Genomic DNA, 57,671 nt, shown 5'->3' with positions numbered 1-57,671 from the left:
CGAGAGATTAGGAGGGTGTAATGCGTTACTGGCCTGCGACTCATCGCGGCAAATACCATCCTGCAAAAAGAGTCAATTTCATAATTCGCCATCGTTGATGTAACTTGCTTAACTACGCTACGCATTGCGCATATAGAAGGAGATACCTCCCTATTTAGAAGGCGATCCGCGCAGACCTGCGCTTCTTAGCTTGGCGCTGACGAAACTGACAATCCTTATTGGGCTCAAAATGAAGGTGTTCCCAATTTAACGAAAGTAGGTATCGTTATTCATTGCAAATTGGCTGTTTCACCGCCTTTTTCCCCGCATTAGCGTGTTTCAGTTTCGTTACAATGAACAACAAGGTGATTTACCGGCGATTAGCGTGTCTGCGTTTCGTCCCGCGGGCCGTCAACCGCCTGCGGTATGATGAAATTGACTACAATTGCAGGTTTTCTGAATGAACGATCATTCATTGCCTGCCTCTTTCCTGCTGGAGCGCTGATTCGTCACCCCAACCCGCTTTAATATTGATGGAACGCCAGTGCACAACAAGGCTTAGTTCAGGCGATCGCGGAATGTTAACGTTCGCAATAGGCTGTCGATGAACTGAACATAACTTTGCAAATCTGCGTGAGGCCACAAAATGTATGCGAAAAATCGTACAAAATATGCGGTGCACGCATCGAATCCGACGATATTGTTCGAAATTTCATACGCAATGAGCGATTTGAGCCCCTGATCCTGCAAAGGTATGCGAAAAATCGTACAAAATGTGCGGTGCACGCATCGAATCGACTATATTGTTCGAAATTTCATACGCAATGAACGATTTGAAGCCCTGATCCTGCAAAGGTATGCGAAATATCGTACAAAATATGCGGTGCACGCATCGAATCCGACGATATTGTTCGAAATTTCATACATAAATCGCGATTTCAGGCCCTGATGCAGTTTTGTATGCGAAAAATCACATTATTTTCTGCTACGTTTTCTACGTCAAAACCGTTCGCAATATCCCAGCATTTATGGAATGGGTGATTGTAGCTCCGAGCCACGACATTTATGGGATGATCGCTTGTACCTCCGAGCCCGGACATTCATTCGCGCAGTTGCTTCTGAGTCAAGGGGATAGCGGAAAGAGGGTTTCAAATCTATAATGGTAAGGTGTTCAGTCCAATTCATTGCGATCGTGCCAAGAGAATTTCCATTACGGGCTTCGACGGAATAGGATGAGCGAGGGCAGCATTTCTGACTCGATGGGATAGTGAACAGAAGAGAAACCGGAGGGGCCGTACGTTACTCCGAACAATGCAATCTATTGTCGGAGACGCGCCCGCTCCGGTTTCCCGGCGGCAAAATAACGCAGCAATGTTTCCAAGTCTCGATGCGCCGGGTAACGACCCAGCTTCCGAATCATCCCCTCCGCCTGCTGCAAATACGATTCGGCGAGTTGAAGCGATCGATCGATCGCTTCGCTCCCGGCGATCAGCCGTACCGCCGCGGCAAATTCCGCCAAGGGCGATGCGGCGTTCAGCGAGCGGATGCGCGGTCCAAGCCGCGGATCTTCCAGCGCATACAGAACGGGCAACGTCACGTTGCCGTTCTGTAAATCGCTACCCGCCGGTTTGCCGAGCGACTCGGGCGATGCGGTAAAATCCAGCACGTCGTCGCGGATTTGAAAGGCCATTCCGACGCATTCTCCGAACCGGTACAGCAGGTCGGCGGTTTGCGCATCGGCCCCGGAAGAACTGGCGCCAACCTGAAGGCAGGTAGCCATTAACAGCGCCGTTTTATTGTTCGTCTTCTCCAGATAACGCTCCAACGGCAAATCGAACTGAAACCGGCTGTTCAATTGCTGATACTCGCCCAAACAGAGCTTCGTCGTAAGAACGCCTGACAGCTTGCGAATATAGGGATTATCCTTGCCTTCGTATTCCGACAATAACTCCACCGAGCGGGCCATCATATAATTGGCGACATGCACCGCCTCGTTCACGCCGATTTTGACATGCAAAGCGGGTTCTCCGCGCCGCATCGCGGAACGGTCGATGATATCGTCGTGAATCAGCGAGGCGGCGTGGATAAATTCCGTAAATGCCGCGAAACGGATCGTCTTCCGTTGCGGACGCCCGGGACCGAACCGGCTGCCCACGACGACCATGACCGGGCGCAGCCGTTTCCCTCCCGCCCGGATGAGCTCCGTGACGCTTCGCACAATGGGCGAATTCCGCGGCACATCCGCATCGTATTTCACGATATTGATCATTTCCTTGTCGATCGGCTCCAGTTGAATACGCAGCGCCTCATGCAGTTTCATACGCAATCACCTTGCCCGCAGCCGAAGCCGAAGCCGGTTTGGGCAGGACGCCGGCCTGCCGCATCAAAAACGTCCGATACGCCTCATCCAGCAAATGCTCCCCCGCCTTGCCCGAGACGGCGCGAATCTGCAGTTTTTTAACGACAGGCGCAAGCCAGGCGAGCAGGTCGAACTCTTCCGCGCGGCATATCCAATCGTAATAACAGCCCAGCAAGTAATCGCCGTCCAATATCCGTTCGGTCAAGTCGGGATCGCTCGCCGTCAATCCGGCATGCCGGCGCATGGCCATACGTACCAGCAGATAACTGCCCAACAAATGGATTTGCCGATGACGGTCCGCTTCGCAGGCGCGAATCAGCGCCGCCATATCCGGCAGCAAGTTTACGGACGTTTCCAATCGAATGGACGTTTCCGGCGAGATATGTCTTTGCACCGTCGCAATCGTGTCTTGAATGAGCCCATGTTCCATGGCAAGCCCTCCTCGCCCGAATTTGCAAACAACATCCGGCAAACCAAACCTTTACTTTGTATACAGATACCAACGCTTGACGACAGGGATTCTCTTCCACCATCTTTGCAAGTGAGGCAAGACATAGTAATCAAGGCCCAATGTGCTGCCCGATCCGCCGATCAACGCGACGCCCCCGGCCAAGTACCAAAGCATTTCGTACGGCGCCATGCCCGAAGTCCATATCATCAGCCCCATCGCAATCGTTCCAATTGACGAAACGGCCGTGAATAACCCTAATATAAGCAGCGCGCCGAAGACGATCTCGCCGAGCACCATACCGGTTTGAAAGATGACGGCAAGCGTCGTGTAGCCCCCGTCGGCCGTATAGAAGAACGTATCCATGCTCCACTTCACCATCTGCTCGATGAACCCGGGCACGGGCAGAGCCTTCACGGCCGTCGCCGCGCTTTCTACCGCCGAAGCCGCGGACGACGCGTCTACGGTTTGCGTTACGGAATCTATCGCCTGCGAAGCCGCCGTCGTTCCGTCCACCGCCTTGGGAGGGATCAGGAAAATGTTCGTCGGATCCTTCCATACTTTGCCCAGCTTGTCGAGACCTTGCGACAGCCACATATAGCCGACGAACAAGCGCAGCGGAAACAGCCAGAAATTCGGCGAACGTTTGGCCAAATGCCCTCCGACGAAACTGCGCCGGTTGTTCACATGGAAAAACTCATGCATCGCATAGTTCCAAACCTTGTGAAAACCGAGCACTTGCAAAAAATAGACGATATTTATGAAATGCTTGCAAAACATAGCGAAAAATCCGCTTAACTTCACCTTCGTCTTCGGCGTTCCGATATAGGCGACGCCGTAGCGCCCGCCGATGCAAACCATCGTGCCGTGAAACGACGGCTTGTAAGATTTATGCCGCCCTTTCCGGATATCCGCCTCAATGTTGTGAGCGATCAATCCTGCCGAATGCTCCGCATTTTCCACCATCTGCGGCACGGGGCGCTCTTCCCCTTCGGGAATGTAGAAAATGTTGTCTCCGACGACATACACGTTCTCATGATCGACGCTTTGCAGTTTATCGTTCGTCACGATTCGCTTGCGGCCTTGCTGCCGGACATCCAATTTGCCCACCAATTCCGAGCCTTCGACGCCGGCCGTCCATACGATCGTGCCCGCCTTCAATTCGCCGCTCTCGCCGAGGCAGACCGCATCCTCCCTGACGCCCGTAATTTGCGTGCCGGTAATGATCTCAACATTCCTTTTGCGCAAATATCGTTCCGATTTGCGAATCAGGCTGTCCGGCAAGATCGGCAAAATTTTCGGCGCCATATCGGCCACGACGAGCCGCACTTCGGATTCGTCGATATGAAATTCCCGGCATAATTCTTCACGGTACTCGGCCAATTCGCCGATCAGCTCGATCCCCGTAAATCCGGCGCCGACTACGACGAATGTCAGCAATGTCCGGCGCTTCTCGGGATCGGTTTCCAAAGCCGCATCCCTAAACATTTGCCGGACCTGAAGTTTGAGCCGGACCGCATCCTCGAACGACCATAACGTAAACGCGTGTTCTTCGGCGCCGGGAATGCCGAAGAAGGTAGGCTTGCAACCCGTTCCGACAACCAGGTAATCGTAAGCGTACGTACTGCGTTTGGATTCCAGCTTGCGGCCCTGAAAATCGATATTCGTAATTTCATCCAGTACGACGTCGACTTTACGTCCTGCGAACACTTGCTTCAAGTCGATTTTCACCGCTTCTTCCGGCACCCGGCACGCCGCCACTTCATGCAGTTCCGTCAGCATCGTATGATAAGGTTTTTTATCGATTAAGGTAATGCTGATATCCGCATCTTTTTTAAATTTTTTCGCCAATTTTTTCGCTGTCAGCACGCCACCGTAACCGCCGCCCAGTACAACGATTCTTTTCATGCAGTTCACCCCGTTATTGGATCAAGGCCCGTTTTCGTTTTGCGTTACTTCGCGTTCGCCAACGCTTCCTCGGCTAATTGCACGAATTCTCCTACATGGATCGATACGCCGGATATCGCGTCGGCCGTCCCGTCTTCCTTCAAGGCGATCGCTTTCGGATCTTGCTTGTCAAGCAAGGCTTGCTCCATGACGGCCGCTTGCTCATGCCATTCGGATTGAGCCCCGCCCGCCTTCATGCCGTATTTGCCTTCCGCCGATTGTTTTTTCTTCGTATCGCCGCCGTCCTTATGCACCGCATCCCAATTCGCCGCGACGATCGTTCCGTTTACGACCGTAAGATCCATCGTCCCTTTCCAGCCGGATTTGGCGTCAAACTCTTTGCCTTCCGCATGATACGCTCCGTCTTTAAACGGACCGGGTTGCGTCGGGCCTGCGGCCAGCGCTTTTTCCGCCAAACTTGTGAATTCTTTCACAGTTATGGACACGCCGGAAACCGCGTCGGTTTTCCCGTCCTCTTTTACCGCAATCGCTTTCGGATCTTGCTTTTCGATGAGAACCTTCTCCATTAATTCCGCCTGTTCATGCCACTCCGATTGCGCGCCGCCCGCTTTCATGCCGTATTGGCCGGATTTGGAAGATTCCTTTTTATCCGGACCGCCGTTTTTGTGGGCACCCGTCCAATTGGCTTCGGAAATTTTCCCGTCTTGCACCGTTAGCAGCACCATGTACTTCCACCCGGATTTTTCGGAAAATTGATCTTCTTGCGCAAAATAGATGCCGTCCGCATAGGCTCCGCTTTCAACCTCCGGCGCCGGTTGCTCATCCGTCGTCGGCGTATCTTTCTCCGGCGGGGCCGTTTCTCCGCCGTTTTGGGCGCCGCAGCCTGCCAGCAATGCAAGCATCATCGCACCGATGAGCAATAAAATAGACCATTTCTTCATTATGACTCCTCCCGTTTGTCGCATATTGATTTGCAGGAATGATTTCGAACAAATCGTATCATAACGGCCCCTTAGAGTATGTAAAAATAATCACAAAGTCCTGGCCTCTCGCATGCACGGCAAAAAAGGCCAAGAATGAGCCTTGGCCTTTTAAGAGAGACTTCTCCCCGTTCTATGGGTTCAAAATTTTCCGCGCCAATATCGCCAAATCTTCGATGTCGACTTTGTTGTCGCCGTTCAAGTCGGCCGCTTTGGCAATCGCCCAATCCGGACTGCTGCTATCCTTGCCGTAATGGCTCGCCATAATCGCCAAGTCGCCGATCGTGAATTTGCCGTCACGGTTAAGGTCGCCGTCCGAACCTTCGCCGCCGCTGCCGCTCTCGATGCGTACGCTCAATTCGGCGGAAGCCGCTTCCTTCTCGACCCCTTCGCCATTAGCCAGTATCGCTCTGATCACCGATATGTTTCCCGACGAGCCGGGCTCGCCCTTCGCTTTAAATACGAGATTCACCAACTGCGCGTCTCCCGTAATCGCGTTGTCTTGCCCGATGCTCGCCAGCACCAGACGAACGGCGCCCGTTCCGTTATCGGCCCGATCGATGATTTGGACGCCTTCGGATATCGGCTTCACTTCCGTCAATTCGAACAGATCGGCGCGATAATTCACCGTAATGTCCGAAGCGTAAATGCTGTCGGCCACGTTGGCGACGCCCAGTCGCACCGTAAACGAATCGTCCTTCTTCACCGTACCGGCGCCTTGCAAAGTCATCGTCAATTCCTTCGTCGCGCTGGGCGATTGAATTGTAAAGTAATCGAAATCCGCATTGATCGACTCCCCGTCGGAGGAGGAAAATGCGTATAATCCGATTTGAATGCCGTTCAGATCGGCCGTCAACGGATCGGCGGCTTGCTGCCATTCCAGCCCGTTCCAGAAGTAGGTGGTATATACGTTTCCGGACTTCTTCACTTTCATGTATACTTCATCCGTCCCCGGATGCTTCGCCATATTCGTCGCTTTCGTATATTTGCGGTTGATTTCCTTGGCCGTTTCCAGGCTATACCCGTTCGCTCCCGTCGTATCCCAGACATGGCCGTATCTTACGTAATTGTCGATATCCTGCCAGACGATCAAACCGGCTTGCTGGTAATTTTTCCGGACGGGCGCCGTCACTTTCATGGTCGCTTCGAAATCCTCCCCGGGCACATCGCGTAAAAATACGTTTTTAATCGTATTTGATCCTTCATGCGTCTCGCCTTTTTGCGTTTTGATGCGCAAATGGCCGGGTTGTTCCGTCAAGGTCCACCCTTCCGCATCCGGATTGTAGACGTTCCATGACTCGTGCAGCGTCGCTTCGTCGAAATGATCCACCCATGCCTGGGCCGGGATCGTCGGCGCCGTTACAATGACGCTTTGTTTAAACTTTTTGACTGCGGCTTGCAATCGTTCGATCGCCTGCCCGATCTCTTCAGGGGTCGCGCCTGCGTTATCGGCTACCGCCTGGGCCGCATCAACGGCGCTTTGCAGTTCGTCCGCGGCCGATTGCGGATATTGTCCCGGCTTATCGCCGATGACCGCCCGATCAAGCTCCGCTTGCGCTTTGGCGATTTCCGCCCTCAAATCGGAAGCGTTATAGTCGCCGATCAATTCCCTGTGCGCTTCGGCAAGCCGCGCGAACTCCGCCTTCTCCACCTTGCGGTCGTACGAGAGCAAGCCGTTGATTTCCATCTCGACATCCGTGGTTTGCGTATAGACGGCGGCGCTTAACCCCGGTCTTTCCTTCAGTTCCTTGAGCCGGTTAATAAAGCTGATATACCGGTCCGTCAATGCTTTCACGCTGCTCTGCTCCTCGTAATTGAACACGTTCGAGTTCCATTCGTGGCCCGGCACTTTCAAGCCCAATCCCCCGTACTCCCCTAACACCGCGGCGCGGGTATCGGTCGGCTGCGGCGAATTCGGGGCAGGGTAATTATGCATATCGATGAGATGGCCGACGTTCTTGTCCGTCCAGCCGCTCGCATTGTTAATGAGGCGAGTCGGATCGTAATTCATGGCCCAATTCGTCAACCGCTCGGTATCGTACTGTCCCCAGCCTTCGTTAAAGACGGTCCAAACAATGATAGAAGGATGATTGCGGAATTGATCGATCATTTCTTTGAACTCTTGCTCCAACTGGGCTCTGTTGTCCGCCGAGTCTCCGAATTTGCTTACCTGGTCTTGCCATACGACGACTCCGAGCTTATCCGTCCAATAAAACCAACGGTCCGGCTCGACCTTCATATGTTTGCGAATCATATTCATGCCCAGGTTTTTGACCGTTTCAATGTCGAACTTCAGCGCCTCGTCGGTCGGCGCCGTATATAATCCGTCCGGCCAATAGCCTTGATCGAGCGGGCCGAGCTGGAATATAAACTTGCCGTTAATGAGCGGACGGGTAATGCCGTCGACTTTGCCGAGCTTCACTTCGCGCATGCCGAAGTAGCTGGCCACTTCGTCGACCTTCTTCGATCCGTGCAGCAGATTGACTTTCAAATCGTACAAGAACGGATCGTCAGGCCACCATAAGCGGGGATTCGGAATCCGGATCGAAAGCTCTTCCCCTAATCGTCCCGTCGCGCGGGCAACCTCTTCCCCTTCCTTCAGAACGATCGCTTCCACCTTCTCGTTCTTCGCGCCTTTGCTTCCCGTCACTTTCAATTTCAACGATTCGTCGGCAAGCACCGGCGTCATATCCAGCTTGGCGATCGACGCTTTCGGTACGGGCTCCAGCCATACGGTCTGCCAAATGCCGGAGACGGGCGTATACCAGATGCCTTCCGGCGCCAGCCGCTGTTTCCCGATCGTGTAGCCGCCTTTGTCCGTCGGATCGTACACTTTGACGATCAGCTCGTTGGCGCCGGATTTCAAGTAATCGGTAATATCGAAGCTGAATCCGGTATATCCGCCCCGGTGGCTGCCGACTTCCCGTCCGTTGACATAGACGGTCGCCTCGAAATCGACGGCGCCGAAGTGAAGGTTGACGCGCTCGCCTCTCCAATCCGCGGGAATGGTAAATTGCCGTTTATACCACATCTTCTCCTCATGCCGTTCCAGGCCGGATAGCTTCGACTCGACCGCGAACGGAACGAGAATGGTCTCGCTTAACGTTTTGCCGGAAGGCAGCTCCGTCTGCTTGCTGCCGCTCTCGAATTCCCATTCGCCGTTCAAGTTCATCCACTTGTCGCGAACAAGCTGCGGCCGCGGATATTCCGGCAGCACATTGTTCTTATCCACTTGTTGCGCCCATGGAGATTCGATCATAAACTCGGATCCGTTCTCCACTTTCGGGGCGATAAACGTGCCTAACCGCTCTCCGTCTTGTCTCGCGATGCCCCCGTTCCCGTCGTAAGTAATCATGACCGCATTGTCTTTCTTATAGACGGGAATATCCCATTGCAGCGTCAACACGGACGGATCGTCCGGTTTAAGCGACACGCTCGTCGGAGTATGGTTGCGCAAGCCGGCCACCACTGTGAAATGCCGCGCCGCGTCAGCCGGAACCGGATTCAATCCGCCGGCGAAACGAAGCTCCGCATGCACCCCGTCCTCTAGAATGCGGCTTGATGCGGGACCGTGATTCACGAACCCGTCCGGCAAAACAAACGCCCCCGGCGGCACGATTTCCTTCGCCAAATTCGCGGCTGACCATTTCAAGGAAAGGTGGGCGCCGCCGAAGTTCTGGAAATATTCCAGCTTGAATTCGTATTTCCTTCCGGCTTCCATACGGATCGGAGCGCTTTTTTGCTCCTTGTCCCAATCGTCGACCCAATGGTCGATCGCCAATTTGCCGTCGATCCAAAGCCGGAATCCGTTGTCGCCGAGCAGGTAAAACGTATAATCGTCCGTCGCGGGCGCCGCGATTTTCCCTGTCCAGCGAACCGTATTGTATTCATCCTGACCGGTAAACGCTTTTAAAATCGGCTTCAAATTCGGATAATCGATATTCAAGTCCACCGTCGTCATCTTGAGCTCTTTAAAATCGAATTTGTCTCTCCCGGACGTAATATAATACTCCGCTTTCAACCCGTTTTTCTCGCCGCCGGATAATTGATCCTCTTCGGCCGCGAATGCCAGCGAAGCGCTGAACGCTTGACAAATCAACATGAGAAAAGCCAACATGATCGACACCGTTTTCTTGTTCAATGCAGTTCTCTCCTTTCAAATGTTATGTTGCGGGCGTTCCAATCGCGCCTTGACGTTACATCTCCATGCACCTCCTTTAACGAATCCCGGTCAGACGCAGCGTTTCATCGATCCGCCTTCCTTTCTATTGCAACCTTTTTCTATGAAAAAAACGATCAACAATCATTCATATAGCATCAATGTATCAATTTCGACAAAAATCCGTCTTTTTAGATACATTTTGTATCATCACAGGTGTAAAAGAAGGCTCTAATTCAATTAGAACCCTCGCTTACTCTGATTTGTGTTTATTATAACTGGAAACCTGCGGAATGTATTTGCAATAATGGGTGAAAAGTTGCGAGATTCCGCATCATTGCGGCAGGATGCCGATCCTATTTAATACTCCCGGTTCGCCAGCTCCCGCTTGGCGGTTTCTTGCGTGAACACGCCTTCCGAAGTAATGATCTTCATCGGCAGTTCCTTGCCGGCCATGTAATCTTTGACGGCCTTCATCAATTGCGGCCCGAGCAGCGGCGTACATTCCACGACAAAATTCATCTTGCCGGCCGCGAGCGCTTTGAGTGCCGCCTTCGTCGCATCGATGGAGATGACGAGTACATCTTTGCCGGGGCGCAGCCCCGCATGCTCGATCGCTTCGATCGCCCCGAGAGCCATATCGTCGTTATGCGCGTAAACGACATTGATATTGCTTCCATGCTTCTTCAACGCTTCATGCATCAATTCTTTCCCGCTGATAAACGTAAAATCGCCCTGCAACGAATCGACGATCCGGTATTTCCCGTCTTGGGCGATAATATCTTCAAAGCCTTGTTTGCGGCCCGCGATCGGTCCGGAATCCTTCGTCCCCTGGAGCTCGACGATATTGACGCTGCCCTCCGCATCGGCAAGCTCCTGCACGAGCCACCGGGCGGCGCGGCGGCCTTCTTCGGTAAAATCGGAGCCGATAAAGGCCGTCCACAACGAGTCGTCGCTTACCTTGACTTCCCTGTCGGAGAGAATGACCGGAATGCCGGCTTCTTTCGCTTCCATCAGCACCTCATCCCACCCCGTCTTGATAACGGGCGGGAAGACGATCATGTCCACCCGTTCGGCGATAAACTTCCGGATGTACTCAATCTGCTTCTCCTGCTGTTGATCCGCATCTTCGAATAATAGTTCAATGCCTTCCTCCTTGGCTGCGGAGATGACCGATTTGGTATGCGCGAGCCGCCACCCGCTCTCCGTTCCCACTTGGGCAAAGCCGATTCGAATCGGACGGTGATCCGTGATCTCGCGTCTCGGCTTCACCTCGGAAACGGCCATTTTACGTTCAAACAACTCCGCGTTGTCGGCTGTAATTTGATGGCTGCGCAAGATGACTTTTTTCGGAATTCCTTTCTCATTGTTCAAAATGTCTACGGCATATTGAATCGCTTCCCCGCCGCCGGTGGGGCTCGTAAACGTGCCGGTCAGCACCCCGTTCTTGACGAGCTGCAATCCGCCGTTATCGCTGTTGACGCCGTCGACGCCGATAATTTTCACGCCGGAAATCCGATGCTGCGCCAGCGCCTTGGAGGCGCCCAAAGCCATGGCGTCGTTATGGGCGAATATTAAATCGACATCGGCATGATCGTCCAGCAATTCGTTCAATTCGTCTTCGGTCTTGTCCCGCTGCCAGTCGGCATAGATCGAGGCGACGATCTTGAGATCGTCTCGATCGGCAAGCGCTTCATAGAATCCGGCGCTTCGTTCCTCAACGGTTGGCGCTCCTTGCAAGCCTTTGATCTCGATAATCCGTTTGCCGCTCCCGTCGAGCAATTGCTTGGCGTATTCGCCGGCCTTGCTGCCGATCAAGCGGTTATCCGTGCCGATATATAACGTATAATCGTACCCGGTTACGCCCCGTCCGAGCACGATGACCGGAATGTTGCGGTACGTATCCGTAACGATGGGCGTCAGCATGACCGGATCGTCCAACGAAATAATAAGCAAATCGATGCCATAGCCCATCAGCTTGCGAACATCGTCCGCCTGTTGGCGGCTGTCGTTCGCGGCGTCGGTGAAGATGACGCGAAGATTGGCATGCTTCTCAACTTCCCGCTTAATCTCCTCGTTCATCATGACCCGCCACGGCTCGACGAGATTCGGCTGGGACACGCCGATCAAATATTTGACTTCCTCTTCCGCAGGCTCGGCCCTTTGGCCGGCGGTACCGTACGAATACAATCCGATCAACAGCGCCAACAGACCGATACCAAGCAGCGCCGCCTTGACCATCGCGCTTCTCATGTCCGGTTCCCTTTGCGGTACGACATCGGAGATATGCCGGTTATTTTTTTGAACGCGTTGCTGAAATAATGCTGGCTGTTATACCCGACTTTCTCCGCAATTTCATACACTTTGTAGCCCGGATCGTTCATGAACAGCATCGCCCGTTGAATCCTCATCTTGGTCAAATAATCGATAAAGGAGAGCCCTACTTCTTTTTTCAGCAATTTGCTTAAATACGCCGGACTGACCCGCACTTGATCGGCCACATCCTGCAGCGTAAGATTCGGCATGGCGTACGCTTGCTCCATCACCTTTTTGGCCAGCATGACGACCGGAGAATAGCTCCCTTTAACTGCGATCTCCTGCATCAGCTCGCGGTAGGTCCGATCGGCGGCCCGTTCGCCGTCACCCATCACTTTGCCCGCGCAGACCGCTATTTTCCCCAATATTCGTTCAATTTGGCTTTGCAACCGCGCATACAGCTCGAACCAGTCGCACTCCGGCATGTCGGGCCCCAATATGACAATTTGCCCCTTCTCGTCATGGAACACAATATTCGTTTCTTTATTGCCGAGCACGTCCTCGATCACATTTTTGGAGGCGAATTCCAGCAGTTCTTTGCTCCATTCCCGCTTGGCCGCGCCGATGTCCGTACTTTGCACGACCTTGACCAACGACATTCGCGTGGCGGGGGTAATCGGCAGTTGCAAAAATTCGATGTTCCGGGCCGCTTCTTCGGGCGTCGTCAAACCGTGCACCCATTTGCGCAGAAAAGTGTCGCGGATAAGAAGGGAATTGCTCTGCAGTTGATTATTCGCCCAAGACCGATGCTCCTCCTTGCATTTATGGTCTTCCAACGTTTGCAGCGCTTTGTCGACCGTCTCCTTCAAATGGCTCTTCGACACCGGCTTCAATATGTAATCGAATACTTGCAGCTTTACGGCCTGCTGGGCATATTTGAACTCATCGTGCCCGGTAATGACGATAATGAGGCATGGATGTTCCGACTGCACGCGCTCGATGAAAGACAATCCGTCCAGAAACGGCATATTGATATCGACAAACATCAGATCGGGCTTGGCGGCCTTGGCAAGCTCCAGCGCCTCTATCCCGTCTTCCGCTTCCCCGACCAGTTCAATGCCCAGTTCTTCCCATGGCAGCACCTGCGTCAAACCGCGGCGAATTCTCGGTTCATCGTCGGCAATGGCCAATTTCCACATGGGTCCTTCCTCCTTTCATTCCATGGATACGCTTGCGTTTCCGTCACGCATCAGCGGCAACGATACGTTGATTCGGGTGCCTTGTCCGTATTCGCTCTCCACTTCGAGCCCGTACGCAGCGCCGTAGGTAAGCCGAATTCGCTCGTTCACGTTAAACAGTCCGTAGCCGCTCTTATATTCCGGGTTCCCGGCATGTTTCAATCCGGCATTGATCCGCGCGAGCGCTTCGGAATCGATGCCTACCCCGTCGTCGGCGACGGATAACACCAATCTCTCCTCGCGTTTGACCGCTTCGATCCGGATCATGCCCTTTCCCTTTTTCATTTTGATGCCGTGATAAATCGCATTTTCCACGAGCGGCTGCAAAATGAGTTTCAGTACGGTGCAATCCATCAGTTCGCCGTCCGCCTCGATCCGGTAACTGAGCTTCCCTTCGTACCGCGCCATCTGGATGATCAAATAGCTTTCCACATGTTTCAGTTCTTCCGCAAGCCGAATCGTTTCCTTGCCTTTGCTTAGCCCGATGCGAAACAAATTCGTCAAAGCGCCGATGATTTCCACAATGTCGTCGGCCTTTCGGTCTTGAGCCATCCATTGAATCGTGTCGAGCGTGTTGTACAAAAAATGCGGCTTGATCTGCTCCTGCAGCACTTTAAGCTCGGCTTCGCGCTTCTCCTTCTGTTCCGTATATACCAGTTGGATCAATCGCTCGATTTCCTGCACCATTTTGTTAAAGCTGTGCCCAAGCTGGCCGATTTCGTCGGTGGAGCGGATATGAAACCGCAGCTGCATCTCCCCTTCCTCCACCCGCTTCATGAGACTGCGCAGCTTCCGGACCGGATTGATGATGGAATTGGTAAAAAACCATGAAATAACAACCGCCATCAACAGCGTGATCAGGACGACGATAACGGTATACAGCTGCAGCTTGACGACAACGGATTGCGACTCGTCGAGCGGGAAGACGCCGACAATTTTCCAGTGAATATCTTCAAACCGGTTTTGCATAATTTGATAGGAACGGTTATGAATCGTTTTGACCATATTGATGTAACCGCTTTCCAGCCAATCCGGATGAATGCGGTACACCGCGGGATTGACCGGAGAATAGACGATGCCGCCTTGCTGATCCGTAATATAGACGAACCCGCTTTTCCCCAGGGAGACGGATTCGATCGTTCTTTGGATCACGCTAAGTTCCAAATCCAGCAGCGCGACGCCGAGCACGGATCCCGTCTCGGGATCTTTCACCGCTTTGACGAAAGATAGCACCTGATCGGCGCTATAGTTGTACTCTGTCTTCAAATTTCTGCCGATCGGCTTGCTGATGAGCTGCAGTTCGTCCGGATGCTGCACCGTTTCCCGGTACCAAGATTCGGTGGTCAGCGGATCGCGCACGATTTTCTCCAGTTTATTGCTGATGAACTGATCCTGCTCATTCACGAGCAATATCCCGGCAATTTCCGGGTTATTGTTCTCGTACATCGATAAAATGCCCTGCACCTCGGTTCGATTCCGGGCTTGCGCCGCTTCGTCCAGGCCGTTCATTTGATAAAAAGAGACGACTTCGCGCTGATGCGTGATGTAATCCAAAATATTTTCCATTTCCGAAAAATAATGAACGATATTATGTTTGACCTGCCCCATCATTTGGATCGTATGTTCATTCGCCGTTTCTTCCATCGACCGTTTGTATAGTGTAGTCCCGACCGCGCCCAGCGTCACGATGGAAACCAAAATGATGATGACAAAATACAAGAGCAGCTTAAAACGGATGCTGCGGTTGCGAAACCGTTGTACGGCATTTAGTACGAAATTTGCGAACACACGCTCACCCGTTTCTTTTTTCTTCATTATATCGAGTTTTGCGCCGCTTTCAAGATCCTCGAATTCTTTTTACTTCTTATTTTACAGATGCATGCAATCATTGTATTTATATTTAAAAGATATTTTTTACAATATTCGGTTCAATGTAGCGAACTAGCGCTCCGCGAATCGCTTGGCAAGCGCGGCGATTTGGTCGGATTGGTACAGATGCGTGCCCGGACGGTTCGTCATCGCCGCCGCAAGCATTCCTTGCGCAACCGTACGGGCATGGATCGGCTTATATTTGCGCAATGGCCCGAACATCGCGAAAGAAGCCGCTTGGGCCGCGGCTCCGCCGCATCGTTCGGCAAGACGAAACTCTTCCCGTTTGCCAAGCAGGAGCGAAGGCCTGAACAAATATAACGCCGGCAAATGCAGCGCAATCAAATCTTCTTCGACCTGGCCTTTCACCTGATGATAGAAAAAGGCGGAATCCCGCTTGGCTCCCATTGCGGTCACGATCAAAAATTGTCCGGCCCCCGCCTGCTTGGCCAACCGGCCGAATCGATACGGATAGTCGCGATCCACCCGGCGAAAGGCTTCTTTCGTCTTCGCTTTTTTCATCGTCGTGCCTAACGTGCAGAATACGTCGGCCCCTTGGAAGTCGTCCGCAAATTCCGTATCCGCAAACGATTCGAAATCGATCGTCTTCTCAACGAGCTTCGCATGCTGCACATTTGCCGTTCTTCTGGCCAATATAACGACACGGTCGTAAGCCGGCGAATGAAGGAGCAATTGTAGCAACTCCTTGCCTACCAGTCCGGTAGCTCCCGCGACAACGGCTTTTTTTTCCATCCTGCATCCCCCTTTGCACGCAGCCATTTGCTGTTATTATTATATCCAGCCAATCGCCCAGAAGCAGCTTGACCGCGCGAAAAAGCCACTGCCGTTCGTTCAATCTTATCGCCAGGACGGGCGGCAAATCGGCCTCCCGTGCGCTTGTCCCCGCGTCAATTGCGTACGAAAAAGGCGGATTGCCGACAGCAGCGGCCCAAGCGGTATTTTGTCCCGTGGCATAATATAACATGCAACAATCAAGAACTATCATGAAACAAGGAGGAGTTCAATTGTCATACCCAGTAGCAGGTGTCGGTGTCGGTCCCGGATGCGGCGGATGCGGCGGAATCGGCGGATTCGGCGGAATATTTACTTCGACGGGTGTCATTCTCGTTCTGTTCATCTTGCTCGTTATCGTAAGCCGCTCTTGGATCTTCTAATTTCCCTATGAAATAGCAGGAACAAGGCAGTCTCGGATGTACCGGGGCTGCCTTGTTCGCGTTGCCCGGGCCGGATTGCACGCTCGATATTACAGTTCCGCGCTATTAGGCAGCCTGTCCTCGAAACGGCTCCAATCGAGTTCCATCTCATCATCGCGCAATAAACAACGATCCAATGATTCGATCATTCGCGGCTTGTCCATCTCCACCCCGATGAAGACCACCTTGCTCATGCGGTCGCCATAAACCGGATCCCATTGTTTCGCCGATTCCGGATAAGCCTTCAGCGCCTTCTCCCGCTCCTTGTCCGGCAAGGAGGCGATCCAGTAACCCGCGGGACCGAACTGGATGGAATGTCCCGCCTGGCTGATCGTTTGGGCATACCGGCCGCGCGACGCCACCCATACGATTCCTTTGGCGCGCACCGCCTCTTCCGGCCAATCATGCATCCATAACCTGAGCCGCTCCGGATGAAACGGCCGCCTCCGCTCGTAAACGAACGAGGATATGCCGTATTCTTCCGTCTCCGGCGTATGATGTTCTTTCCGCATTTCCTGAATCCACCCGGCCGACGTGCTGGAACGCTCGAAATCGAACCGTCCCGTATTCATAATTTCCGCCGGATCGACTCGGCCGTAGTTGGTGCAGATCAGTTTGGCGGTTGGTTGCAAAGCTCGGAGCACTTTGGTCAATTCCTCCAATTGATCCGGGTCGATGCTGTCGCATTTGTTCAATACGAGCACATCGCAAAATTCGATCTGATCGATCAATAAATCGACCACATCGCGCATATCGTCCGCCCCTACCGCTTGCTTCCGGTCAAGCAAGCTTTCGCCCGACGAGTAGTCATGCCAGAAATTGTACGCATCCACGACCGTAACCATGCAATCCAAGCGGCAAAAAGCCGTCAAATCGATCCCGTTCGTCTCGTCGATATACGTGAACGTTTGCGCGACAGGGATCGGTTCGCCGACGCCCGTCGATTCGATCAATATATAATCGAAACGCTTCTCTTTGGCAAGCTTCTCCACCTCGCGCAGCAAATCTTCGCGCAGCGTGCAGCATATGCAGCCGTTCGACATTTCAACCAGTTTCTCGTCCACTCTCGAGAGTCCGCCTCCGTCTTGAATCAAATCCGCGTCGATATTGACTTCGCTCAAGTCGTTGACGATCACCGCCACTTTCATCCCCTGCCGATTGTTCAGCACATGATTCAACAGCGTCGTCTTCCCCGCTCCGAGGTAACCGCTCAGCACAGTGACAGGTATTTTCGATGATTCCATCCTGAATTCCCCTTCCTTATATGTAATTATTACGATTAATAGCGATAAAAAACAGGAACGGCTGCAAAAGGAATTGCTATTGCCTTCCCTTTATTTAATCGTAATAATTACGAATAACATTAAACTATCATACGCTTCTTCAAATGTCAAACCGCAAAAAACGCCGCTGCGCCCGGCCGATGTTGCTTGGCCTTGCGCGAACGGCGTTCATGAACGACGCCGGCTTATGGCTTATTGCTGCCCGTTTTTCACCCAACCGGCTACGGTTACGGTCCGCTTCGCTTGATGCTTGACCGCATCTTTCACGTTTTCAACCATGTTGCCGTTCTGGTCGACCGTGACGCTCGTCCCGTACGGATTGCCTCCGGCCGCGAAAATGACGGGATCCGTATAGCCCGGCGCGGCGATGATCGCACCCCAATGGTACATCATCGTATACAGGGACATGATCGTCTGCTCTTGTCCGCCGTGCGGGTTTTGCGCCGACGTCATCGCGCTGACGACTTTGTTGACAAGCTTGCCATGGAACCATAGTCCGCCGGTCGTATCGAGGAACTGCTTCATTTGCGCCGCCATGACGCCAAAACGAGTCGGTACGCTGAAAATAATAGCGTCCGCCCATTCCAAGTCGGCCAACGTTACGGTCGGAACGTCCTTCGTTTCGTCAACATGCGCTTTCCAAGCCGGGTTCGAATTGATCGCCTCTTCCGGCGCCAATTCGGGCACCTTCAATATTTTCACTTCGGCCCCCGCTTCTCTCGCTCCCTCTGCGGCCATTTCCGCCAGTTTGTAGTTCGTTCCCGTAGAGCTGTAATAAATGATCGCCAGTTTTACATTAGACATGTTCCTAATCTCCTTTTGCGTATTTTTTATAGAATATCCTTATATAAGGAAATTCAAACGAATAAATGTCGCTCGTACCGGTATATTGGTCCGGAAGGCGCTAATTCCGTTTCGGATAGAGCGGATAATCGACCCGGGCCGGCACTTCGATGAGTATCGCCCGAAGCGCTTCGCCGCCGCCGGATCGGATGATCAGCGAACGGCCGCTTTCCGCGTCCGCTACGACAAAATCGCGATGCTTGAAATCGGTTCGCGCCGCATGTTGTTCCGAATCGTCGCCGCTTCCTTCAGGCAGCGAGGCAATCGACCCTTCGCCGCGAACGGCCAATAGCGCGAGCGAACGGCCTGCCTGGAACTCATGAACGTACTGCGCCCCCGATTCGATCCGCACATCCCACATATTCGCATCGGCAACCAACGCAATCGGCGACCCTTCGCCGATCACCTTCTTGCAGACCGCGCCTTCCCGTTCGGTTCGCGTAAACCGCGCATCCTCATATTGGCGGTAGGTCGGGTCGCGCCGCAGCGCATCGCGGATCGAAGGCTCAAACCAAATCTGGAATATTTCGGCGTCCGGTCCGACAAGCCGCTCGTTATGGTACACGCCGGATCCGGCCTGAATGACTTGGGCTCCGCCGGGGCCGACAACGCTTTGCGTCCCGAGCGAATCGCCGTGATGCGCCTCGCCTTGTATGACATAAGTTACGATTTCAAACGCCTGATGGGGATGGGAATCGATGAAGCCTTCGCGCGGCGCGTGCGCCCATGCCCAATAAAATAGCGGGCCGATTCGTTTGACCGCCGATCCTTCCCTTGGGAAGCCGATCGGCTTCTGCTCTACGATCGCGCCGCCGTCGAATTCGCCTTTCCCTTGCAGCGCAGGCGGATATAAGCGAAATTGCATCGTTGTTCCCTCCTTGGATCGCAATTAGTTTGAATTCGAGATAATTATCGAAAAAAAATTACTGCAACTGTTTTTTTGCTTCTTTCCCGAGCTTTTTCAGCAGTTGTAATGCCGTCTCTTTCTCTTGATCGTCCAAACCTTGCACCGCTTTGCGAATCGCTTCCTCATGTTCCGGAAAGATATCGTCCAGCAATTGCCGGCCTTGATCGGATATTTCGGCAAAGGTGATGCGCCGGTCCTCCGGACATATCCTGCGGTTAAGCAGGCCTTTCTTCTCCAGTTGGCCGACCACGTAGGTAATGCTTCCGCTGGCGAGCAATATTTTCTCCCCGATCTGCTGCAACGGATGCGCTCCTTTATGGTACAGCAGTTCAAGAACGGCAAATTCCGTCGGGTTGATAAAGTGGCGGCGTATGTCCCGTTTCGCATGCTCCATGACCGATTGATAGGCGCGGGAAAGAGCGACGAACAACTCCAACGATACGTCTTTCTTCATAACGCTCCTCATTTCTTGCGAGTCTTGCGAGATATATCTCGAATTCGAGACAATTATACTCCCATTGAATTGCCGATGTCAAGCGCCCGCGCACATCCCGATCATGGGTCCCTGCAGTTTCAAACTTCTGCATACTGCCGGATGATGTCGTCCCGTTCCGCGCGCAGCAAAGCCAGCCTCGTCGCTATAATTTCCTGTTCTAGTTCGTCCATCGTTCTGCCGTACAGCATCAACTCGTGAGCGAGTTGTCCGCATTCCTTCGCGATCGCGACCAGCCTGTCGCCGCATTCCGAGTGTACCGCCAAACGAACGGCCCGTTTGCTGTATTCCTTCGGCCCGATTGCGTCGATCATCCTCTTTTCCCCTTCCTCTCGTATAATTCCCGCAGCAAACGTTCGTTATCCTCCGCCAAGTCGGCGGCAAGCCGCAGCGCTTCGTGGAGCGTGACGGGCGATTGGATCGATCGGGAAGCCCGTGCCTTCGGCTTTTCGTTGTTCGTAGACAATATTCTGTCGCCGCCAAAAAAATGTTCCGCCTGCAACCCCTCTTCGACGCAAAGGTTGTAAATGCCCGCGAACAGCTTGCCTCCGCCTTTCTTCTCGCCTTTCAAAACCCGGTGCAAATAAGAGTATTCCACATTCAGCCGCGCTGCCAGTTCGGGAATGCTCCAATTCCGTTCCTCCGCAAGTTGCCGTAATGCGTCAATATTGATGTTCATTTGCTACCGCCCCCAACCCCAACATTGTCTGGTAACAACACTAAAATATCATGTCTGCGAACAACAGTCAATCTTTTTCGTTGCTTTTTAACGACATTGTTTTCCGGCAAAAATACCGTTATGATATTGCTCACGGACAATATCCCGTGTAATATGAAGATACGGAGGGAATGCCGATGTCATTTAATAAGGAAAAATTCGCCGCGCTGCTCGGGCAGGCGAAAGGCAAGCGGTCGATCAACAAGTTCGGCGTCGATACCGGCGTTGACCCGGGGTATATTTCCCGTTTGATGCGGTCGCTTGTCGCCAACGCTCCGAGCGCGAACGTAATCAATAAATTAGCTTCCAAAGCGGATAACCAAGTTTCGGTCCGGCAATTGATGGAAGCGGCGGGGTATCTCGAACAGCCGGAAGAGATCGCCGAAGGCGCCGCCTCTTACCGGTTCGAGCGTCATGACAACCCGGAAGTGCAGCGGTTTATCCGGGATTTTCTGGACGCGCCGCAAGAACAGCAGGTGGAGATGATGAAAGTGTGGCGAATCATGAAGGAAGTGGAGAAGCAGAACGGCGTGGATAAGGGATAATGGGTTCGGCGACGCAGTGGGCGGGCCGAATAGCCGGGCGGGTGGCGGATATGGCTGTGCGGGGCGGCGGCAGTTGATGAGCGGTTTCACGACGCAGCCGGGCGGGCCGAATAGCCGGGCAGTTGATAAGCCGATTGGATGATGGAGTTTCGCCGCCGTACTGCGAGTTTCGCCATGCTGCGGGCAAAGCCGGTTGGATGATGGAGTTTCGCCGCCGTGCTGTTTCAACTCGGTACCGCTCATCCCGACCGGCCTGCTCGCATGCGTGCATGTTGTATAGAATACAACATATGCGGGGACGGAAAGGCGAACCTTAGCCGTAGCCTGTAAAATATACAACATATTTGCAACTTAAAGGCCATTTTGGCTAAATTGACCTGAAAATGTTGTACTTTTTGCAATATAGAGACAAAAAATTGATGATAAAGGGATAGTATGTTGTATTTCATACAACATACTATCCGATTCCAAGATCTCTCTAAGCGAAAGAACCGCGCTTGGGCGGTTCTTCTAATCTTCCGGCGTACGGTCGAGAATCAAATTGGTCACCGATGTGGAGTCCCCGCGTTCGATCTCTTCCTTCGACGCCTTTTCTTTCAATTCGTCCATTTCCAGCCCCGGCGCAATCGTCGGTTCATGCGGTTTCATTCGCTTTTCTTTGCTGCTCATTCCATACCACCCTCGCTTAGGATGCTCCTTTTCAAACGGAAATAACCGCTGAAAGCTCGCACCCCCCGGACGGGGAACCTGCCGAACGCATGTCGCGGTGTCTACCCGTCGATTTGCACGACGTCTACACCGAGCTCACGCAGGCCGGAAACGAATCCGTCAGGCGCGTTCTGATCCGTAACCAGCCGGTGAATGGCTTCCCAATCGGATACTTTCGTGAACGCCTGCACCCCGATTTTGCTGGAATCGGCAAGCAGTATCACTTGGCCGGCCTGTTCGATCATCTTCTGCTTCACTCTGGCCTGCGCTTCGTTCGATTCGCTGAGGCCTTTGTCCAAATGCAATCCTTTGCAAGACAGGAATGCCTTGTCCACAAAGTACGGCTCAAGCGAACGTTCGGCCAACGGGCCGACAAATGATAACGAAGCCGGCGAGAGCAGGCCGCCCACCGCAATGACTTCAATCTTCTCCTTGACGCTTAATTCTTGCGCGACTTTCATCGAGTTGGTCAACACCGTCAGCGGGATGTCCGGAATCAATGCCGCCATATACCAGGCCGTCGAACTGGCGTCGAGGATGATCCGCTCCCGCGGCGCGATATATTGAACCGCATATTGCGCGATTTGGCGCTTCTCGTCCATATTCATAATTTCCCGCTGGGCATGCGGAATTTCCGCGGCGGTTCTAACGCTAACCGCGCCGCCGTGGCTGCGGCGCAGTTTCCCTTCCAGCTCAAGCCGGGTCAAATCCCGGCGGATCGTCTCTTCCGTTACTCCGCACAGCTCGCTCAGCTCGTTCACCCGAATGCTGCCTCGTTCATTGACCAGGCGGACGATTCGCTCGTATCTTTCGGCTACTAGCATGCTTACACCGTTCCTCCATATGAAAACGTTCGTATGTTCGTCCCTCTATTATACCATTGCAAAGCCGATCCGCATACGCCATTTCCCCGTTCGTTTCCCTTCGTGCACGCTTGCTCCCTTCTTTTCGCGGCTTACTCCTCCGCCATTCCTTTCAGCGCTTCCCTTCGGCTAAGCGGCGCAAGGCGACGCTCCTGGACAAACCGGCGAACCGCGGCCGCATCCGTCTTCGCGTATTCCCTGAGCGCCCAACCGATAGCCTTCTGAATGAAAAATTCGCGCGACTCGCTGCAATTGTCGATATACCGGAAGAGCAACGGGACGTTCGTCTTCGCTTTATATTTCAATTGAAATAAAATAGCGGTACGCTGCAGCCACATATCGCCCGATGCGATCCATTTCTCCGGATAATCTTCGATCAGTTCCGGATATTTCAGCATGAAGGAACCGATTAGCTTGGAGGCGATCGGATCGATCGTATCCCACCACGGCTTGGTCGTTATTAATGTTTCGAACAGGCCGATATACGACTTGTCCAACTTTTTCACCCGTCGCTCCAGCATGTCCAGGGCGACATTTTGAAATTCCCTTTCGGGCAAAGCCCAAAGCCCTGTTACAACGTCCTGCAATTGACCGTCAGCCGGACTCCCGTACTCGGTATAGAACTGTTTCGTCAATGCCTTCCGCTCCGGCGCTTTCAATCCGATAAAATCGAATTGGTTCTTCATGTATGCGCGCATCGCCGCCGCTTGATCCGGATCGGCATGCGCCGCGAACGTTTCGGCCAGCCGCCGTATGTAATCCGCAGTGCTAAGCATTCGCTACCGCCCCTTTTCTCGCACTGATGCTATTCGTTGTACCTACATCTGATAACGGGTGCGACACGATTGGCTCCCCCCGCACAATTAATGCTTAAAGTCCATCTACAAAAGTCGAGGTAGGGGGATTTCGCTCGAGCAAACTACTGTATTCACTTTAAAAACGGCCTAGGATGACGAAGCAATGCATTCATCTTTTCAAACCATCCATTCATAAAACTGCAATTGTGCATCTTTCCACCTGTGTTGATCGGTTGCTGCAGCAAAGCCTGCTAAAAGAGTCAATTTCATAAAACCTTTGGCGGCTGACGGCCCGCGGGGCGGGGTAACGAAACATAGGCACGCTAATCGCCTGTAAATCGCCTTGTTGCTCGCGTAACGAAATTGAAACACGCTAATGAGAGGAAAAAGCCGGTCAGACCGCCGATTTCCAATGAATAGCGATATGTGCTTTCGTTAGAATGAGATTGTCTTCTTTTTGAGCCCAATAAGGATTGTTAGTTTCGTTAGCGCCAAACTAGGAAGCGCGGGTCGGTGCGGGTCGCTTCGAATAGCGAGGCATCCCCTTCGATATGCGCAATAAAGCCAGTTACATCAACGGTCGCGAATAATGAAATGGACTCGCAATACATCTTTTTTCGCCTTGATGGTACAACTACTCCACCTTCGCCCCGTAAGAACGGGCGAACAAAACGGCCTGCACCGCATCCAGCCGCGCACCCTTAATCTCGAACGATTTGAAATCGACCCCGTCGAGCTTCGCTCCCCGCAAGTCGGTGCCGGCCATTTTCGCTTTGCCTAGACGGGCGCGAGAGAGGTCGGCGTCGCGCAGATCCGCCTTTTCCAAATCGCATTCGTACATATCCGCTTCGGTCAGCTTGATGCCGCGCAATTGTTGCTTAGAGAGCTTCACATGGCGCAGGTTTGTGTACGACCAATCTCCCCCGCGTATCGTCAAGCCGTCCAGTTTGGCGGAAACGAAATCGGAACCGACCATTTTGCATTCTTCGAACTTGGAGACAAACAGATTGGCGCCGGCAAACGTACAATTCGTGAACGCCGATCTCTCATGAACCGAAGCGTTCAAATACGCCCCGGTAAAATCGCAATCGATAAACCGGCAGCCCGACGTCCATATTTCCTCTAAATGAGCGCCGCGAAAACGGCATCGCGTAAACGTGCAGTTCCGCAATTCCCCGTCTCGCAGCTCCGCTTGACTAAAATCTTTCTCCGCATATTCCTCACCATCGTATTGAACCATACGCCCGCCTCCCGGAACAGCTCCCGCGCAAGCTGTTTTCCTCCATTGTAAACGAATTATCGCATCGTGCAAACGCCTAAAATGACAAGCAAACGGTACATCATACCGTGCAAAGCATTTCATGACAAGCAACGGATCAACGCCAGAGCGCTCATCCATGTTGTCGGATATCTATGCAAAACGTTCGGCTCATAAGCAACCGGTCCGTGGAAAGGGGCGGTACTTTTGCCGTTTTGAGAACGAATATGCCTTATTAAGACATCGCCGGGCGCTAATTCATCAACGATACGGCCTCGGTAACACCGGCGTTACATCGAGAAATTGCTATCCGGACCGTACGGCTGTTATTTTGCGTCAAAACCGTTTATTCACGGTTTAGGCGGACATTGGTTCCGTTATCCGTTCGTCGGAGGGCTTATTTTTACGTTCTTGCCGCGAATAGAGGATCGTCTGTCCGGAAACTGGCCGAAATCGGGTCGTTTGTCACAATTAGCTTCTTCGGTGTCCGCGAACTTGGGAGCGAGGCGGTAGAACCAATGTGAAGGAATCGTACGGTAATCCGCACAACTGTTTCAATATTGCTGAAAAAAGTTAATGCAACGCCAGTGATAATCCTGCTCAGGTATGCGAAAAATCGTACAAAACGAGTGCCGCACGCTGCGAATCCGTCGACTTAGTTCGAAATTTCATACATACTCGCCGATTTGAGCCCTATTCCCGCAAAGGTGTACGAACAATCGTACAAAACAAGCGGCTCACACTTCCAATCCATCGACTTAGTTCGAAATTTCATACATACTCGCCGATTTGAGCTCTATTCCCGCAAAGGTGTACGAATAATCGTACGAAACGAGCCGCGCACGCTGCGAATCCGTCGACTTAGTTCGAAATTTCATACATACTCGCCGATTTGAGCCCTATTCCCGCAAAGGTGCACGAATAATCGTACGAAACGAGCCGCGCACGCTGCGAATCCGCGAAAATAGCGGATTGGCGGGTATTAATAAGGAACTTTTATGCACTATTTCCGGCTAAGAGGAGGCTCCCATTCGAAAAGTGAAGTCGGCGCGTCGTGACAACCGGCCCAAGGGAGCCATGGGATGGCAGACTGTACAACTTGGCCAAGGCGGCCACGAGAAGGCAGACTGTCGTGACAACCGGCCCAAGTTCGGCTCATGCCCGCGATCCCCGACCTAAGCGTGAACGCATAACGCAAAAAAGATCGCCCTCCGCCCCAAGAAACGAATGAACGATCTTCCCACATTATTCCCCGACGGATAAGCCGCCGTCGACGTACAAGATTTGACCGGTAATATAAGACGCCCGATCGGAAGCCAGAAACATCACCGCCTCGGCGATGTCACGGGGAATCCCCGCCCGTCGCATCGGAATCCCTTTCGCGCCCGCGGGATCGGCCTGACTTTCCATCCACGGCAATGTCGCCGGGGTGGCGACCAAACCCGGAGCGACCGCGTTGAAGCGGATTCCGGCGGCGTACTCCAGCGCGAGCGTTCTCGTCAACGTGTCAATGCTTCCTTTCGACCAGGAATAGGCGGAGAAGCCCGGAGCCCCGAGCGCCATCGTGGAAGAGATGCTGACGACGGAGCCCCGCTCCCGCTCCAGCATGCGCGGCAGGAAGGCTTGAATGCAGCGGACGCAGCTCATAATATTGGTTTGGTACGTATTCGCGAAATCTTCCTCGCTATGCCGCAATAGATCTCCGCCGCGAAAATTGACTCCCACATTATTGACCAGCACATCGGCATGGCCTAACCGTTCATTCACACACGCCGCCAACGCGTTCACTCCGTCCGGTTGCGACAGATCGGCCTGCACGAATGCGATCCGCGGATTGCCCGAGGCGCGGGAAATCTCCTCGCATGCGGCCGCCCCCGCCTCTCCGTTGCGGTCGGCGAACACGACGCTAGCTCCCTCCGCGGCGAAACTCTCCACGATGCCGCGGCCGATCCCCATCGCTCCGCCGGTGACGACGACATGCCGGTCCGCAAATTCTCCCACTAGCATCTCCTCCTTCGCATGACCATACCGTCCTATTGCACCGCTAAAAATTGAAGTTTCTCCTCGTCCACTTCCACGCCAAGCCCCGGCCCTTCGGGTACGAGGAAACTGCCATCCGCGATACGAATCCGTTCGGTCAATACATCGTCGCCATGCGCCTGATACGTGCTGTCCATCGGATAGCTGAACGCCGGCATCGCGCTGGTCGCGTGCAGGATGGCCGCCAACTTGACGCCCATATCCCAGCCGCAATGGTGGGCCAGCGCCAGCTTTGCCTCCCGGGCGATCGCGGCGATGCGGGCCAGTTCGGACAGTCCGCCGAGCGGTTCGAAATCGACGACGGCGACATCGATGCAACCTTCCGTGACGGCTCGCAGCAAATTGTTCGGAATGTAGCAATCTTCATTCATGCCGATCGGCGTCGTCGTCCGCGAGCGGAGCGACTTCATATCGTCGAATTTATTGACTCCGATCGGCTGTTCGATATATTGCAGGCCGAGCTCTTCCACGCCGCGCAAATACCGGAGCGCCTGCAGCGTATCGTACCCCTGGTTCATATCGACGCGAATGTCGAAATCCGCGCCGCCTGCTTCGCGCAACGCCTGAGCGCGCCGAATATCCTTCAGGACGTCTACGCCGCCCTTCGTCTTAAGCGTCCGGTAGCCCTCCTCCTTCACCTGGCGCGCTTTCTCCTTCAATTCCGCCGGTTCCATCATGCCCGTGCAGTAACAAATATCGATGCGATCCGTGATCTTGCCGCCAAGCAAGGCGTGAACCGGCTGATTCGCCGCTTTCCCCATAATATCCCAGCAAGCGGTCTCGATCGCCGCCAGGAAACATTTCGTATTAAGCTGAGGATTGTACACCGGGGCGAATTCCCGCATGATGCCGTTAATGTCGAAAGGATTCTTTCCGATCACGAGCGGTTTAATGTAGTCCTCCAACAACGCTTTCGTCACTTTCCCATTAATGATCGCGTTCATCTCGCCCCAGCCGACGATTCCTTCGTCGGTTGTCACTCGAAAGATCAGGCTGTTCGTTCTTGTTGTGCCGACCTTGTCCTGGCTGCCCCGGTAAGGCGCAATGCCGCCTTCCGTCAACGGAACGACCGGAATCTCGACAGCCATCATCTTGATATCTACGATTTTCATTTGTTCTCCCGCCTTCTCACTATAATTTCAACCCCACGATTCAAACAAAAGCGATCAACCTTTGACTCCGCCCTGAGCGAGTCCCTGGACGAAATATTTCTGCAGCCAAAGGAACAGCAAAATCACCGGCAACGAAATGAGCGTAGAAGCCGCCATTGTGCTGCCCCAATCCACTTCGAACATGGAGGAAAACTCCGTCAAGCCGATCGGCAACGTCCGCGAGGAATCCGAAGAAGTCAGAATGGAAGCCAGCACGAATTCGTTCCAGGACATAATAAACGCGTAGATGCCCGTAGCGGCAATCCCCGGCGCGGCCAGCGGCAGAATAACGACCGCAAGCGCCTTCAAATGCGAGCAGCCGTCGATTTGCGCCGCTTCCTCCAATTCGCGCGGAATCGACAGGAAATAGCTTCTCGTCATCCAGGTGACGAGCGGCATCGTTAGAATGAGATGCGCGACGGCCAGCCCGATCGGCGAATCGAGCAAACGCAACCGCTGCAGCATGAAAAAGATCGGAATCATCAGCACCGTCAGCGGCAGCATCTGGCTGAACAGCATAAACAACGACAGCGGCCTGTTCCCTTTAAAGCGGTACCGCGCGAACCCATACCCCGCGGCGCCGCCCAGAACGAGCGAAAACAAGGTAGCCATCGCCCCGACCATCAAGCTGTTGCCGAAATACCTTGGAATGGACGAGTCCCACAGGACGCGGGAATAATGCTCGAACGTGACGGCGCTCGGGATCCAGCGGGGCGGTATGCTTAAAATTTCCGTCGACGGTTTCAAGGACGTAGAGACCACCCATAAGAGCGGCAGCACGACACAAAGAACAAGCAGCGTCAGCACCGCGTAAGTGGCGACGACCCGAACCGAATACATCAAGCTTTTCTTGGCATGTCTCATCGCTTATTCCCCTCCCGCTTTGCGGATATACCATACCGCAAAAATCAAACTGACAACCAACTGCAGCACGGACGTCGCCGCCGCCAAATGATAATTGAACGAACGGAAATGATCGTAAATAGATAAAGCCAATATCGTCGTGCTTCCCGCAGGGCCTCCCTGGGTTAAAATCCAAATGAGGGTAAATCCGTTCAACGACCAAATAATCAGCGTCAAAAGAGCGATAAAGGTAACATCCTTCAAGAGCGGCAAAAGGATATATCTGAGACGTTGATAAAGGCCCGCTCCGTCCAAATCCGCCACTTCGTACAAATCGCGCGGCACCGCCTGCAGGCCGGCGCTCATCATCAGCATGACAAACGGGAACGTCTCCCATACTTGCACGAACATGACCGACCAAATGGCAAGATGGGTATCCGATAACCACGATACCGGCTCCCGGATCAGATGCATGCTGAGCAGCATATGGTTCAGCATGCCGAAGTCGGAGCTGTACATCCATTTCCAGAGAACCGCCTTCACGACGCCCGGCGTAATCCAGGACAGCATGAGCAGGGTGCGCCAAACGTTCCTTCCTTTGACAAAATCCTGATTTAGCAGCAATGCCGAGCCGGTCCCGACGATGAAAGCGGCCGCCACCGTCACAACCGTCCACAGGGCCGTATTTTTCAAAATAACAGCGAACTGGGAAGACCGGAAAATCTCCGCATAATTGGCGAAACCGGCAAAGTCGAAGGAACCGAAGGCATTGGCGGAAAAGCTGAGCCGAGCGACGGAGACGATCGGATAGAGAACCAATAGAAACGTCACGATCAGCCCCGGAGCGACGAACGCCATCCCCCGCTTTTCGTCCGCCGTGAATCTTCTGTCAAGCATAAGCATGCACCTCCTGTACGAACGCAGGGAAGCGGAACATCCCGCCTCCCGCCTTCGCCGCTTTCTATTTCAGCAACGCGTCGATCTCCCGATTCGCTTGATCCATGGTCGCTTGAACATCTTTCTGTTCGAGAATAATCAACTGCATATTCCGGTACAGAATTTTCTCGATGTCGGCCCAACGATCTGCAACCGGCTTCGTTTCGCCTTTATCCAACTGCTTGGCAAACGGTTGCAATAACGGATCGCTGAATTTCGGCAAGGTCAAGGCGCTCTTTCTGCCCGGAAAAGTTGCCGTCAACTCTCCCATATTCTCCGGTTCGGACAAAAATTGGATCAACCTCCAGCCCAAATCCTTCTTGTCGGCCGTTTGCGGCATGATGAAGGAAAATCCGTCTACGGTCGTCGTTCCCATTCCGTCCGGACCGGGCAGAACCGCCGTTCCCAATTCGATGGAAGGCTTGGCCTTCTGAATCGGCTCGATATCGAATTGTCCGCCGATATACATCGCCACCTTCTCGTTGACGAACAAATCCCGAACCCCTGTATTGTCAACCTCCATCGTACTTTTCGGCGCCGTTCCGTCGACAACGGTAGCGGTCAATTTGCGCATCGCTTCGACGGCTTCGGGACTGTTCAGAACGGCCTTTTTCCCCGTCTCGTCAAAGAAGGATCCGCCCTCTGTAAACAGCAACTGCATAAACCGGGTAATGGCGTTCGCCTGATTGCCTAACGGCCAAGCCATGCCGTATTGATCGATTTTGCCGTCGCCGTCCGTGTCGACGGTCAACTTCTCGACCGCCTTGATAAACTCGTCCCACGTCTCCGGGAAACGCTCGGGATCGAGTCCGGCCTTCTCGAACATGCCCTTATTATAGAGGATGCCCGATCCGTCGTGACGGAAAGGAATGCCGTATAGACTTCCGTCATAGGTGTTGATATCGAGCGCGGAAGGAATGATGTCGGACTTGTCCAAATCGCGCTCGACATATTCGTCAAGCCCCGCAAGCAAATTTTTGGCGGCATAGTCTTTCACGCGGGATTCCAGATCGGTGATCACTTCCGGCGCGTCGCTGGCCATAAGCGCCACGCGGATTTTATTCTCCATCGTATCCCATGTCGTCACGACGATATCGACTTTGATGTCCGGATTTTCGCTCTCAAACTTCGCTACCAGCTTTCTGGCCGTTTCTTCGTCCCAGTTCGGCACCCACCAGGAAATCGTTTGCTTTTTCCCTCCGCCGGCCGGCGCCTCGCTCCCGCCTTCTTGATTGCCGGAGCCGCCGGAACCGCTTCCGCAACCGATCGTTCCGATTAATAACAACAATCCTATCAGGACAAGCAATGGCTTGCGCATATCCTTTCCCCCTCAATCCATTGATTTATGCTTGCAACTCGCTCATATAATCGATAAGTTCTTGCAGATTTTGCTTAGAAAGCTCCAGCATTCGTTCTCCCAGTTTGAGATCCGTCTTCGTCGGATCCCCCGTCGCGCCCGTCGGCGTGAAATCCCGGACAACCTGGGAGATCATCGTTCCCCGGTAAAATTTCCCCCACTCGCCGGCGCCTTGCGCGGAAGCTTCGTAGAACTCCGGCATGACCGCATCGGGCTTAAGCGCCATCAGCATGGCCGTTTCCGCCTCGTCCGCATGCAGCGGCGGACGTCTGCCGTACATGCGGATAATCTCGGGCTCGATGCTTTCGAACCATGTCCAGACGACAATGTGAATCCGCTCCTCCATCATGACATATCTTGCCATTTCTTTCAGCGGTTCGCGGTTGCCGCCGTGGCCGTTCACGATAATGACCTTGCGCACGCCGTGGTACGCCAAGCTTTTGATCACTTCGCCGACATACTGTTTCAGCGTCTCCGGGCGAACCCACAACGAACCGGCGAAATGCCGATGATATTCCGCAACCCCTACGGGAAGCGAAGGGAGCATAATGACGTTCTCATGCCCTTCCGCCGTTTGGGCCAAGCCTTCCGCAATGAACAAGTCGGTGCCGAGCGCCGCGTGCAGACCGTGCTGTTCGATGCTGCCGATCGGCAGCATCGCCACTTTCTTATTGGAAACGCTTTCCTTAAATTGCTGCCAAGATAACTCTTTCATCTTCTCACGCTCCTATTCGATTTCTCCAAGTTCGCGCAACTGCTCGCCGAAGGCGACGATATTGTCTTTCGGCGCGTTTCCGTACCATAGATGCAACATATAGCCGTCGGCTCCGCCTTGATGGGCCATCTTCACCGCTTCGCGCACGTCCTCCGGCGCGGCGGGAGGGTCCCCTACGAGCCCGGCGACGATTTGATGGCCGGGTCCGGCTTCCAGCTTGGCTTTCTTCACTTCGTAATAAACGTTCTCCACATCGACGCCCTCGTCGACGAACCCTTGGAAGGAATCCGGCCCGCTAAACGCTTTCAAACGGAAATATTGATCCAGCAATTCCTCTTCCTTAATTTCCGGGATCGCTTGTTGGATCCGCTTCAGCGGCTTCACCTCGAACGATCCGATGCGCTTATGGTACAGCATCAGCTTGCTCAGGTCGGTAAACTTCGACTGCGTATGGTAGAATTGGCCGAGCGTCCAGGAGAAGCTGGGCGAAACCAGATCGTTCGACAGCAAAATCGTCGGATCGATCCCCTTAACGAGTTTGTTCATGCCGATGACGAAATCATCCACCGCCTCGCCCCGGAATTGGAGCCAGCGAATCAAATCCGGATGCTTGATCACGAACCGCAAAATATCGAACAGGCCCCGGTACGAATCGGCCAAATTTTTAAAATTGTCGTACGTCAGCGTGGTCGCTTCCTTATGAATGGCGGCGATTTCCGCTTTGATCTTGTTTACGTCCAGCCCGCCGTCCTGCGCCTTTTTGACGCAATGATCGCAGAAGCAATTGCCTATAGCCAATTGACGCAGCGGATACAGCTCCGGCGGCACCCAATCCGGCACGACTTGGGGATCGTAGAAATCGATGCTGATGACATCCAGTTCGACTTCCCGGATTCCTTTATAATTTCTGAGGATATCTTCCGTTCTGCCGTAGAAGTATCCGCGCACGTCCGGATTCGACGGGCACATCCAATGCTTGCTTCGCTCTCCCGCGATATTGACGACGGCCGTATCGGGATACGCTGCGACAATCGGGTCGCTAACCCCCGGCGTAATGTCGAAGTCAAGACTGAGACCGTATTTTTTTGCAACCGCATTCAAATCGTTGAATTCGGAATTAATCAGATTGAATTTCGTACCGAATGCGTCCCCTTCGTTTTTTTCGTAGTCGATTTGAATCCAGGGATCGATTTTCGTATTGCGGTAAAATTGTTCGTTCACATCGAAGGCGTGCGCGATCCCCCCGTACATGACATGCTTGATTCCCGCCTCTTTGTAGCGCTGGAACGCCCGTTCGAGCCCTTCCGCATAATCTTCCTCAAAGACGGCCCATACGCCTACATACTTGTTTCCCATTTTTTTGTTCCTCCTCCGCTTGTCCCAAGCTGTAATTCAATCCAATCCTATTCCGCCCGTGTTTCTCGCAAGTCGCTTCGCCCATCGAACGGCATCCCCTCCCTCGGTTCGGTTGATGACCTCCTTTTTACGCAAACATGCGATCAAAGAAATTTAAGGAAATTTATTTAAGAAATTATTTCCTTTCGTGTGTTTGATTATACTGAAATGTTTTTTTAAAATCAATCCTATTTTTTTGTTCAAGACTACTTTTTTCCTTTGCAAAGATATGGAAAAACAATAATCTTCGCATGAATCACGAGAAATTGGCGATTATCGTTTGATATTTCACATCGTTTCCATTATCATAAAATAGAAGGGTTTTTCGAAAAAATAACGAAATTTAATAGAAAATAATTTCTTTCTATCTTTCTTTCGCCCTATAGAGAAAAATAAGGAGTGAACAATTTGTCCGTTACGTTAAAGGAAATTGCCAAGGAATTAGGGGTTTCTCCTTCAACGATCTCGAAGGCCTTGAACGATCAGCCGGGGGTTAGCGAAGATCTCCGCAACAAAATTATTAATGCGGTAAAAGAAAAAAATCTTCGTCCGAAGCAGCGCGGCAGCGGATTGGTCAAAGACAACACGTTGAATATCGTATTGATGGTGCGCATTAACCAATCATTGGAGACCGATCCTTTCTATGCTTTGATTACCGAAGGGATCTCCAAAGAATTGCAGCATTATCGCAGCAATCTTCTGTACCATGTGCTGCACGAACGCCAGCCTGACGACGCCCTGTTCGCCGAAATATTCGAATCGAAGAGCGTGGACGGAGCCATTCTGATCGGCGCCGACCTGGAACCGAAGCTGTTCGAACGGATCTCCCGTCTGGAAATTCCCGCGGTGCTGGTCGACAATCAATATCCGGGTTTCTGCAGCGTGAACACGGATAACTATCGCGGGGCCTTGGAAGGCTTGAAGCATTTGGCCGAGTTCGGCCACAAGGACATCGTTTTTTTGTCGGGACCGTTGGAGCATCAAAGCATTCGACAAAGATACCAGGGGTATTTGGACGGAATGAGGAATTACGCGTCCGAAGCCAAGCCCGCTCTGATAGAATGCGCGGGAGTCAGCGTCGACGACGGGTATAGGGCTCTCCAAGCTTATGCCGACCGGAGCTTCACCGCCGTCTTCGCGGCGAACGACAAACTCGCCATCGGCGCCATCAAAGCGTTAAAGGAAGTAAAATATTCGATCCCCAAAGATATTAGCGTTATCGGCTTCGACGACATCGAATGGGGGCTGCATATGGAACCGGCCCTGACGACGATCCGCATCGCGAAGCATCAGATGGGCAGTCTGGCCGCCCAATTGCTCATGCATTATATCAACGGGGACGCCCCCCACTCCGTAGACGTGACCGTTGCCACGAAGCTGGTCCCGCGCCAATCCGCCGCGACGGCCGGCACGCGTTAATCGCTGCCAGCGATTGAAGTTGCGCAACGCTTACATTACAATAAGAAGAAAAGAGTATTTTCGCAGGTTGATAAGCTCTTTAGTCATCGTTTGGGAGTGAATGCAGTGGAAGATTTGAAGAAAGCTTACGAAATTCTCGGCTTGTCCGAGGACGCTACAAAGGAAGAAGTCGAAAAACGCTATTTTCTGTTGATTCGTAAAGACCGTGCCCGCAAAAACCGCAGCAACGATGACGAAGATTCGGCGGAAACGGTGACGATCGAACAGGTGAATCAAGCCTATAAGACGATCACGCAATACGAACAAAAGCTGCAAGACGAAGGCAAGCCGCAGCGTTCCGTTTTTGCGTCCCGACTCGATCATTTTTTCCACTATTATAAGTTTCATGTATTGGGAGCGATTCTGCTCGTCGTCCTTATCGCCTATTTCGTAAACAGCATGATCGACCAGAGACAGCAGCGCGCAGCGGAAGCGTTGCTGCCGCCGGAAAATTTATCGGTCATGTATTTAGGGGAATTTTACAGCGAAGATCTGGACAAAGCGCAGGAAAGCATATTGCAGGCCTTTCCTTCCTGGGAACGGGTCGGCGTCAGCATTACTTACTTCCCGCAAGAGGCGAAAGACCCGTACGATATCGCCATGCAACAAAAGAGCATGATCACGCTGATGACGGAGAAGCCGGATATCTACATTACGGATCAATACAACTTTGAAAGACTGAGGGATCAAGGCCTATTCTTGCGGTTGGATGAACTGGAAAGCTCGCTGAAATCGCTGGACGATTCCGCCGTTTACCGTTACCGGGCGGAAGGCGACGAGTCCGAGCATATTTACGGTATCGATATGAGCGATATTCCATTCCTGAACGACATTCCCGTATCCGCCGCGAAGGAGAAAGTCGTTACGGTTCGCACCGACGCGCCCAACAAAGCCAACGCGCTCGCATTCATTCAGAAGTTGATCCATTCTTAACACGAATGGTTAATAACGGAAAAAAATACCTTTATTTTGCCCGGTTCAATCGTAAAATTGAATTCAGCGCCAATTTCTCCATCTAATTCTGGATGCTTCCGTTGGAAATAGCGTTCTTGGCGAAAATAACGGTAGAAATTCCTTGTAAATCATTCCGTAGGACATTCGTGCGCATAGTAACGGTAGTTTTTCCGGTTAGGTTTCACCGGCGTTGCATTCACTTTTTTCAACATTCCAGGATCGCGGACACAGGAGACGCTAATTGTGACAAAAGGCCCGATTTGGGACAGTTTGCGGACATACGATCCTTTATTCGCGGTAATAGCGTAAAAATAAGCTCTTCAACGAAGGAATAACGTAACCAATGTCCGCCTAAACGGCGAATAAGAGGTTTTGGCGCGAAATAACGGCCCTGCGTTCCGGATACCAATTTCCCGATGCAACGCTAAGCGGTTCGCGTTACTCGATTGATAAAAAACCCGTTGCATCGCATGCGATGAACGGGTTTTTCCTATTCAGATCGGCAGCAGCGCCACCTTATCTCTCGCTTCCAACGATTCGACCATCGCCAGCCATGCAGCCGGCTTGTTCGGCAAGACGGAATAATAACGCCGCAAGAATCGGACGACGAGCTCAGCCGGCAGTTCGCTTACATTGTCGTCTGTCGGCATAAAGCAAAGGTCGAGCCCTTCGACGGCCTCCCCGTCATTGTTCCAGGACGGATGCACATACGGAACATCGAGGCGCTTATACCCGAGATGGGACAGCACTTCACGGCGAACATACGGATCCATCGGCTTGACGCCGCCGAAATGGTGCTCCTCCGCCCGGTAAGGGTCGTATATTTCGGCGAACATGCCGAACAATTGCCGTCCGTTCGCCGCAGCGAGCGCTTGCAAATCTTCTTGCCTGTTGCGCCATAGGAAACGGCCGATTCCAAGCCCCGGCTTGCCGATCATCGTAAAATCGGTCATGGCTATATTAAAATCTTCATAATAGCGATATTCCGTCGCACCGACGACATTCCCTTCGTCAACGGCGACAAATACGCGAATGCCGGGATCCTCCAAGGGCTCCTTCCACAGATCGTATTCCAGCACTTCCTCGGGCGGAAACACCTCCTGCATCATGCGATGCATCTTGGCAAACATCGGATCGGCAATATTCGTAATACGGCGGTATTCCATCTTCGACATCGTTCAACTCTCCTTCTTTCGTTCCTATGCGAGAAACGGATTTCTCCATTCCATCAACACGCCGTAATGGCAAGATTGTTCGTCTTCCAAATAATTCGCCGCGACGCTTACGGGCGTACGTCCGCAGCGGAGCAAGAACGTAATGACCGGATCTTTCAACTCCCCTTTGACCACCGCTTCGACATACCGTTCGGCCGTCATTTCCGCCGCAAACTTGCGATAGCCCGGCATTCTTCCTCCGCCGAGCAGCCGCCTGGCGCCGAGACGAACGACGGTTTCGTACATCGAGAACATGAGCCATTTGCCCAAGCCGAGCTTGCGGAAGGAAGGGCGGACGCATATATCCACCACATACAACGTATCCCCTTCCGGATCATGGTTGCGGATATATCCGCCGTCGGTCATGTCCTCCCAACGATGGCCGGGGCGTTCCGGGTCGAAACGAACGAGCAAGCCTGTCATCGATCCCGCAATTTCCCCGTTCGCTTCCACGCAAAGGGCTCCTTCCGGGAACAGCGAGACATGGTTATGCAGTTGTTCCTCGTTCCACCACAATTCGGGCGGAAAAGGAGGGGGAAAGCTTTCCTGCTGGATTCGAATCAAATCGGCAAAATCTTCTTCGCGGTATCGCCGAATAACCGCCGGGACGGGACGATCTTGATCGAAAACGTATAATTCCTTACGATACATCGGTTACACGCTCCCTTGTCCTTGCTTTGCCTTAGTTCCAGTCCGGATACAAGTCGGTCCGGCGGTCGCGCCATGTCGTGACGGAACCGCGCTCGCGCACTTCATACAGCAGTTCCAGATCGAGGTCGGCGGTGACGATCATATCGTCGTTGATCTCCCCTTCTACGAGAATGCCGCGCGGCGGGAACGGAATGTCGTTCGGCGAGATGACCGCGGCTTGGCCGTAATTGGCGCGCATAAAGTCGACCGTCGGCAGCGATCCGACCGTCCCGGTCGTCACGACGTACACCTGATTCTCCACCGCCCGCGCATGGCTCGTATAGCGAACCCGGTAAAAGCCGTGGCGATCGTCGGTGCACGACGGGCAGAAGATGACGTCCGCCCCTTTGGCCTTGGCCATCCGCACAATTTCCGGAAATTCGATATCATAGCAAGTCAGCATCGCGATCGTCCCTTTTTCCGTCTCGAACACTTGCAACCCTTCGCCCGGCGTCATGTTCCACTCTTGAACTTCGGTAGGCGTAATATGCAGCTTGGCCTGCTCCCCCACGGTTCCGTCCGGATAAAATAAATGAGCGGTATTGTACAAGCGGTCGCCTTGCCGGGTGACATGGGTGCCGCCGATAATATGCATCTTCGTCCGCTTCGCCAATGCAACGAACAATTCGCGGTACCGCTCCGTAAAATCCGGCAAGTCGTTAATCGTCAGCGCTTGCCCTTGGCCGTTCCCGATCGACATGAGCTGGGTCGTGAAAAACTCCGGAAACAGCACGAATTCCGCGCCGAACTCTTCGGCCGTTTTCACGTAATGCTCCGATTGCGCCGCGAACTCCTCGAAAGAACGGATCGTACGAAGATGGTATTGGACTGCGGCCACTCTCATTTTCATGAATAAAGCCCTCCCTTTCCTAAGCGGGAAAAAGCGGTTCGACCAACCGCCTCTTGCCTAGCTTCGATATTGTATCAAATGGATAAAAGCTTGCGCGTATTCCTGAAACTTCTCCATATTCGGGATATGGAACGTTTTATTTTCATAAGCGAACAACCCGTCGTCAACGCATTCCTTCAACGAGCGGTTCGCGCTCCTGAGCGGAGCGCAATTGCCGCAGCGAATTGTTCACATCCGGATCCTCGAATCGGTTTTGGTCATTTAACCTGTACTTAGTATAGAAGAGCCCCTATGCTAAAGTCAAAAATAAATATGGAGGCGATTCGATGCGAAAATTGATCATTGATACCGATGCGGGAAGCGACGAGGCCGTTGCAAAAAGGCCGGCGCTGCAGCCGGAAACAGCTGAGCGTCAGCCTCTTCTCTATTTTTTCAATAATAGAAACATAAAATAAGGAGCGCCGATGAACGCCACCATAATGCCTGCCGGAATGCCGTCCGGTTCGGCGATTTGCCGTCCGATCGTATCCGCGAGCAATAATAGCCATCCGCCGATAAGGATCGCGATCGGCAGAAACAGTTGATTGCGGGGCCCGACCAGCGCTTTGGCGATATGCGGCGCCATCAGCCCGATGAAGGCGATTCCTCCCGTCACCGAAACGGCGGAAGCGGCGAGGGCGACGGCAGCGACCAGCAGGACGGCCCGTTCCTTCTCGACCGATACGCCGACGCCGATCGCAACGGGCTCGCTTAGTCCGAGCAAATTCAACCGATTCGCCTTGTACATGGCGAACGGAACGAGCGCAAGCAGCCAAGGCATCATGGCCCCAATAACGGGCCAGTCCGTGCCCCAGACCGTACCCGCCAGCCATCTGGCGATAAAATCGACTTTGGACCGTTCTGCGGATGAGATCAACACGATCATTAGCCCGGAGAGCGCCATCGAAAATCCGACCCCGATCAGCACTAATCTGACGGGCTGCAAGCCGTTTTGCCGATGATAGGCGAATATATAGATCACAAATGCGGTTAGCAGCGCGCCGGCAAAAGCGACGAGCGGCAGCAAGTATACAAACGAGCCGACATTGACCGGGAAGAACAGGAAGAACACCGCGATGGCCGCCCCCGCGCCCGCGTTAATCCCGAGAATGCCCGGATCGGCCAAATCGTTCCGCGTAATGCCTTGCATTATCGCGCCCGACAACGCCAGCGCCATCCCTGCCAGCATCGTCACGAGCATGCGCGGCAAGCGGACGGAGAATAAAACGAATTCTTCCTTGAACGTGCCTTGGCCAAGCAGGGTGGGGACGAGCCTGTCGTAAGACAGCGAAGAATAGCCCAGCCCCATGCCGACGACGATCGTGATCCCTAAGAGCGCAAGCAACGCAAACAGCAATATTCGCTGTTTCATGATTAATGATTGCCTAATCATGAGAATGCCTTCCCCCCTTTATGAACGATAAAGAGAAAGAAAGGCAAGCCGACCGCCGCGACGATCGCTGCCACCGGCGTTTCATAGGGCGCGTTGACGGTGCGTCCGAGCGTATCGGCGAGCAACATGAACAAAGCTCCCGTAACGGCGGACATCGGCAAGACAAAACGGTAATCGTTGCCGACCGCGGCGCGAACGATATGGGGAATCATTAACCCGATGAAGGTCAAATTCCCGACCAAAGCGACGGAAGCGCCGGCGAGCAGAATGATGACCAGGAACAGAACGGTTTTGATCGCGGTTGTTTTCTGCCCCAGCCCGACGGCCACTTCCTCGTTCAAGCTTAAAACGGTCAATTGTCTGGAGAGAAGCAGCGAAATGACGATGCCCGCCGCAATCAAAGGAACGATGACCTGCAGTTGGCTCCATGAAGTGCCGATCGCGCCTCCGGCCGTCCACATCGAGACGTCTTTCGATATTTTGAAATAGATGCCGATCCCCTCCGCAATCGCATACAGAAACGCGGAGACGGCGGCGCCGGCCAGAACGATGCGCAGCGGGGAGAAGCCGCCTCTGCGCAGCGCGCCGATGCCGAATACCATCAAAGCCCCGGCGGCGGCGCCGATAAAACATGCGATCATGACATAGAAATAATTCGCCGACGGCAGCAAAGCGAGCGTAACGGCCAGGCCGGCGTTGGCGCCGGCGGTCAATCCGAGCAGCCCCGGATCGGCAAGCGGGTTTCTCGTCATGCCTTGCATGATGGCGCCGGAAACGGCCAGAGCCGCGCCGACGAACATGGCCGCAATTTCCCGCGGCAGACGGATTTCCCGAATGAGCGATAGCTTGCCGCCTTCCCCCTGGCCGGTCAGCGCCTGCCAGACGTCTTGGAGCGTCGTGTCTGCTGCTCCAAACACCATCGCCGCCGCGAACATGATGAGCAATAAGATGAATCCCGCCGTCAATTTATATAGAAATGGGATCGTTTTTCGATTCATTGTTGTCATCGGTCTCTCATCTTTCCAGAAAATGTTGGATAAAGAAATCAAGCTGATAGTCCAGCGTCAACGGATCGTTGAAATAAAACTCCTTCGCATCCGCTTCAAACACCCGGTTCGCTTTCACGGCAGGAATGTTGCGATACGTGTCGGTTTCCTGAAAGGAATTGTCCGTGTCCTTATTTTTGCTTAGTATGATATAGTCTCCGGCAAACTCCGGCAGCACCTCCAACGACAATGCGTAATAGCCGTTTTTCAACGCCGTTTCTTTCACCTTGTCCGGCATGTTCAGCTTCATTTCCTGATACAAAATTTCCGTACCGCGGCCCCAGTTGTCGCCGTACACGTAAAGCTGCTTGTCGAAGTTTTCAATGACGGAAACGGTTGCGTCCGCCCCGATCTTCGCTTTAATGTCTTCGCCCGCCTGTCCGGCGCGGCGTTTGAAATCGTCGACCCAAGCTCTCGCTTCCTTTTCTTTGTTCAACAGCTTGCCGAGTTCGATATGCTGCGTTAAATAGTCGACCTTCCCGTACGTGAACGTCACCGTAGGCGCGATTTGCTTTAATTTGTCCACGTTTTTGATGTTGGAAAGGCCGATGATCAGATCGGGTTCCAATTCAATCAATTTTTCCAAATTTTCATCGGACACTTCTTCGACTTGCCGCAATTGTTCTTGAAAACGGGGATTCATTGTCGACCAGGAATCGACGCCGACAAGAGGGACGCCGAGAGCCATGACGTTGCCCGCGAACGACGACAATACGGCGACGCGCTGCGGGTTGGCGGGAACGTCAATCGGTCCGTTCTCCGATTGATAGGTAATCGTCGTTCCCGAAGCGCTTTCCGTGGCGGTTTCCGAAGCGGACTCCCCTCCGGCCGGGGAAGGCTTCTCCCCGGCGGCCCCGCCGCCGCAAGCGCTGAGCAACAGTACAAATATGAGCAGAACTGGAATGTATTTATAAGCCATTGGTTTCTTCTCCTTTGATTAAGTTTTAAGTGACGCACATCGGCTTGCCGGTCCGGGGATCGCGCCCGATTTCGGCGCATAATTGATAATGATTATCATTTTCGTTTCACAATTTAAGATAATTGCTTTTATTTCAGTTGTCAACCATTATTTTTGTTGCTTAGCCGACGGAAAAGTTGAATTCTCTCATTGAGAATGATAATCAATTGTGCATTCATAGCCAGGGAGTGAAACGGGAATGGATCAAGAGCAGCTATTCGATGTCACGATCATCGAGGAGGCCCGGCGGGGCTTTATTCCGCTTTTTACAGAGGGCTTGTTCAGGCAGCGGAACCGTGAAATCGTCATAAAATCAACAAAAATGAGACTTCTTACGATAGGGCCATAAGGTAAGAAGTCTCATTTCAAGTTGTTTGTTAATTCATATCCATCGGGAAGAGCGGTCTCGGGATATGCTTATAATCGATGTTCTCGATCCGTTGATACGTAGCGCCCGGCGTCATCGCAAGAATATCGAGTTTGGAAATGGCGCTTAATTCGCTGAACAGGTACCCCTGTTTCACTACGATCACGTCGTATTCGTCCATATTCAGGCCCGCACGCGTAAAATGGTTGACGGTAATAAACGAATCGCCGCGGTTGGCGACAACGACGTCAAGATCTCCTGCGGAAACGGTGCAAACCTCTCCCACTTTATCGTCGGTCGCATTCAAATAGCCGAGGAGATCCCCTTTGCATTTCAACGTTCCTTCCAACAAAACCGGAGCGCTGTGCTCGTCGTGACCGGTGCCGATTGGAACGGATACGGCATCCCCGACTTGATGGGATTGCAGCTTCCGGTACGCTTCCTGATCGTAAATCGCCGCAATAACCGCTTTTTTCCCGCCCAAATCTTTCGCGGCGAACAGCCGCAGCATCGATGTGCTCATCCCCGGCGCGCCGGCCGTCGTGTTGTCCCCCGAATCGGAAATAAACACAGGCTTGGCCGGTTCGCGAAGCGCTCTCTCCACCGCTTCGTCCGGCTCGAGCACGATTGCGTCGAACTCGAATTCATGGCGTCTGGCGTATATATAATCCGCCAGTTCCTTCAGCGCTTGCTCCGCTGCTTCTTCATATTGTTCGGATTCCGGGATCACAAAGACGGAAGACGCCGTATTCTCCGAATCGCTCCAGGCATGGCAAATGAAAAACGAGGCAGTGAGTATCCCTTCCCTTTGTTCGATCTCCGCCAGCTTCTGAAAGATCGAGCGGAGCGGCTCGCTCGCGCCGAGAGCCTTCTCGCCGGGAATAATCATCGGCAAGCGGGTGAACGAAGGTCTGATCCGCGCCTTACGGTTGATGCAGTCCAGCAAAAACCGGCCCGTCATTCTTTCCACTTCCGACTGATCGACATGCGGCACCGTCCGATAGGAACGAACGATGTTCACGTACTTATAGAAATCTTTCGCGATATTGCCGTGAATATCGAGGGTGATGGAAATCGGAATCTCTTCGCCTACGCATTCCCGTATTTCCTTCAACAAGGCAAGCTCGCCGGATCCGATCCCTTCCACGACCATCGCGCCGTGCAGATGCAGCCAAATTCCGTCGATATCGGGATGCTGCCGCAATATGGCCGCGATTTTATCGGCAAAATACCGGTACGTTTCTTGTTTCACGACGCCGGACGACAATGCGGTAGCGTAAATAGTCGGCACCACCTCCGCCCCATGCTCCCGGAACACCGCCGTGCTGGCGAGACGTTCTGCGGCTTTCTCTCCTTCGACCACGACGAAATCGTCGGTCGTCGTTAAGAACGGATTGAATGTATTGGTTTCGTGATATAAGCAGCCGACAACGATTTTCATTGATGTTTCCCCCATTCGTTTAGTGATTCAAGTCTTTCACGATCTCGCCATGATGCTTGTCCAAATTGTAGAAAAATAATACCCCTACTTGAAGAACGGTAATGATGATCGGCAGCCCCAGCATCATGTTACGGATTAACGATTGCACCTGTCCCGTAATAGCGGAAGGATCGTACCCGGCCCAGCCTAGCGCGTAAGCGAGGAAACTCGAACCTAGCGCGACGCCGAATTTGGTGGAGAAGCTGTAACTCGAAACGAGCAACCCTTCCGGACGGGTCCCGAACTTCCATTCCTGATAATCGATCGTATCGCCGAGCATCGTTAAATTGGCGGGGTCTCCATACCCTATCATAATATTAGCAATAAAGAACAGTGCGGCGAACATGACGGTGGATTTCCCTTCGACCAGAAAAAGCGCAGCGAGAAGCGCGATGGCAATGATATACATCAGCATGCTCGAATTGCGGCTGCTGTATTTGCGCAGGATCGATAAAGCGAAGAAACCTCCGACCAGATTGGCGATATTCAACAAGGTAAGATAGAAAGGCACCATGTTAGGCTGTTCAAGCACATAATTGACATAATAAATGAGTACGCCGTTCATAATTCCCAGTCTGACAAACCATAGAAACGAGTTCACGGATGTCAGAACCCAGTATTTATTTTTCAACATTTGCACGAACGATTGCCGAATATTGGTATCCCTGTCCGCGTTGGCGCGTGCCTGGACTCTTTCCTTACAGTTCTTGAACGTCAGCCAAAACAAACTGATTCCGATCACCGAGTAAACGGCCATAACAAGCGGAAAACCGAGCTGCTGATTGCCGCCGCCCAACAAATTGACCAAAGGCAAGGTAAGCGACGCGACCATAATCGCTCCGATGGAACGTCCGATCGCCCGGTAACTGTTCAGTTCGCCCTTTTCTTTGGAGTCCCTTGACATCATCGGCATCAGCGCGCCGTAAGGAATATTGATCGCTGTATAGATGATTCCGAGCAGCCCGTAAGTAATATAGGCGTAGACCAGTTTGCCGCTATGCGACAGGTCGGGCGTAATAAAGGTAATGACGCTTAATATTCCGAACGGCACCGCCACATGAAGCAAATACGGACGGGCTTTGCCGTGCTTGCTTTTCGTTTTGTCGACGATCATTCCCATGATCGGATCGTTAAGCGCATCGAAAATCCGCGTAATGAGAAATAACGTACCGACGGCAACGGCAGCGATTCCAAACACATCGGTATAAAAAAACAGTAGATAGCTGTTCACCATGCCCCACACAAAATTGGATGCGATATCGCCGTAACCGTAACTTATTTTTTCCCGCAGACTTAGCCTTTGCGAACTTTTCTCCAACCCGGGCCCTTCATTGACAGCAACTTGATTCATCGGACTTTCACTCCTTTTCACGTATAGGAAGTTCGTTAAACGCTTCCATTTCCCCGCTGGGAAATGTACAAGTTTTACCTGTACATTCCTTTTTGCGTTTGTTGCATGACCAGATACGCCGCGCCTATCATTCCCGCATCGTTGCCCAATCGGGCGATGTTGATTTCGCACGCTCGGCTGATTCGCGGCAAGGAATACGTTCGAAACGAATCGATCACCGGCCGAAGCAGTTGATCCCCGGCTTGCGATACGCCTCCGCCGATCACAATGATCGACGGGTTAATGACGGCGGCCGCGCCTGCCAATACGAATCCGAGCAGATCGGCGATTCGCCGAATCACGCGCTCGCATCCCGGATCGCCTTGCCTTGCCGCATCGAACACGTCTTTCGCGTCAATCGTCCCCTTGTTGTTATATAAGGCGGCTAAAGCGCCGTTCGGATCATCTTTCATTTGCTCCATCGCTTGGCGCACAATGCCCGTGGCGGAAGCAACCGTATCCAGGCAGCCCGTCCGGCCGCAGTTGCACGGATAGCCGTTCGGATCCGCAATGATGTGGCCGATTTCGCCGGCCGTTCCGTTCGTGCCGCTCAATATTTCGCCGTTCGCGATAATGCCGCTGCCGACTCCCGTGCCAAGCGTAATGGCGATCAGGTCTTTGGCGCGGTTGCCGCCGCCCTTCCAATTCTCGCCCAACGCAACCATATTGGCGTCGTTCTCGACGAAGACCGGCAACCCCGACCGTTCTTGCAACTGCGCTGCCAAATCATAGTCTTTCCAACCTACATTGACCGCTTCATGAACAACGCCCGTGTTTTTATCGGTAAATCCCGGCGCGCCGACTCCGATTCCGATCAGCTTGTCCTTCGCGATATGCAATTCGGTCAGCTTGGAGGACACGGAACGCCAAATATCGTCCACAATGTGCTTGCCCAGGTTTTCCCGGTTGGTGGGGATTTCCCATTTCTGAGCAATATCCCCTTCCTTCGTCAATAACCCGATTTTGACGGTTGTTCCTCCTATATCGATGCCGATCATTGTCTCATCCACAGATGCCACCCACTATCCAACTAGAGTCATACGGCCCGTCTATTCTTTCTTCTCTAATAAGGAAGCCGCCGCTTCGTCAATAATAAACGTCGCGTTCGGATGCGCCCGCAAGATCGAAGCCGGGCATTCCTCGGAGATCGGTCCCTCGATCGTCGCCTTGACGGCCTCGGCCTTTCTTTCGCCTGAAGCGACCAGCAGAACTTCCTTCGCTTCCATAATGTCCGCGAGCCCCAATGTCAGCATTTGCGTAGGCGCTTCCTCCCGGGTTAAACCGCAATACCCCATCGTGCTTCGGATCGTGGATTCATGGCTGTCCGCGCAGAACAAACGGGATTGAAAAGAAGCGCCGGGCTCGTTAGCGCCCAAGTGGCCGTTGACTCCAAGCCCCACAATTTGCAAGTCGCGCGGGTACTTGTTTAATACGGCGTTATACCGGTCAATCTCGGATTGGAGATCCTTCACGCTTCCGTCCAACAATTCGACGATTTTCGGCCGGGACCGGATCAAGCCGTAAAACTTTTTCTGCATATACGTATACACGGTAAACGGCTTGTTTCTGTCCGCAATATATTCGTCCAGATTCATGACAACCGAGTTTTCCACCGATAATTCTCCGCGATTAATCGCTTCCACCCATAGTTCGAATACGCGATCGTAGCTTGCTCCGGTCGTCGTGTTCACGACTGCGTTTGCGTTCTTTCGAAACGTGCCGGCAATCACTTCGAAAGCTTTTTGCGACATTTCTTCGTAATCTTTGGTTCGAATAATTTTCATGTTCAATCTCCTTTTTCGCCTTTTTACTAAACTAAGATTATATATTTAAATGAAAAACAGAAATAATTTCATGAAATTACGTGATTTCCTCTGCTCGTTACGCTTTATTGTTAAACTTAGTTTAGTAATTGGGATTATAGCACCCTTCTTGATACGATGCAACAGGTTTTTAGAAAAGGAATAAAGTGCCATGCATCAAAAAAACCCTTGCCGCCTCGGCGCATTGCAGCAGTGAAGCAGGCGCAGGTCGGAAGGGTTGTCTCTTAAATATCATCGTTGGAAAATCGTAGAAACTCGTCTAATACGAGCGCGCTTGCGCCGATGACTCCGCTATCTTTCCCGATGCTTGGGCGGATAATGTGAAACGAATTTCGCAAAGGGGCCCAAACGTATTTATTCGTGATCGCTTGAATATGATCCCCTAGCGCAGGGAACTCTTCCATCATAGGGCCTGCAAGCAAGACACCCCGCGGATTGTACATGCAAATTGCGTTCGAAATCGCCAGACCGAGATATTCGCGCGCCCGGTCGATCAATCTTACGGCCCAGTCTTCCTTACGTTCGTAGGCGGCAATGACTTCCTTCATGCTTTTCTGGGCTTGTTTTTCAATCTCGGAGGAACAGACGAACGTTTGCAAGCAACCGAGTCTCCCGCAATCGCACATCGCCCCGTCCGGCTCCATCGTAATATGCCCGATTTCGCCAAGCGTATTGCGATAGCCGCGCAGCATTTCGCCGTTGATCATGACCGCGCCTCCGACGCCGCTGCCGACATAGATGCAGACGGAATCCCTGAATTCCGTCATATTGCCGAACAGGCTTTCCGATAACAGCACCGTCCGAACATGATTGTCCACGTAAACGACATAATCCAGTTTTTGTTCCAGGTAGGCTTTAATCGGCACATTTTCCCAATGAAATTGCGGCACCATGAGCGCTTCGCCGCCAGGCCATGAGATGAGCCCGGGCATGCTGACTCCGACGGCTATAATTTTGTCGGCGATTTCCGAGCCGGCCTTCCCGATCAACCCGGAAATTTCTTGCGCAATTCGTTCCAACACGGCTTCCGCCTCTTGCTTCGCATGAAAGTCCAAATATTTCTTTTCCATCACTTCGCCGGTCAATGTAACGATCCCGATATGGATCGCGTTCCAGTCCATTTCAACCCCGACAATATACGTTCCCGCCGGGTTGAGTTCCAACAGGGCGGCTCTTCTGCCGACCTCCCCCTCCGTTTGCCCGACCTCGATGACCAGCCCGTCGTTCATCAGTTCTTTGATGATTTTGCCGACGCTTGTATTGCTCATCTTCGTGATTTCGGCCAATTGCGTTCTGGATATTTGCTTATGTTTTTGAATTAAGCTTAGCAACATAAAATAGTGATACTTCCGTATGCGCCCTTGATCATATTTTAAATTAAACGACATTCCGACGCTCCTCTCTTCCTGCTTTATCTTACTAATATTGGTTATTCAATTCAGTTTAATTATTATAGACGCAATAGACACAAAAAAATCGCGACCCGAAAGCCACGATGCTTTGATGTATGATGGTCGGAACGACAGGACTTGAACCTGCGACCTCTTGGTCCCGAACCAAGCGCTCTACCAAGCTGAGCTACGTCCCGATCTATGAATGCAACTCATTAAGGACAACGATCTTATTATCGCAAACCTGGGCGACGATGTCAACTGAAAAATGCTTCCAGCCGCCCGGAACCGGTCCGGACGGCGATATGCATCGACAATATCAACAAAATTATGCACGATTCATAACGTTATCGAACCCGCTTCTCCTTCAAAAGTTTCATAAAAATCCCGCCTACCACGCTGCGATGCTGAAAATTCATTTGCCTTGCTGTTTTCGTATCATACCAATCCGTAAAAGGAACGCGGTCCGCCGTTTCGTTCAACGCATCCCACAACGGTTCGATCAATCGGGCGAATTGCTCTTGGTCGGATGCCAACGTTGCGGCCCATACCAACCAGTCGGCTTTCGTATAAGTCTCCCTGCTGTCCAAAGGCACTCCGTATTTATTCTGCTTCGTTAAGTACCAGGCGACTTCTTGCTGCGCAATTCTTTCGTTGAAAATACCGGTTTCGAAGATGATGTCCCATATTAAATTATACTTTAAGCTCCAAGTTTCCTCCTGTCCGAAAGCAAGCTTATAATGATCCCGTTCGCTCGCCATATGTTCCCACTTGATCGCCATCTCTTTCGCAGCCATTCGATAGCGTTCCGCTTCAGCGGGATGGCCCATCAGACCATAAAGGAGAGAGCAGCTCGCGACACCCATGATCGCCTTGATCGACAAATTGGCGTTTCTGGCCAAATGGCCGGCAAAATCGTCCGTACATAACTGATTCTCAGGATCCAAACCGTACTCAAGCAAATAATCGGCCCAGCCGGATAAAAGCTCCCAATTCTCTTTCGCAAAATCCGCCCGCTTCTCCGCCAAACAGACCGCCGCCGCCATGACCAGCATATTCCCGCATTCCTCGACCGGCATTTGCCCTTCTCTGGCATTTCCCGAATATACTTGCCCATTGGCAAGCGGATATTGTCCGACATCATGCGGGGCAAACTCGAACGGCCATGCCTCGCTTTGCGCATATTGAAAGATAGGTCTCATCATCCCTTTCACTAGCTCGGGATTATACAGCAAGAATAAAGGAATGGAAGGGTAGCTCACATCAACCGTGGCAATGCAGCCATTGCTGAAGCATTCTTTGGACATAAATAAGAGCTTTCCGTCCCGATCCGTTACCAGTTTGTGAGCCGCGATCGCCTGCCGGTACGCAAGGGCCAGAAGTTCGGCGTACTTCTCTCCCCCCGCGCGAATCCCATCCTGCCGCAGCTGTCGATCGAAAGCTTCGCAACGCGCCATAATGCCGGAATACTCCGCGAACGCGGCCGCAATCATCTCGAAAGCCGACATCCCGCTTTTTTTCCAATACGCCTGAAGCTTCTCGCCGAAATATTCAATCGCATATACGTCGTCATAGGCCAGTACGATGACATTCGAAACCTCATCGGCCCTTACTTCCCCGCAATCCCAAGTGAAGGCCATCACCACGTTATGATCCCGAACCGCTTGGGGCATCGCCATCCCGCCGGATTGCGAAATTTGTCCATTTCTCACAAATTGTTTCCTAATATCTGCCGAATCGATATACGTTTGCATATCGGCAGCGTTGTTCACAGCCAAATAAAACTGGCCCCAATCCATTCTTACATCGTCACCCGAACGGTGTAAGCAATCTTGTTCCTCATGGCTCATCTGCAGCATAACCAATCCGCCCACTTCATCCCGCCGCCAAACCACTCTTTGGTCGCTGGAATTCACGCACCACTCTCCGGTGACATCATAGTAAATTTGAACGCGATGGGGCTTGTCGTCAATCGAACGAACGGAAAAACTTACATAAGATGCAGGTCTTGATAAAAGTTCCAACTCATCCATTAGCAACGGAGTCGTGAAACTTACCTTTAAACGGATTCCCGACTCTTCAAACCAATACGTGCTGGTAAGGGGCGTCAATTGAAATTCGGTTTGCGTCATCGGTTTCGGTTCGGTGTAATAGTTTTCGGCGTTCGGCTCTACGCAACCGGCAAATCTCCATGGCGCGCCGTCAATGAGAATCAATCCCGTCATTGCATTCCTTTTGCCGGTCCAATGTCTTGTGAAATCGTCACTCAATCGATCCGCCATCGACCAAACGCTGAAATACGGATCAACCGTCACTAAAGGCACCGCAGGCGGGCGTATAGCAGTCCTCATCTGTCTTCTCCTCCTCTCCCTTGATCAGGGACAATGTAATATCAAAATATTGACTTCCTCAGATCGCTTCTCATTTATCGATCGCGATACGCACATGTTGGGCGCGATTTTCATAGCGAATCAGCACCGTTTGCGTCATTTCGTCCCATTCGAAAGGAAGCGTCGTATCGTCCCCGCCGACAGTCATCGCAACCCTCGACGGTTTGGCAGGACAATGAATTCTCGCCGCAGCAAGCACCGATCGGGGACCTCTTGCCGTAAAGGAGATCGACCGCGAATCTTCCGTAAAGTTATCGATTCTGGAAGATGCGGCGATCACCCCGCTTCTCTCCGCTTTGTCAAATTCCATGTCATACAACAAAGCCTGCTTTCCCGGTTGGATGGCAACGCGGCGAACAATCGGCAAACGAGGATCGAATAGATCGACAAAACAACCGGTCAATTCCAGCGGATGGTCATGGACGGACTCGTTCATCACCGATGCGATGACATACGGGCCTCGGCGTATCATGAAATAATTCGAAGGAATCCAACGGATGGCCGGGTCGTTCAAATTGTCCATCGCCTCTCGAACCGCATCGCGAAGCCTCTGCGCCCCCTCGGCGCTCAAGGTTAATCGGTCCGGACTAATACGCATATAGCGAACCAACCCGTTCCCGACGCGCGTCACGCCTTCCTGCGCCTGGAGATCCAAACCCAAACATTCAAACAGATGCTCTCTGGGAGTCCGGTACATTCGTTTTCCGCGATTCCACCATTCTTTGACCTTATGGTACGGATCGCTGTCATCCCCGACATAGAGCAGCGCGCCGCCGTCTCTCACCCATTGCGCCAGCGCATTGTGCAGGTCCGGATATTCCGGTTTCATAAATTCGTAGCTTACAATTAACAATCGATAACCATCCAAATAGCCGGGGAACCTTCTTACATTATCGAGCTGTACCGGCCGAACATGCAATCCATGCTTCACAAGCGGCAGCGTCAGTCCGTAAAAATGCGAGAAATGAAGCAATTCCAACGCGTATTCGTCCGTTATTTCCACTTCGTTCGTACCATCGTATTTCAGCATAAAACCGGCAGTCTCCACGCCCGGACGCATGCGCTGATACATCGCCGAATCGGCTAGCAACACGCCTATCTGGGTTTCGTTTCCGCAAATTTGAACATCCGGCTGGTCCATGCCGCCCAGCGAATGCATAATCGTTAACAATACGGTCGCATAATGTGCCGGTATCCCCTCTTTGCCGTTTCCGTCTTCGCGAGGGTATTGCCCTTCGAAAATGCGCCTCGGCCAAGGAGCGACTTCATAATGGGACACTTCCGGATGCAGCAGCGACGCCGTCAGCGTCTTCAAATAATTTTCCTCATAATCCTTCCAATTTCGTTTCGGATCGTCTTCGATCGGATCGTGCAAAAACCACATGCGGCGGTCGGTTCCCCGCACCAGTTCCTGCATCATGCCGTATTCCAAAAACGCCGTTTCGAACGTTCTTTCCGCTTTGCGCCCCTCGTAAACATTCGCAGTACGGGACGTGCCGGTCCATATTTGAGCGATATAGCCGTTGATCGACGGCAGATCAAGCAGTTTCGATTCCGGGCTGACAATGCGCCACTGCGTATAATTGATCAAGCTATGCGTCGGTACGTAAAATCGGAGCGGCCGGTTGTACCGGACCATCGAATACTCCTTGAGCGCGGAACAAAGCCGGTCGAGACATCGGGCGTACAGGTAGGCTTTCAGCTTTGAAGCGCGGTACTGCGCATCCTCCGATTCGTGAGGCGCAATCCAAGGCTCGTTATAGTAATGTTGCCATTCCCGCTTGAACGCCTCCGAATATCCGCCTTCCACCCAAAATTCCGGCTCCTCCAAATGGATCGCGTCGACCCCCTCGTCCACAGCGGGACGAATGCGATGGAATAAATAATCGGAGAATGCGATTGTCGGCACCATATACGGGATATCGGCCGACGTTCCGTGTATGATATGTTCCCCACCCTTGTAGCATTGCGCTTCATCCCAATGCGGGCGGCCGTCAAATTCCCCGTTCAAGTAATCCTGATATCCTCCCCAGGATACTCCGGTCATAAGATGCACTCGATACCCTTGTTCTCTCCATTGCCCGATTCGCTTCGGCATCGACTCATTGATTCCATAAACCATGACGAAATCCGTCTGCAGATCGTATGTTTCTCCGTAAGCGCCCCCTTCCTGAAACCCGGTGCGCTCTTCTTCCCGGCATCTGTTCTTCATGTCTTCTCCCCTCCTTCAATCAGGTCCATAGTAGAGTTCCCCGGCGCATGACGAAATCGCGCCCGAATCGTCTTGATTTCAAAGGGAGTAAATTGCAATTCCGCTCGCGAACCGTTGTCCTGAAGAACGGCGACCGGTTTTTCCATCAAATCCGCTTCCTCGATCGAGAGGCATTCCAGACCGAAGGATATCGTTCCGCGCGCACTAGACCCGGCTGTTTCATACAGGCGAACAATGATATGATCGCTGTCCTCCGCCTTCTTTACCGATTCCACCATAATATGCGGATGATCGATTTGAACCAACTGAACCGGTTCTTGCTTCGCCGTATCCGCTTGCGATGCTTCCGCTACGGCAAGGGGGATGTTGAATTCGTATCCTTTGCGATAAACGCTCGCTTGAATAAAGTCGCCTGCATGCGGATACAACGCATAGGCAAACTGATGCGCCGCACGGTCCGCGGCCGGGTCGGGATACGACGGACTCCTGAGCAGGTTCAAGTCCAAAACGTTGTTAAGCGCGCTATGTCCGTATTTGCAATCATTGAGCAGCGCCACTCCGTAATCCGGTTGCGACAGGTCGATATAGTGATGGGCGCAAATTTCATCCTTCGCAAACTCGATCGCAGTATTGCGCGTCGTCGGACGTTTCAAATAGCCGAATTGAATCTCGCAATTGGCTTGATCGCTATAGACGGAGGTCGGGAAAGACACCCTCAACATCTTGCCCGATTCTCTCCAGTCCGCTTCTACGGCGAACTCTATGACAGAAGAATCCGCGGTCAATATAGTACGCAGGGAAAGGGCAGATTCCCCATAGCGGTACTTCTGTTCGACGATGGCCTTAGGGCCATCGATATACGACGCGCTCCTCTCCAGCTTCATCGTTCCCGCGACCGTCTCGCGGTAATCGCGCGGAAAATCCCAAGCGTCTCCGTCGTCATAGTAAATCGTAAAGACGTTGGCTTTGGACCCTTTCCGTATCGTTTCCCGCCCGGACGACTTGTCGTATACGGAAACAATGCTGCCGTCTTCGTCGAAACGTACAAACAAACGGTTATTTTCAAGAACTTGCCCTTCCGACTTCAGGCCGTTTATCGCGTGTTTCCGAACCGCATCTTTAAGTGTCCGGTATCCCATCGCAGGCACGCAGACGAAATGCCATGCGCCTTCCCATTTCACCCACTCCTTGCGTTCCCACGGCAATGAATTGAACAAAACCGGCTCTTTGGCCCAGCCCGCCAACCCGGCAACGCGCCCGTACGCTTCTTCCGACATGGAACGAACCTGCCGCAACAGCGTCTCATATCGTTCCAACGATTCATCGTACACTCTTCCAATAGAGGAACCGGGCAAAATATCGTGGAATTGGTACAGCAGCACCTCTTTCCATATTTGCTCGAGTTTTGCGCCCGGATACGGAGCGCCGCCGAGAACCCATAAAAGCGATGCGGCAAACTCCAATTCTCGCAAACTCTTCTCCAATTTACGGTTATACCGCTTGTTGCGGCTTTGCGAAGTTAGCGTCCCCTGATGTTTTTCCAGGTATAATTCCCCTTTGAACGTCCGGAACCGCGGCACATCTTTCTCCAACCGCAGGAAGAAGGAGAGGGAGTGCTCCTGTACGACAGGCGGAAGACCGGCCAAATTTTTCTCCCGTGCCAACCGTTCCAGATGCTCCTCACCCGGCCCGCCTCCTCCGTCGCCGATTCCGAACAGCATGAGCGCATGATCCGACACGTTTTTGTCCAAATAGTTGCGTTCGATCTTCGCTAACGATCTCGGCGCGGCAGGGCTGTTGTACGTATCCTCCGGCGGAAGATGCGTCAAGATGCGAGTCCCGTCTATTCCTTCCCATAGAAAGCTGTGATGCGGATGCGTATTATACACGCTCCAGGACAACTTCTGGGTCATCATATAATCAATGCCCGACTTTTTGAGGATCTGGGGCAGACTTCCCGCGTATCCGAATACATCCGGCATCCACAGCACCTTCGCGTCCTTGCCGAACTCTTGTTGAAAGAACCGTTTCCCGTATAAAATTTGCCGTACAAGCGCTTCGCCTCCGGAAATATTCGTATCCGGTTCGACCCACATCGCGCCTTGAACTTCCCACCGGCCTTCCAGGATACGTTTCTTCACCTTGTCGTACAGCTTCGGATAGCGTTCCTTGATCCATTGATAAAGCTGCGGCTGACTGGCGCCGAACACATAATCCGGGTATTTCTCCATATTGCGCAGCACGGTCGAGAACGTCCGCGCCCCCTTGCGGATCGTTTCACGGATTGGCCACAACCAGGCAAGATCGAGATGCGCATGCCCGATGGCGCTTACCGTAATCGCAGGGTCTCCGCCTCGCTTGGCCAATTCTCCGGCTATTCTAGCGCTTGCGCGAAATGCATGGTCGGCGTCGAGGACGGGCAATAGATTCGACGCTTCGTACAAGCTTTGATAGATTTGAGCTTTTCTGGCGCTTGTGTCAGGCAATTGCTCAGCCAACTCCGCCAACACTTCAAAATCGTAGTACAATTTACGGATCTCTTCATGACAAACGGCGATCTCGGCTTCCTTTAACGTCCCGCTGCGGTATTTGCCAAACAAATCGTTACACCCGGCATCGCCCCACAAATCGATGATTTCTCCGCCTTCGGCAGACGGACTGACATCCACCACTCTCTTGCCGGGAAGACCGAGGCTATCATCGAACTCGGAATTGATGTTCGTTAATCCTTGACGAGGCGTCCCCTCGCCATCCACCAAACATAGCTCGCCGTTCACGTCGATCAATAGCACGACTTTGCGGCCGTTTAGCGAACGGGGCACAACGCCTTCGAAATGAAACCAGGCGCAGTCCCATAATTCTCCCCATTGATCCCCCGGTCTCAATTGTATTTTTGTGCCGCTTTCCCTTTCCGCATAAGGAACCGGTTCTTTGGTTACCCATGCCGTTACAGATAACGATGATACCGGTTGATAGATAGCCATTTGCAGTTTCGACAATGTATGCTTCACCTTGTTCATGATGACCGGAGTCGTTTCATACGGCATTTGTTTTCACTCCATCTCTCTTGATTATCCTCATTGAAGGATATTATTTCGTTGCAGCTTCCGCTCTTTTTTGTGCGTCGTCCAATATCGTTTTGATATCCCCTTTCGTCATAATTGATTTGGTCACCGCATCGCCAAAAATTTGCCATACTTTGGAGTTTTCCTTCGCGAACGTCGGAAGGCCCTGCACATTCCCCGCCATGGCCAGATAATGCTGGTACATCTCCGGATGTTTGGTTTGATAATCGTTCGATTCGGCGATCTTATTCAATACCGGCGACCGCACTCCGGTATCCGCAATAAGCTGTTGAATTTCTTCGCTGTACATGGCTCGAATATATTCAAAAGCAGCTTCTTTGTTCTTCGCATCTTTCGGAACCGAATGGAAGGCGGCGCCGATCGTAATGTTGCCGGCCTTACCGTCCGAAGACAGCGGGATCGGAGACATGCCGTACTCGATTCCGATAGCGGAACTTTCAATGGCGCGCCAAGGTCCGTCGATTAAATAAGCGATTTGCCCCTTTTTAAATGCGTCAAAATAAGTGCCTTCATTCGTGTTGGCCATTAAACCGGCAGGATGGAAGCCGTTCAGTTCTCTCAAAAACGTTACCGTCTCCACGTTGGCGTCGCTGTTGAAAGTCGGATTTCCTTGCCCGTCCGCGAAACCGCCGCCATTGACAATCAGCAATGTGCCATAACGCAAGTATCCTCCCGCATTGGGACCGGCGTATACGCCGCCGCCGAAAAATTTGCCGTTTCCGACCGCCGTAATTTTGCTCAAGTTGTCTGCCAGCTCTTCCCAAGTCGCGGGCGCTTTATCCGGATCTAATCCGGCATCCCTCAACAGCTTCTTATTCCAGAACAAACTGTTTACTCCCGGCTGGGAAGCAAAGCCGTATATTTTCCCGTCGTACTCCATCGGCTTCCAGGCGGCCGGCGCGATATGTTCCCTTATGTATTGCTCCATATCTTCCGGGAACGGCTCAAGCAGCCCTTGTTGGGCAAAACCGGGCATTTGCGTTTCGCCGACGATAATATCGGGAATATTCTGCGCGAGGAATCCTGCCGTTTGCTTCTGGATCAGCTGTTCTCCCCAACCCCAATCTTCCGTTTTCAATGTAATATGATTGCTTGCCAATTTATCGTTGATGATCGATTGATACAAATATCCAAATACGTTCGGATTCACGTCGCCGCCCGGCGTGTAGTTGAAATCTTCTTCTGCCGGTTTGGGCTGCAACGTTTCGTCCTCAAGGAGCGAGGTCTTCTTTTTGTCCAGCAATTCGGTCACGATGCCGACGCCAATGCCAACGGCGCCTTCGTTTAAGACGGTAATGGTTACGTTCCCGTTCTCCTTCGAACCGGACGGTTCCTTTTCAGCGGTTTGGGTATCGCCCTCTGCTGCGCCCGTATTCTCCGCATTTCCCGACGAGCATGCCGTCATCCCGATCGTCAGCATAAGCGCAAGGATCGCCGCGATCACTGTTCCTTTCGAGTTCATCAGCATTTTTTGCCCCTCCAATCTTTAAATTAAGCTTCTCGGAATTCACATTCCGTTGCAGACTCTAGCTTCCTAGCTAGGGTCTTCTATTGTTTCACCCCCAAACATGGGGTGCGAACAAACATTCCTCTTGACTTTTCAAAATCACCCCAATAATCGCCGAGAAGGCTTTTTTTATTTCTAATGAATTGGGTGATTTTCATGAA

The 57,671-nt window shown here is 52.6% G+C and carries 47 protein-coding genes and 1 tRNA gene; 6 read left to right on the top strand and 42 right to left on the bottom strand.

From position 1 onward, the window contains the following. Positions 1-1,297: 1,297 nt before the first annotated feature. The 9 genes from KQI79_RS01350 to KQI79_RS01305 form a co-directional block, all read right to left on the bottom strand. A complete protein-coding gene (locus KQI79_RS01350; protein WP_216536417.1) occupies positions 1,298-2,299 on the bottom strand; it encodes a polyprenyl synthetase family protein in 1,002 nt (333 codons plus the stop codon). Then, on the bottom strand, positions 2,286-2,768 hold the full coding sequence (locus KQI79_RS01345) for a hypothetical protein (protein WP_216536416.1): 483 nt from the start codon (positions 2,766-2,768) through the stop codon (positions 2,286-2,288). The genes KQI79_RS01350 and KQI79_RS01345 overlap by 14 nt, the downstream gene beginning before the upstream one ends. Positions 2,769-2,819: 51 nt before the next feature. After that, on the bottom strand, positions 2,820-4,694 hold the full coding sequence (locus KQI79_RS01340) for an FAD-dependent oxidoreductase (RefSeq protein WP_216536415.1): 1,875 nt from the start codon (positions 4,692-4,694) through the stop codon (positions 2,820-2,822). A gap of 44 nt (positions 4,695-4,738) precedes the next feature. Next, positions 4,739-5,635, bottom strand: a complete 897-nt coding sequence (locus KQI79_RS01335; protein WP_216536414.1) for an FMN-binding protein — start codon at positions 5,633-5,635, stop codon at positions 4,739-4,741. 172 nt (positions 5,636-5,807) lie between these two features. Beyond that, on the bottom strand, positions 5,808-9,815 hold the full coding sequence (locus KQI79_RS01330) for a beta-xylosidase family glycoside hydrolase (RefSeq protein WP_216536413.1): 4,008 nt from the start codon (positions 9,813-9,815) through the stop codon (positions 5,808-5,810). Between the two features lie 378 nt (positions 9,816-10,193). Next, complete coding sequence (locus tag KQI79_RS27420; protein ID WP_253297891.1) at positions 10,194-12,086, bottom strand: substrate-binding domain-containing protein; 1,893 nt, start codon at positions 12,084-12,086, stop codon at positions 10,194-10,196. Beyond that, positions 12,083-13,288: a response regulator gene (locus KQI79_RS01315; protein WP_216536412.1), complete on the bottom strand. Its 1,206-nt coding sequence runs from the start codon at positions 13,286-13,288 to the stop codon at positions 12,083-12,085. The genes KQI79_RS27420 and KQI79_RS01315 overlap by 4 nt, the downstream gene beginning before the upstream one ends. A 15-nt stretch (positions 13,289-13,303) precedes the next feature. Next, a complete protein-coding gene (locus tag KQI79_RS01310) occupies positions 13,304-15,142 on the bottom strand; it encodes a cache domain-containing sensor histidine kinase (protein WP_216536411.1) in 1,839 nt (612 codons plus the stop codon). 126 nt (positions 15,143-15,268) lie between these two features. Next, complete coding sequence (locus KQI79_RS01305) at positions 15,269-15,949, bottom strand: NAD(P)H-binding protein (RefSeq protein ID WP_216536410.1); 681 nt, start codon at positions 15,947-15,949, stop codon at positions 15,269-15,271. 272 nt (positions 15,950-16,221) lie between these two features. Between KQI79_RS01305 and KQI79_RS28435 the strand changes: the two genes are divergently transcribed. After that, a complete protein-coding gene (locus tag KQI79_RS28435; protein ID WP_216536524.1) occupies positions 16,222-16,371 on the top strand; it encodes a hypothetical protein in 150 nt (49 codons plus the stop codon). Positions 16,372-16,460: 89 nt separating this feature from the next. Here KQI79_RS28435 and KQI79_RS01295 read toward each other — a convergent pair whose 3' ends face one another. The 6 genes from KQI79_RS01295 to KQI79_RS01270 form a co-directional block, all read right to left on the bottom strand. Further along, the gene (locus KQI79_RS01295; RefSeq protein ID WP_216536409.1) at positions 16,461-17,654 is read right to left on the bottom strand and encodes a GTP-binding protein; all 1,194 of its coding nucleotides are present in this window, start codon (positions 17,652-17,654) and stop codon (positions 16,461-16,463) included. A gap of 231 nt (positions 17,655-17,885) precedes the next feature. Next, the gene (gene wrbA, locus KQI79_RS01290) at positions 17,886-18,497 is read right to left on the bottom strand and encodes an NAD(P)H:quinone oxidoreductase (protein ID WP_216536408.1); all 612 of its coding nucleotides are present in this window, start codon (positions 18,495-18,497) and stop codon (positions 17,886-17,888) included. A 100-nt stretch (positions 18,498-18,597) separates the two neighbouring features. Beyond that, entirely contained in the window at positions 18,598-19,401 is an 804-nt protein-coding gene (locus KQI79_RS01285) for a pirin family protein (protein WP_216536407.1), read from the bottom strand. Between the two features lie 58 nt (positions 19,402-19,459). Further along, entirely contained in the window at positions 19,460-19,897 is a 438-nt protein-coding gene (locus KQI79_RS01280) for a MarR family winged helix-turn-helix transcriptional regulator (protein WP_216536406.1), read from the bottom strand. Positions 19,898-20,016: 119 nt separating this feature from the next. Then, complete coding sequence (locus KQI79_RS01275; protein ID WP_216536405.1) at positions 20,017-20,250, bottom strand: hypothetical protein; 234 nt, start codon at positions 20,248-20,250, stop codon at positions 20,017-20,019. After that, on the bottom strand, positions 20,247-20,615 hold the full coding sequence (locus KQI79_RS01270; RefSeq protein ID WP_216536404.1) for a hypothetical protein: 369 nt from the start codon (positions 20,613-20,615) through the stop codon (positions 20,247-20,249). Before KQI79_RS01270 ends, KQI79_RS01275 begins: the two co-directional genes overlap by 4 nt. A gap of 176 nt (positions 20,616-20,791) precedes the next feature. Here KQI79_RS01270 and KQI79_RS01265 point away from each other — a divergent pair, with 176 nt between their 5' ends. Then, positions 20,792-21,199, top strand: a complete 408-nt coding sequence (locus KQI79_RS01265; RefSeq protein ID WP_216536403.1) for a hypothetical protein — start codon at positions 20,792-20,794, stop codon at positions 21,197-21,199. Positions 21,200-21,709: 510 nt separating this feature from the next. Here the strand turns inward: KQI79_RS01265 and KQI79_RS01260 are convergent. The 11 genes from KQI79_RS01260 to KQI79_RS01210 form a co-directional block, all read right to left on the bottom strand. Beyond that, entirely contained in the window at positions 21,710-21,868 is a 159-nt protein-coding gene (locus KQI79_RS01260; protein WP_216536402.1) for a hypothetical protein, read from the bottom strand. 101 nt (positions 21,869-21,969) lie between these two features. Beyond that, positions 21,970-22,731 (bottom strand): DeoR/GlpR family DNA-binding transcription regulator, encoded by a 762-nt coding sequence (locus tag KQI79_RS01255; RefSeq protein WP_216536401.1) that lies wholly within the window; start codon positions 22,729-22,731, stop codon positions 21,970-21,972. A gap of 131 nt (positions 22,732-22,862) precedes the next feature. Beyond that, a complete protein-coding gene (locus KQI79_RS01250; RefSeq protein WP_216536400.1) occupies positions 22,863-23,546 on the bottom strand; it encodes a DNA alkylation repair protein in 684 nt (227 codons plus the stop codon). 655 nt (positions 23,547-24,201) lie between these two features. Next, the gene (locus KQI79_RS01245) at positions 24,202-24,807 is read right to left on the bottom strand and encodes a pentapeptide repeat-containing protein (protein WP_216536399.1); all 606 of its coding nucleotides are present in this window, start codon (positions 24,805-24,807) and stop codon (positions 24,202-24,204) included. Between the two features lie 1,263 nt (positions 24,808-26,070). Continuing rightward, positions 26,071-26,826 carry an SDR family NAD(P)-dependent oxidoreductase gene (locus KQI79_RS01240; RefSeq protein ID WP_216536398.1) on the bottom strand — a complete coding sequence of 252 codons (756 nt, stop codon included), beginning with the start codon at positions 26,824-26,826 and terminating at the stop codon, positions 26,071-26,073. 32 nt (positions 26,827-26,858) lie between these two features. Continuing rightward, entirely contained in the window at positions 26,859-27,977 is a 1,119-nt protein-coding gene (locus KQI79_RS01235) for a mandelate racemase/muconate lactonizing enzyme family protein (protein ID WP_216536397.1), read from the bottom strand. A 54-nt stretch (positions 27,978-28,031) separates the two neighbouring features. Next, positions 28,032-28,880, bottom strand: a complete 849-nt coding sequence (locus KQI79_RS01230) for a carbohydrate ABC transporter permease (RefSeq protein ID WP_216536396.1) — start codon at positions 28,878-28,880, stop codon at positions 28,032-28,034. 3 nt (positions 28,881-28,883) lie between these two features. Beyond that, positions 28,884-29,756, bottom strand: a complete 873-nt coding sequence (locus tag KQI79_RS01225) for a carbohydrate ABC transporter permease (RefSeq protein ID WP_216536395.1) — start codon at positions 29,754-29,756, stop codon at positions 28,884-28,886. A 64-nt stretch (positions 29,757-29,820) separates the two neighbouring features. Then, a complete protein-coding gene (locus KQI79_RS01220) occupies positions 29,821-31,113 on the bottom strand; it encodes an ABC transporter substrate-binding protein (protein ID WP_216536394.1) in 1,293 nt (430 codons plus the stop codon). A gap of 25 nt (positions 31,114-31,138) precedes the next feature. Beyond that, positions 31,139-31,867, bottom strand: a complete 729-nt coding sequence (locus KQI79_RS01215; protein WP_216536393.1) for a creatininase family protein — start codon at positions 31,865-31,867, stop codon at positions 31,139-31,141. Positions 31,868-31,879: 12 nt separating this feature from the next. After that, entirely contained in the window at positions 31,880-33,223 is a 1,344-nt protein-coding gene (locus tag KQI79_RS01210) for a glycoside hydrolase family protein (RefSeq protein WP_216536392.1), read from the bottom strand. A gap of 447 nt (positions 33,224-33,670) precedes the next feature. Here KQI79_RS01210 and KQI79_RS01205 point away from each other — a divergent pair, with 447 nt between their 5' ends. Next, entirely contained in the window at positions 33,671-34,681 is a 1,011-nt protein-coding gene (locus KQI79_RS01205; protein WP_216536391.1) for a LacI family DNA-binding transcriptional regulator, read from the top strand. Positions 34,682-34,786: 105 nt separating this feature from the next. Continuing rightward, positions 34,787-35,653 carry a hypothetical protein gene (locus KQI79_RS01200; protein ID WP_216536390.1) on the top strand — a complete coding sequence of 289 codons (867 nt, stop codon included), beginning with the start codon at positions 34,787-34,789 and terminating at the stop codon, positions 35,651-35,653. 515 nt (positions 35,654-36,168) lie between these two features. On the opposite strand, the gene KQI79_RS01195 is transcribed toward KQI79_RS01200, so the two are convergent. From KQI79_RS01195 to KQI79_RS01185, 3 genes are read right to left on the bottom strand one after another with little or no spacing between them, the layout of a single operon-like run. Then, positions 36,169-36,840: a GNAT family N-acetyltransferase gene (locus KQI79_RS01195; protein ID WP_216536513.1), complete on the bottom strand. Its 672-nt coding sequence runs from the start codon at positions 36,838-36,840 to the stop codon at positions 36,169-36,171. A 33-nt stretch (positions 36,841-36,873) separates the two neighbouring features. Further along, the gene (locus KQI79_RS01190; RefSeq protein ID WP_216536389.1) at positions 36,874-37,539 is read right to left on the bottom strand and encodes a GNAT family N-acetyltransferase; all 666 of its coding nucleotides are present in this window, start codon (positions 37,537-37,539) and stop codon (positions 36,874-36,876) included. Between the two features lie 31 nt (positions 37,540-37,570). Beyond that, positions 37,571-38,428, bottom strand: coding sequence for a carbon-nitrogen hydrolase family protein (locus KQI79_RS01185; protein WP_216536388.1), 858 nt, complete (start codon positions 38,426-38,428; stop codon positions 37,571-37,573). Positions 38,429-38,754: 326 nt separating this feature from the next. Between KQI79_RS01185 and KQI79_RS27935 the strand changes: the two genes are divergently transcribed. Beyond that, positions 38,755-38,883, top strand: a complete 129-nt coding sequence (locus KQI79_RS27935; protein ID WP_301287766.1) for a hypothetical protein — start codon at positions 38,755-38,757, stop codon at positions 38,881-38,883. Here KQI79_RS27935 and KQI79_RS01180 read toward each other — a convergent pair. The 3 genes from KQI79_RS01180 to KQI79_RS01170 are packed head-to-tail and all read right to left on the bottom strand — an operon-like array spanning position 38,853 to position 41,825. Further along, positions 38,853-39,860 carry a FecCD family ABC transporter permease gene (locus tag KQI79_RS01180; protein WP_216536387.1) on the bottom strand — a complete coding sequence of 336 codons (1,008 nt, stop codon included), beginning with the start codon at positions 39,858-39,860 and terminating at the stop codon, positions 38,853-38,855. The two genes, KQI79_RS27935 and KQI79_RS01180, sit on opposite strands and share 31 nt — an antisense overlap. Continuing rightward, complete coding sequence (locus KQI79_RS01175) at positions 39,857-40,867, bottom strand: FecCD family ABC transporter permease (protein ID WP_216536386.1); 1,011 nt, start codon at positions 40,865-40,867, stop codon at positions 39,857-39,859. Before KQI79_RS01175 ends, KQI79_RS01180 begins: the two co-directional genes overlap by 4 nt. Positions 40,868-40,874: 7 nt before the next feature. Continuing rightward, the gene (locus tag KQI79_RS01170) at positions 40,875-41,825 is read right to left on the bottom strand and encodes an iron-hydroxamate ABC transporter substrate-binding protein (protein WP_216536385.1); all 951 of its coding nucleotides are present in this window, start codon (positions 41,823-41,825) and stop codon (positions 40,875-40,877) included. Positions 41,826-42,063: 238 nt separating this feature from the next. Between KQI79_RS01170 and KQI79_RS01165 the strand changes: the two genes are divergently transcribed. Next, a complete protein-coding gene (locus KQI79_RS01165) occupies positions 42,064-42,213 on the top strand; it encodes a hypothetical protein (RefSeq protein ID WP_216536384.1) in 150 nt (49 codons plus the stop codon). Positions 42,214-42,241: 28 nt separating this feature from the next. On the opposite strand, the gene KQI79_RS01160 is transcribed toward KQI79_RS01165, so the two are convergent. The 10 genes from KQI79_RS01160 to KQI79_RS01115 form a co-directional block, all read right to left on the bottom strand. Further along, on the bottom strand, positions 42,242-43,672 hold the full coding sequence (locus KQI79_RS01160) for a M81 family metallopeptidase (protein WP_216536383.1): 1,431 nt from the start codon (positions 43,670-43,672) through the stop codon (positions 42,242-42,244). A gap of 19 nt (positions 43,673-43,691) precedes the next feature. Continuing rightward, entirely contained in the window at positions 43,692-45,062 is a 1,371-nt protein-coding gene (locus tag KQI79_RS01155; protein ID WP_216536382.1) for a glycoside-pentoside-hexuronide (GPH):cation symporter, read from the bottom strand. A 74-nt stretch (positions 45,063-45,136) separates the two neighbouring features. Beyond that, positions 45,137-46,111, bottom strand: coding sequence for an ROK family glucokinase (locus KQI79_RS01150; RefSeq protein ID WP_367398122.1), 975 nt, complete (start codon positions 46,109-46,111; stop codon positions 45,137-45,139). A gap of 39 nt (positions 46,112-46,150) precedes the next feature. After that, the gene (locus KQI79_RS01145) at positions 46,151-46,885 is read right to left on the bottom strand and encodes a glucosamine-6-phosphate deaminase (RefSeq protein ID WP_216536381.1); all 735 of its coding nucleotides are present in this window, start codon (positions 46,883-46,885) and stop codon (positions 46,151-46,153) included. A gap of 263 nt (positions 46,886-47,148) precedes the next feature. Then, positions 47,149-48,312: an ROK family transcriptional regulator gene (locus KQI79_RS01140; RefSeq protein ID WP_216536380.1), complete on the bottom strand. Its 1,164-nt coding sequence runs from the start codon at positions 48,310-48,312 to the stop codon at positions 47,149-47,151. Positions 48,313-48,435: 123 nt separating this feature from the next. Next, positions 48,436-48,512: transfer RNA gene (locus KQI79_RS01135), tRNA-Pro, on the bottom strand. Positions 48,513-48,662: 150 nt separating this feature from the next. After that, the gene (locus KQI79_RS01130; protein ID WP_216536379.1) at positions 48,663-50,666 is read right to left on the bottom strand and encodes a glutaminase family protein; all 2,004 of its coding nucleotides are present in this window, start codon (positions 50,664-50,666) and stop codon (positions 48,663-48,665) included. Positions 50,667-50,736: 70 nt separating this feature from the next. Next, a complete protein-coding gene (locus KQI79_RS01125) occupies positions 50,737-52,917 on the bottom strand; it encodes a hypothetical protein (RefSeq protein ID WP_216536378.1) in 2,181 nt (726 codons plus the stop codon). Then, a complete protein-coding gene (locus tag KQI79_RS01120; protein ID WP_216536377.1) occupies positions 52,914-55,964 on the bottom strand; it encodes an alpha-mannosidase in 3,051 nt (1,016 codons plus the stop codon). Before KQI79_RS01120 ends, KQI79_RS01125 begins: the two co-directional genes overlap by 4 nt. A 43-nt stretch (positions 55,965-56,007) precedes the next feature. After that, on the bottom strand, positions 56,008-57,471 hold the full coding sequence (locus KQI79_RS01115; protein ID WP_216536376.1) for an extracellular solute-binding protein: 1,464 nt from the start codon (positions 57,469-57,471) through the stop codon (positions 56,008-56,010). Positions 57,472-57,671 lie beyond the last annotated feature (200 nt).

Source organism: Paenibacillus sp. MSJ-34 (genome assembly GCF_018918005.1).
Classification (GTDB): domain Bacteria; phylum Bacillota; class Bacilli; order Paenibacillales; family Paenibacillaceae; genus MSJ-34.
The sequence above is the reverse complement of the archived record's forward strand: the minus strand, read 5'-3'. Positions and strand labels throughout refer to the sequence as shown.

Coding starts and splice junctions, on each gene's coding strand:
- KQI79_RS01350 (WP_216536417.1), bottom strand. CDS start 2,299: ATGAAACTGCATGAGGCGCTGCGTATTCAACTGGAGCCGATCGACAAG.
- KQI79_RS01345 (WP_216536416.1), bottom strand. CDS start 2,768: ATGGAACATGGGCTCATTCAAGACACGATTGCGACGGTGCAAAGACAT.
- KQI79_RS01340 (WP_216536415.1), bottom strand. CDS start 4,694: ATGAAAAGAATCGTTGTACTGGGCGGCGGTTACGGTGGCGTGCTGACA.
- KQI79_RS01335 (WP_216536414.1), bottom strand. CDS start 5,635: ATGAAGAAATGGTCTATTTTATTGCTCATCGGTGCGATGATGCTTGCA.
- KQI79_RS27420 (WP_253297891.1), bottom strand. CDS start 12,086: ATGAGAAGCGCGATGGTCAAGGCGGCGCTGCTTGGTATCGGTCTGTTG.
- KQI79_RS01315 (WP_216536412.1), bottom strand. CDS start 13,288: ATGTGGAAATTGGCCATTGCCGACGATGAACCGAGAATTCGCCGCGGT.
- KQI79_RS01310 (WP_216536411.1), bottom strand. CDS start 15,142: ATGAAGAAAAAAGAAACGGGTGAGCGTGTGTTCGCAAATTTCGTACTA.
- KQI79_RS01305 (WP_216536410.1), bottom strand. CDS start 15,949: ATGGAAAAAAAAGCCGTTGTCGCGGGAGCTACCGGACTGGTAGGCAAG.
- KQI79_RS01295 (WP_216536409.1), bottom strand. CDS start 17,654: ATGGAATCATCGAAAATACCTGTCACTGTGCTGAGCGGTTACCTCGGA.
- wrbA (WP_216536408.1), bottom strand. CDS start 18,497: ATGTCTAATGTAAAACTGGCGATCATTTATTACAGCTCTACGGGAACG.
- KQI79_RS01285 (WP_216536407.1), bottom strand. CDS start 19,401: ATGCAATTTCGCTTATATCCGCCTGCGCTGCAAGGGAAAGGCGAATTC.
- KQI79_RS01280 (WP_216536406.1), bottom strand. CDS start 19,897: ATGAAGAAAGACGTATCGTTGGAGTTGTTCGTCGCTCTTTCCCGCGCC.
- KQI79_RS01275 (WP_216536405.1), bottom strand. CDS start 20,250: ATGATCGACGCAATCGGGCCGAAGGAATACAGCAAACGGGCCGTTCGT.
- KQI79_RS01270 (WP_216536404.1), bottom strand. CDS start 20,615: ATGAACATCAATATTGACGCATTACGGCAACTTGCGGAGGAACGGAAT.
- KQI79_RS01265 (WP_216536403.1), top strand. CDS start 20,792: ATGTCATTTAATAAGGAAAAATTCGCCGCGCTGCTCGGGCAGGCGAAA.
- KQI79_RS01260 (WP_216536402.1), bottom strand. CDS start 21,868: ATGAGCAGCAAAGAAAAGCGAATGAAACCGCATGAACCGACGATTGCG.
- KQI79_RS01255 (WP_216536401.1), bottom strand. CDS start 22,731: ATGCTAGTAGCCGAAAGATACGAGCGAATCGTCCGCCTGGTCAATGAA.
- KQI79_RS01250 (WP_216536400.1), bottom strand. CDS start 23,546: ATGCTTAGCACTGCGGATTACATACGGCGGCTGGCCGAAACGTTCGCG.
- KQI79_RS01245 (WP_216536399.1), bottom strand. CDS start 24,807: ATGGTTCAATACGATGGTGAGGAATATGCGGAGAAAGATTTTAGTCAA.
- KQI79_RS01235 (WP_216536397.1), bottom strand. CDS start 27,977: ATGAAAATCGTAGATATCAAGATGATGGCTGTCGAGATTCCGGTCGTT.
- KQI79_RS01230 (WP_216536396.1), bottom strand. CDS start 28,880: ATGAGACATGCCAAGAAAAGCTTGATGTATTCGGTTCGGGTCGTCGCC.
- KQI79_RS01225 (WP_216536395.1), bottom strand. CDS start 29,756: ATGCTTGACAGAAGATTCACGGCGGACGAAAAGCGGGGGATGGCGTTC.
- KQI79_RS01220 (WP_216536394.1), bottom strand. CDS start 31,113: ATGCGCAAGCCATTGCTTGTCCTGATAGGATTGTTGTTATTAATCGGA.
- KQI79_RS01215 (WP_216536393.1), bottom strand. CDS start 31,867: ATGAAAGAGTTATCTTGGCAGCAATTTAAGGAAAGCGTTTCCAATAAG.
- KQI79_RS01210 (WP_216536392.1), bottom strand. CDS start 33,223: ATGGGAAACAAGTATGTAGGCGTATGGGCCGTCTTTGAGGAAGATTAT.
- KQI79_RS01195 (WP_216536513.1), bottom strand. CDS start 36,840: ATGGAATACCGCCGTATTACGAATATTGCCGATCCGATGTTTGCCAAG.
- KQI79_RS01190 (WP_216536389.1), bottom strand. CDS start 37,539: ATGTATCGTAAGGAATTATACGTTTTCGATCAAGATCGTCCCGTCCCG.
- KQI79_RS01185 (WP_216536388.1), bottom strand. CDS start 38,428: ATGAAAATGAGAGTGGCCGCAGTCCAATACCATCTTCGTACGATCCGT.
- KQI79_RS27935 (WP_301287766.1), top strand. CDS start 38,755: ATGCGAAAATTGATCATTGATACCGATGCGGGAAGCGACGAGGCCGTT.
- KQI79_RS01180 (WP_216536387.1), bottom strand. CDS start 39,860: ATGATTAGGCAATCATTAATCATGAAACAGCGAATATTGCTGTTTGCG.
- KQI79_RS01175 (WP_216536386.1), bottom strand. CDS start 40,867: ATGACAACAATGAATCGAAAAACGATCCCATTTCTATATAAATTGACG.
- KQI79_RS01170 (WP_216536385.1), bottom strand. CDS start 41,825: ATGGCTTATAAATACATTCCAGTTCTGCTCATATTTGTACTGTTGCTC.
- KQI79_RS01165 (WP_216536384.1), top strand. CDS start 42,064: ATGGATCAAGAGCAGCTATTCGATGTCACGATCATCGAGGAGGCCCGG.
- KQI79_RS01160 (WP_216536383.1), bottom strand. CDS start 43,672: ATGAAAATCGTTGTCGGCTGCTTATATCACGAAACCAATACATTCAAT.
- KQI79_RS01155 (WP_216536382.1), bottom strand. CDS start 45,062: ATGAATCAAGTTGCTGTCAATGAAGGGCCCGGGTTGGAGAAAAGTTCG.
- KQI79_RS01145 (WP_216536381.1), bottom strand. CDS start 46,885: ATGAAAATTATTCGAACCAAAGATTACGAAGAAATGTCGCAAAAAGCT.
- KQI79_RS01140 (WP_216536380.1), bottom strand. CDS start 48,312: ATGTCGTTTAATTTAAAATATGATCAAGGGCGCATACGGAAGTATCAC.
- KQI79_RS01130 (WP_216536379.1), bottom strand. CDS start 50,666: ATGAGGACTGCTATACGCCCGCCTGCGGTGCCTTTAGTGACGGTTGAT.
- KQI79_RS01125 (WP_216536378.1), bottom strand. CDS start 52,917: ATGAAGAACAGATGCCGGGAAGAAGAGCGCACCGGGTTTCAGGAAGGG.
- KQI79_RS01120 (WP_216536377.1), bottom strand. CDS start 55,964: ATGCCGTATGAAACGACTCCGGTCATCATGAACAAGGTGAAGCATACA.
- KQI79_RS01115 (WP_216536376.1), bottom strand. CDS start 57,471: ATGCTGATGAACTCGAAAGGAACAGTGATCGCGGCGATCCTTGCGCTT.